The following is a 56,947-nucleotide window of genomic DNA, read 5'->3' on the forward strand; positions in this document are numbered from 1 at the left end:
TTGGCCGGGTCCAGTTCCGGCTCCTGGGGCAGGTAGCCAATATTCAGGTCGGGCTGTGGACGCGCTTCGCCAATAAAATCCTGGTCAATACCTGCCATGATTTTTAACAGGGTCGACTTACCGGAACCATTCAGGCCGAGCACACCAATTTTGGCACCCGGGAAAAAAGATAGTGAGATATCGCGCAGAATCTGACGCTTGGGCGGTACAATCTTGCCCAGACGGTTCATCGTAAATACATACTGTGCCATGGTGAAACCTTTAACTGAAAATGCTGCGCCAAACTACTGAAATCCACCGTGAATGGCAATCAGCGACAACACGATCCACACACCCAGTGACCGGGTGTGCAGAAACCGTTCCGGTTTCTTATCTGTCAGAATAATGAGCAGAGATCAGATTCATGCAGCATCATGACCCAGCAGGCCATTCCGTGCGACCAGCAACGCGCCTACATTATTTTTTTCTTCCCTCATTGATCATCATGGTGGCGATTGTTGTCTTCAATGTGTTCCAGCATATACACGCCGACCGTAAGCGATTACTCACCAATGCCACCACGCTGGTGCAGCAACAAGCCACGGTCATGCACTCGCTGTTGTTGGCATATACGCCGTTACAATGCAGTGTAAGTGGGCAGATATCTGCCACTCCTCCAACCTCAGCCAGTACCCACAAGACGCTCCCAAATCACAGCACTGACCTCGACCAGCTGACAGCATTAACGCCTTCGCTGGAAGCCATCGCCATGGTGACGACCACGCAGCCGCTGGTTTATGTGCAACAAATGGGGCCGCTACTGGATCACAATCATCTGCTGACATTGGCAGAACAGCCGGACTCGCCCTTGCTGACACAACCCTATCGAGTCGACCAGCAGCTTTATCTGCAGTCCTGGTGCCATCGTTCTGGACAGTCTTATCGGGTTATCAGCCGCCACTCGCTGGACCGTTTCCGTGGTCATATTTTACCCAGCGGCAACCCCGGCATTACGCTCCGGCTGATCGATACCCTGGCGCCGTACGCTGAAAGCCATCGCCAGATCAGCCATCCTCCGACCAGCCCATTGGTACAACAGGCGATTCCCGGCACGCATTGGTCTGTGGTGGCCTTCCCGTTACCGGAGGATCTGAAGCATCATCTGACCGGCTATTTGCTCGCCCCGCTATTGCTGATTTTGATACTGATTTCTTCGGTATGGGCGTTTCGTCGTTCGGTGCAGCAGGCGGAGCAGGCTGCGACCCAAGCCGATACTCAGCGCCAGCAAGCGGAAGAACGGGCCAATCGGGTGCTGCAGTCAATCGAAGATGCCCTGATTTCTACCGATGCCAACGGTGAAGTGAACTATGTCAATCACCGGGCCAGTGAGCTGCTGGCACAAAATGGTTATACCTTGCTTAAAGGCCACACTCTCGCGGCGATCTGGCCACACCCACAAGCCTTGTGGGCCCATGGGCTGAGTGTTCAGGAGCTGGCACACCTGCACGACAAAGGCCGTACCCTGACGGCTAGCCTTGATGGAGAATCACGCATCATGGAGCAGAGCCATTACCCGCTGTATCGCGATCAGCAGCTTGATGGCATCGTCTGGATACTGCGCGACATCAGCACCTCGGTACATACCCGGCGCGAACTGGAACGCAGCCGTCAGCGTTATATGTCACTGTTTGAGGAATCAGGTGTCGCGCATTGGTTGCTGGATATCGCGGAGTTTCACAACAGTATCGACAGCCTGAGCATTATCAATGTCAATCAAGCGGCCATTGCCCTGGCGGGTGCCAGCAGCCGCTCCCAGCTGCAACGGCAATTTCGCCAGCTGTTTACTGACGACCGTCACGCCTTTCTCGATGCCGTTCAACAAAGCCGCCAGGAACAATCCCGGTTTACCCATACCCAGGTTGCGATTACCCGTTTTGATGGCCAGCAACGGGAGCTGTCGATTCATTTCAGTCCGGGTTTCGAGCACAAGCTGATGGTTTCCCTGATTGATGTCACCGAAGAAAAACGAGCGGCGGAACGGGCAAGGGAACAGGAAAACTTCTGGGCGGCGGTCATGGCCGCCATGCCGGATACCGTTTTTGTCGCCGATCTGGACGATCAGCTGGAGCCTGCCATCATTTACCGCAACCGCTCCGGTTCGGAAACACTGGGGTATCCGGCGCTGGCCGATAACGATGGTTGTTGCGACTGGTTACTGTATGCCTCGGACGAAGAAAAACAACGCTGCCATCAGGCGCTGACTGTCCTCAGAACCCTGCCACCGGGCAAGGCGCATATCATCTGTTTACAATGCCGCCACCACGATGGCAGCACCCGGCTAATCCGCTTCGAGCTGACGCCATTCCGGTACGATCAGAACGGTAATGTAAACAGCTACATTGGCACCGCCCGAGATGTCACCGACGACCGCGCCAAACAGCAACAAACCATCGAAAGCGAAGCCCGCTATCGCATGGTGGCGGAAAACATGACCGACGTCATCTGGGCCACCGACAGCCATATGAAGCTCAATTTCGTCAGTACTTCCGTACACCGGCTGTTGGGGTATCAACCGGACGAATTGCTGAAGCTGGGAATCGACGTGATTTTCAGCCTCCGCGATATCCGCTCATTACAGCTCGATTTGCGCCAGGCCTTGCAAACAGCAACCAATAACCCCGACCTGCACCACAATCTGTTACAAAAGGATATTCAGGCGACAACCCGGGATGGCGAACGCCGCCTGTTGAATATACAGGCCAGCATGATTCGCAACCCGGACGGCAGCACACAGGGCATCACAGGGATTTGTCGCGACGTCACGGAAGAACGCCGTAACGAACAAGAACTGCTGCTGGCCGCCGATGTGTTTGAAAACACCAACGAAGCCATTATCGTCGCCGATGACAACTTCCGGGTAGTCAAGGTCAACCGGTCCTTTACCCAGATTACCGGCTTTCCGGCGCATGAAATTATCGGTAAAACCCCGGATCACCTGGTCGCTCCGGAGCATCGCAACAACCACTATATGCACGATATTATCGAAACGCTGGTGGTTGATAATTACTGGCAGGGCGAACTCAAATATCGCTGCATGAGTGGCGAAACACGCACTTCCTGGACCGGCATCAGCATCATTCGTGATCCACAACACGAGATCCAGAGTCTGACCATCATTATGTCGGACATCACCGAGCGTAAAGCCAACGAAGAGCGCATCCATCACCTCGCCTACTACGACCCTCTCACCGGCCTCGCCAATCGCGCCCAGATGCACGAGCGGCTGGAAGCACTGATGCACAAGACCAGCCATCACAACAGCCATCTGTCGCTGCTGTTTATTGACCTTGACCGATTCAAGCCGATCAATGATTCCCTTGGCCACCCAGCGGGAGACAAGGTCTTGATTGAGGTCGCCGAGCGGCTGCGCCAATGTGTCAAAAGTGGCGATATGGTGTGCCGGATGGGCGGTGACGAATTCACCATCGGACTGGCCTTTGATAATACCAATCACGACGTGGTCACCATTCCCCAGCGAGTGGCAGAGCGTATTCTCAAAGAACTCAACCAACCCTATTACATTGGCAAGCACCAGTTATTCCTCAGTGCCAGTATCGGTATCGCCACCTACCCGAACGATGGCGACAGTGTTATCGAACTGCTGAAAAACGCCGATATGGCCATGTACCATGCCAAGGACGCTGGCCGTAACAATCTGCAGTTTTATAATGCCGCCATGAACCGCCAGGCGGTGGAACGGATGGAGCTGGAAAATGATCTGCACCAGGTGCTGCAAAAACAGGAACTGTACTTGCTGTTTCAGCCACAGTACGACTCCCGGACCTTGCGCGCCGTGGGTGTCGAAGCCCTGCTGCGCTGGCATCACCCGGTTCGCGGCGAGGTTTTGCCACAGGAGTTTGTACCGATTCTGGAAGATACCGGGCTGATTGGCCCAGTTGGCTGCTGGGTGCTGGAGCAAGCCTGTCTGAAAATGGCGGGCTGGCTTGAGCTGGGGCTGTCGATTCAACTGATTGCGGTCAACGTCTCTGCACGTCAGTTCAAATACCCCGGCTTTGTCGACGAGGTCAAACAGGCACTGCAAAAATCCGGTATTTCTCCACACCATCTGGAGCTGGAGCTGACCGAATCCGCATTGATCGACGATATTGATTTCACCCTGTCGGTGTTGCACGAATTACGGGCGCTGGGCGTACGCATCTCGATTGATGATTTTGGGACTGGCTATTCGTCACTCAATTATCTGAAACAGTTTCCGGTTGATATTCTCAAGGTAGACCGCAGTTTTATCCAGAACCTGCCCACCAACCGTGATGATGCCCAGATTACCCGCACCATTATTGCCATGGCCCATAATCTGGGGCTGGGGGTGATTGCCGAAGGGATCGAGAACTGCGAACAACTGGCATTTTTGATCGAAGCACGTTGTGAAACCCTTCAAGGCTATCTGCTATCGGTTCCTGTCACCGCTGACGAGCTCGAAGCCCGTATGACCGACCAGCCGGTATGCAGCCTCAAAGCAATTGAGCGAGATTCAGTCTGATGGTGAATAACACTCACGTGCCAGAACGCCATAATTTAGGGTAGAATGCTCGCCCTTTTAAATTGCCCGGCGTAGCCACGACCGATGCACCCGCCCACACACCGAGGATCACCTGATGTTTAGCCGCGACATGAACATTGCCGACTTTGACCCGGATCTCTGGTCTGCCATGCAGGCTGAAGATCAGCGTCAGGAACACCATATCGAGCTGATTGCTTCCGAAAACTACACCAGCCCACGGGTGATGGAAGCCCAGGGCTCCCAGCTGACCAACAAATACGCGGAAGGTTATCCGGGCAAACGTTATTACGGCGGCTGTGAGCACGTTGACGTAATTGAACAACTGGCCATCGACCGCGCCAAGGCACTGTTTGGCGCACCTTATGCCAACGTTCAGCCACACTCTGGCTCCCAGGCCAATGCTGCGGTTTTCATGGCACTGGTCAAACCCGGCGATACCGTTCTGGGTATGAGCCTGGCACACGGTGGTCACTTGACCCACGGTGCATCGGTCTCTTTTTCTGGCCGTATCTACAATGCCATCCAGTACGGTCTGAACCCGGAAACCGGCGAAATCGATTACGCAGAAGTCGAGCGTCTGGCCAAAGAACATCAGCCCAAAATGATTATTGCCGGTTTCTCTGCCTATTCCCGAGTGGTTGACTGGCAGCGTTTCCGCGATATCGCCGATGCGGTGGGCGCTTACCTGTTTGTCGATATGGCTCACGTGGCGGGTTTGGTTGCTGCAGGCGTTTACCCGACACCGGTTGGTATTGCCGATGTCGTCACCACCACAACCCACAAAACCCTGCGAGGCCCTCGTGGTGGTCTGATTCTGGCAAAAGAAGACGAAGAGCTGAACAAAAAGCTCAACTTTGCCGTCTTCCCGGAATCCCAGGGTGGCCCACTGATGCACGTGATTGCCGCCAAGGCTGTGTGTTTCAAGGAAGCCATGTCGGATGAATACAAGGCGTATCAGGCCCAGGTGGTCAAAAACGCCCAGGCCATGGCCGCTACCTTTATTGCCCGTGGCATCAATATCGTCTCTGGCGGTACTGACGACCATCTGTTCCTGGTTGATCTGATTGGCAAGGAATACACCGGTAAAGATGCCGACGCCGCCCTCGGTCGCGCCAATATCACGGTGAACAAAAACTCCGTACCAAACGATCCACGTTCACCTTTCGTGACTTCTGGTCTGCGTATCGGTAGCCCAGCGATCACCAGCCGTGGGTTTGGTGAAGCGCAAGCAACAGAACTGGCTGGCTGGATCTGTGACGTACTGGACAGCCTGGAAAACGGCACTTCCGAGCAAGTGGAAGCCGAAGTGAAAGCCAAGGTCATCGCCTTGTGTGATCAGTTCCCGGTTTACCGCTAAGCCCTGCCTGACACCGTCGCCACAGCACATCGTGGCGACGGTGTTTCCAGACTCGACAGCTCGCCTTCACACTCCCCATATTTTCCCGTCTGTTTGCCATCTGACCTGTCCCTGGCCAGCCACCCTGGCGAATTCACATAGACTTTGATCGGATATGGCAATTTTTTATTGCAACCAGACCTCAACGTTCTAGAATCGCAGCGCTCGCGCAAGAAGTTCCGACCGTACTCTTTCGATACTCAGGATGCCTCTCATGACGACGTCGAACCTGCATGCCCACACCCAATGGTCTCCTATTTCCGAGTCCCGCTTACTCAATTTGATCCAGCACACTGAAGCCAGTATGGAGGCGCCGGTCAAAACGCTCTGGCAGCTGATGCGTTTGCCAACCGCCGAAATATGGCAACAGCACCCCTGGGCCGATGAAGGCTGTGGTTTCTGGGTACTGGCTACCTTTGGCCGCCATTGCCTGTACTTTAATGACGTGACTCAGGGGTTTGCCATCAGCCCGTTCCAGCGCTGGGGAAACATCGACCACTTTGATCCAACCCCAACCCCTCTCAATGAACTGATTCAGCGCCTGACCCATACTGTCCTGGCCAATCCCGACTGCGAACGTGCCTGAAAACGTGCCGGAACATGGTTTACCCGGTGATGGCCTGGCCGAAGTCCATGTGTGAAATCATTGCCTGATAATCACGGCAGGAGTACACTGGCGCGCTTTGGCCACCATGGCCGTATCGCTCTTTAGTCAGTTCCGCCTATGCATTGTCCATTCTGCTCACATCCGGAAACCAAGGTGGTCGACTCACGCTTGATGGCTGACGGTGCCCAGGTTCGTCGCCGTCGCGAATGCTCCGGCTGTGGTGAGCGTTTTACCACCTTCGAATGCGTCGAACTGACCTTCCCTCTTGTGATCAAGCAGAACGGTGTCCGGGAAACCTTTCGCGAAAGCAAACTCCGCAGTGGTATCCAACGGGCATTGGAAAAACGCCCGATTCCTGTCGACACGATGGACGCGGCTATCCACCGTATCCTGCAAACCATCCGCAACAAAAATGACCGGGAAATATCCAGCCGCCAGATTGGCGAATACGTGATGGCTGAATTACATCAACTGGATCAGGTTGCCTATGTTCGCTTTGCCTCGGTGTATCGCAGCTTCAAGGATCTCGACGAATTCCGCGCCGAAATTGAACGCCTGTCTGCCAGCGTCAGCGCCACGGTTATTACGGAAACCAACCCATGAAGACATATACGCCAACCCATAACCCAGAAGCCCATGGCGATGAGTACTGGATGGCCAGGGCTTTACGTCTGGCAGAGCAAGGACTCTATTCCACCAGCCCCAATCCCCGGGTTGGCTGCGTCATCGTCAAGGATAATGTGCTGGTGGGTGAAGGCTGGCACCAGCAGGCCGGAGGCCCCCACGCAGAAGTCCACGCCTTGCGCATGGCGGGCGATCAGGCTCAAGCGGCCACCGCTTATGTCACCCTCGAACCTTGCAGCCATTTTGGCCGCACGCCACCCTGCGCCCATGCTCTGGCCAACGCCGGTGTTGCCCGGGTTGTTGGTGCCTGTCGCGACCCTAATCCGCAAGTGGCTGGCCGGGGCTTTCAATATCTGCGTGATGCCGGTATCGAGGTGACGGAAACCTGCTTGCAAAATCAGGCTGAATCCCTCAACGCCGGATTTATCCAGCGTATGCGCAGTGGCCTGCCCTGGGTCAGAATCAAGCTGGCCCAAAGCCTCGACGGCCGCACCGCCATGGCCAGTGGCGAAAGCCAATGGATCACTGGCCCCGCGGCCCGCCGCGATGTACAGCGGTTACGAGCGCGCAGCTGCGCAGTGATTACCGGTGCCCGCTCAGTACTGATCGACAATCCTTCCATGACCGTACGGCCAGCCGAAACCGGTATCAAACAACCGGAACATCTCTGGCGTCAGCCTTTACGGGTAGTGATTGACGGCCAACAACGGCTCAGCGGCAGCGAAGCTGTTTTTGACCAGCCTGGTGATATTCTCCTGGCGGTTACCAATACCTCCCTGGTCACCGTGCAGCGAGCAGCAACCTTGGGGCAACTGACGCTCTGGCAAAGCCCGGCAACACAGACAGGCAAGGTTGATTTGCCAGCGCTACTACGGTTTTTGGCCGAACAGGGCCACAATGACATATTGGTCGAAAGTGGTGCCCGGCTGGCGGCGGCGTTTGTAGAAACCGGACTGGTGAATGAACTGGTGTTGTATTGCGCTCCAACCTTGCTGGGCAGTAATGCCCGGCCGTTGCTGGCATTGCCACTGGATAGCATGCAGCAGCAGATTCGCTGGCACTGGCAGGATATTCGTATGGTTGGGCAGGATTTACGCCTGACCTTGCAGCCGGAAGCCGCTCGGCCATAACCCGACCCATCGTCAACAGAGACAGATTGAGAAAGCCATGTTTACAGGAATTATCGAAGCAATCGGCACCGTCGCAAGTGTTACCAGCGTATCCGGTGACTTGCGCCTGACAATCCGCACCGGGGCGCTGGACCTGGCCGATGTCAAACTCGGTGACAGCATCGCCACCAATGGTGTGTGTCTGACCGTCGTGGCACTCCCCGGCGACGGCTTTGTTGCCGATGTGTCACGAGAATCCCTGGCCCATACCCGTATCGGCAGCTGGCAAGCAGGCACCCAAGTCAATCTGGAAAAGGCCCTGCTGCCCACCACTCGCCTTGGTGGCCATATGGTCAGCGGGCATGTGGATGGCGTTGGCCGTATCAGTCAGCGTCAGGCCGATGCCCGCTCGATTCGCTTGACCGTCGAAGCCCCTGCGGAACTGGCTCGTTATATTGCCGCCAAAGGCTCTATCACTGTCGATGGTGTCAGCCTGACAGTGAATACACTCAGTGATGCCGGGTTTACTCTGAATATTGTGCCCCATACCGCCGCAGAGACAACATTGATTTCCAGCCAGCCAGGTCAGCAGGTTCACCTGGAAGTTGATATGATTGCCCGTTATCTGGAACAACTGGTCAAAGCGCCAGACAATACAGAAAAAACGCCGATGGATGCGGCTTTTCTGGCACAGCATGGATTCTGGAAATAAACCGATTCATCGAGCGCCAGACAATCAGTAATACAACACATACTCACAGATTATTCTGAACAGGCTTATTATGGCACTGAACACCATCGAAGAAATTCTGGCCGACATCCGTGACGGTAAAATGGTCATTCTGATGGATGACGAAGACCGTGAAAACGAAGGCGATATTATTGTTGCCGCAGAAAAAGTAACGCCAGAAATCATCAATTTCATGGCCACCGAAGCCCGTGGCCTGATCTGTCTCCCCTTGTCAGCAGAACGTTGTGATTACCTCGGTTTACCCGCCATGGTAACCGCCAACGGCGCCAGGTTTTACACCCCGTTTACCGTCTCAATTGAAGCCGCAGAAGGTGTCACCACCGGTATTTCTGCCGCCGACCGTGCCGCTACTATCCTGGCGGCAGTCAACCCGATGGGTAAACCAGAAGACATTGTCCAGCCAGGTCACATCTTTCCGTTACGCGCCCGCCCCGGCGGTGTTTTGAGTCGTGCCGGTCATACCGAAGCAGGGAGCGACCTCGCCCGTATGGCAGGTCTGACCCCGGCAGCCGCCATTGTTGAGGTTCTGAACCCTGATGGCACCATGGCCCGACGTCCACAACTGGAAGTGTTTGCCGCCAAGCACGGCCTCAAGATCGGTACCATTGCCGACCTGATCCATTACCGCATGGCCAATGAAAAAACCGTTGAGCTGATCAGCAAGGACAAGATTGCCACCGAATATGGCGATTTTATGCTGCACACGTTCCGCGATACCATCCAGAACGAGACCCACCTGGCCTTGACGCTGGGCGACATTCAGCCGGATAGCCCTTGTGTTGTCCGGGTACAGACCAATAATTACCTGCGCGATGTCCTTGGCATAAAACCCAAGTCCGGTGCCAGCTGGTCATCATCCCATGCGCTACAGCGCATTGCCGCAGAGGGCGAAGGTGTACTCGTGCTGTTATCCGCCGGTCAGCACGATGCCATCGAAGACAGCCTCGACGACTTTTTTGGTCGCGCACGGCCGATTCCCAGCCCCAACACCGATAGCTCTGGTGCCTTTCTCACCATCGGCACCGGCTCCCAAATCTTGCGTGAGCTAGGCGTACAAAAAATGCGTCTGCTCAGCTCGGAAATGAAATACAGCGGCATCTCGGGTTTTGATCTCGAAATCACTGAATACTTGCCGTTTGACGCCTGACACCACCGATTACGAACTGGAAATACACATGAAACAGATCAGAACTATTGAAGGCAACCTCACCCCGAATGACGGCAAATACGCCATTGTGGTTGGCCGCTGGAATGCATTTGTTGTTGAAAGCCTGCTCGAAGGCGCAGTCGACAGCCTGTTGCGTCACGGCGTTGATGAAGAAAACATTACCATTATTCGTGCGCCCGGTGCGTTCGAGATTCCTCTGGTTGTGCAACGCATCGCATCATCCGAACGCTACGATGCCATTATCGCACTCGGTGCCGTGATTCGTGGTGGCACCCCACACTTTGAATACGTCGCGGGTGAATGCACCAAAGGGCTGTCCAGCGTCTCACTGGAATACAGTGTACCGGTGTCCTTCGGTGTCCTGACCGTCGATAGTATTGAGCAAGCAATTGAACGCTCAGGCACCAAGGCAGGTAACAAAGGGGAAGAAGCTGCGATGTCTGCCTTTGAAATGGTTTCCCTGCTGTCCGCCCTGGAGGCCTGATCCGCATGTCACGTGCTTCTGGCAACCATAAACCCAGTCCCGCTGCCCGCCGCAAAGCACGTGCTTTTGCTTTGCAGGCGCTGTACCAATGGCAAATCGCCGGGGCCAATCTGACCCAGATCGAGTCGGAATTTCGTGCCGATAACGATATGAGCAAGGTCGACCTGGAGTATTTCCACGACATACTCCACGGCGTCCCGCGTGAGCGCTCAGCCCTGGATGAGAAAATTGCGCCGCTGATGGATCGCCGCCTTGATGAGATGACGCCAGTTGAGCTGGCCATTCTGCGCCTTGGGGCTTTCGAAATGTGCCGCCGTCCGGATGTGCCCTACAAGGTCGTTATCAATGAATCGGTCGAGCTGGCCAAAGTCTTTGGCGCTACCGATGGCCACAAGTACATCAATGGCGTCCTCGACAAGCTGGCCCAGCGCGAACGGGGCGTTGAAATCCGAGGTGCCCGTGGTGGCGCCCAACGGCGAGACAACCAGGAGCAGTGAGCAGACAACAGCCCGGCAGTTCTGAATTTGAACTGATACAGCGCTGTTTTACTCAGGGGTATCCGACAGATGCGGCCACTCTGCTTGGTATAGGTGACGATGCCAGCGTCATTGCTCCGCCAGCCGATCAGCATCTGGCGCAAAGCCTGGATACCCAGGTTGCCGATGTTCACTTCCCCGCCAATGCCCCTGCTCATTTGATTGCCCAGCGCGCCTTGCGCTGTGCTGTCAGTGATCTGGCGGCGATGGGGGCCTCCCCGCAAGGTTTTTTACTCGGTCTTACCCTGCCCGACAACCAACCGGACTGGCTTGATGATTTTGCCCGTGGTTTACGGGATGCGGCCACTGCATGCGGTATCACCCTGCTCGGTGGTGATACCACACGCGGGCCAGCGCTGGTGATCAGCCTGCTGGTTCAAGGCTGGGTACCGACACTCTCATATCCCCGCGGGCTGACTCGTGGTGGGGCCCAGCCAGGGGACGATGTCTGGGTCAGTGGTTGTCTTGGGCAAGCGGCATTGGCATTACCCATGGTACTCGCCAATCCGGCCATCCACACCGGCTTGGCCGCCGCCTATTATTACCCAGCGCCACGGTTAACTCTGGGCCAGTCGCTATTAGGCATCGCGACAGCAGCACTGGATATTTCTGATGGGCTGTTACAAGATGCCCACCATATTGCTACCGCCTCAGCCGTTAACCTGGCATTGACCGGCGAACACATTCCAACAGCTGTTGCACTCGGTCATCCTGGCTGGCCCGACTGCCTGAGCGGTGGTGATGACTACGAATTGTTGTTCACGGCACCGGTGGATCAACAGACACGTATTGCGACACTGGCACAACAGCTGGACGTGCCCTTGACCCGTATCGGCCAGTGCCAGTCGAAGATCAATGATCAGCAGCCGACAGTTACCGTGTTACTACAGGACCAACCAGTGCAATTGACAACGTCCGGCTATCAGCACTTCTAGCTCATTACGGAGTCAGAGACACAGTAAATCTCCAGACGAACATCAAACGAAAAGGAACTCTTATGATACGCCTTACCCGCACCGCCCTGATGTTATGCTTGCCGCTGGCAGCTGTGTTATCCCAACCCGTCCTGGCCGGTGAACCTGCCTACGTCCAGGTGTCTGCCAGTGCTGATATTCAGGCAAATCCGGATTATTTGCTGCTCAATCTCTCAATCAGTGATATCCAGCCCACTCTGGCCGCCGCGAAACGGCAGGTCGATGACAGCTTTCATCAATTGATGGCGGTAACTCGCAAACTGGATATCGCCGAAGAGCATGTCCGTGCGGAACAAATCTCGAACTACCCCCAATACCAGTGGATTGATAAAAGCCGTACCTATACCGGCGAGCAGGTCACCCGCCGGATAGAAATTACCCTGCGCGATCTGGGCAACTACGGTGACCTGGTCCACCAATTGATGCAGAACCCGCTGGTGCAAATCAGCCAGAGCCAGTTCCGTTTTGACAATCGTGATGCTCTGGAAAACCAGGCATTACAAAACGCCTTGTTAAAAGCCAAAGACAAAGCTCACTTGATGGCCACTACGCTGAATAGTGAGCTGGGGGATGTACTGGCTATCAGCGAAAGCGGCTCACGTATCAATCAGCCCGTTTATGCCATGCGCGAAATGTCTGTCAGCAGCAAACAAAGCGCTCCTATGCTGGTACAGAAACAAACCATCAGCGCCAGTGTTGATGTCCGGTTTGAACTTGAATAAGGAAGGTAGACATGAGCCAAACGTCAACCGCGAACACAACGTCCCACAAGCCAATCCCGCCAGCCCCGGAACCATTACGTCCTGGGCGCTATCGTCATTACAAGGGTCAGGATTACGAGGTATTTGGGCTGGTTCGCCATAGCGAAACCAACGAATGGCTGGTGCATTACCGCACGCTTTACGGTGACTTCAGTCACTGGGTACGGCCGTACGAAATGTTTATGGAAACCGTCGAGGTCGCAGGGGAAATACTGGCTCGATTTGACTATCAGGGGCCAATGAAACAAGCAGACTCCACAACAACCAATACCTCGACACCATCAATGGCTCAAACAGAGGATGATTGACGTATGACCCCCGCTGTTAATGCGGCCAAAAAAGCCGCTGTCCGTTTTAGCTTGCATGAATATCAACACGACCCCAAAGCAGCATCCTGGGGTGAAGAAGCCGCTGCAGCTCTCGGCCTCGCCCCGTCACAGGTTTTCAAAACCTTGCTGGTCAGCCTTGGTGGTCACAAAAGTACCCTGGCGGTTGCCATTCTGCCGGTGAACAAAAAGCTGAATCTGAAAGCCATCGCAAAAGCACTGGGGGCCAAAAAAGCCGAGATGGCCGATCCGGCTATCGCAGAAAAAACAACCGGCTATGTCGTTGGAGGAATCAGCCCGTTAGGACAGAAAAAGAAACTGCCTACCGTACTCGACAGCTCCGCCGAGCCGCAAACAACAATCAACGTCAGTGCCGGTCGGCGTGGGCTGGAGATTGAGTTGGCTCCGGCTGATTTACTGGCATTAACTCAAGGAACGTTCGCCGCGATTAGTCACTGACGCGGTCGTATTGTCATTGTCATTATCCACACACAACCAGCACAGCTGACCCAAGGCCGGCGTGACAGTACACTCATCACCGTCAGGCGTTGTTCCATTTACGCTCCGGCCAAGGGCAATATGGCTCACTTGATCATCATAGTACTCATGAGCCATGGATATGGCTTTCCGAACTGGTAATAAATAGCTGCACGCCTCGCTGTCCAGCGTCGGTACATATATATCAGTCCAATCAATAGATGAAAGCTATTCCAGCAAGCAACAAGATTTCACTAATTTCCGAGTCGTTCCAATCTGTAATCTCCATTTAATACAGACGACCACCAGTCTTCATTTTCCAGGTACCACTGAACCGTTTTTCGGATTCCGCTTTCGAAGGTTTCCATCGGTTCCCAACCAAGCTCTTTTTGTATTTTAGTGGCATCAATCGCATAACGCTGATCATGTCCAGGCCGGTCTTTTACAAAAGTAATCAGGTCTCGGTAATATTGCACTTCTGCTGGTTTTTCAGGTGCCAGCTCTTCCAGCAAACTGCAGATTGTTTCCACTACAGTCAGATTGGATTTTTCGTTATGACCACCAATATTATAGGTTTCATTAATTTCCCCCTGGGTCGCAACGGTTATTAGAGCTCTCGCATGATCTTCCACATAAAGCCAATCTCTAATTTGAGCCCCTGTTCCATATACAGGCAATGATTTCCCTTGCAATGCATTTAAAATTACATGTGGAATTAATTTTTCAGGAAAATGAAAAGGTCCATAATTATTAGAGCAATTGGTGACAACTACTGGCAAGTTATAGGTACGGCCCCACGCTCTCACCAAATGATCAGATGATGCCTTACTGGCTGAGTATGGAGAGCTGGGAGAGTATGGTGTATTTTCGGTAAACAGGTCATCCGTACCTTCCAGGTCACCATATACTTCATCAGTGGATATGTGATGGAACCGGAACTGTTGCTGCCGTTCCTCTGGGAGTGTTGAATAAAGCTTTCGAGCGGCTTCAAGTAAGTTGAATGTTCCAATAACATTGGTTTGAATAAAGTCATCGGGGCTGTCGATTGAACGATCGACATGACTTTCAGCAGCCAGGTGCATGATGATGTCTGGCTGGTATTTTTCGAGTGTGTCTTTTACCGCGTCGGCATTTCTCAAGTCTACTTTTGTGAATGTGTAACGTTCATTCTGAGATATTGAATCCAGTGAATTCAGATTGCCAGCATAAGTGAGGCAGTCCAGATTAATGACAGTGTGGTCTGTTGCATTGATCAGGTGTCGGACGACGGCACTTCCGATAAAACCGGCTCCGCCAGTGACTAGAAATTTCATTGTGCTTGACTCAAGTTAGGTATATATTTTGCTGTTTTAAGGCGTTGTCTTTTTTGATCTTCTCTGCTTTCCATTATCCGAAAACAATCATACAAGTTAAAGATACTGCATCGGCTAGTCAATTTCATCTTGATTGGTCTGCCAATAAATGTAGCATACATGCTCATAAAATACATTTGGAGAGAAAATGAGTTCATATAAAGGCATTATCTTGGCTGGAGGTTCCGGGACACGATTGCACCCCATCACACGAGGTGTCTCCAAACAATTGTTACCAATCTATGACAAACCAATGATTTTTTACCCCATCTCTGTACTTATGTTGGCAGGTATCAGAGAGATTCTTATTATTTCCACCCCAGAAGATATGCCATCTTTCCAGCGCATGCTAGGGTCTGGTGAAGCATACGGAGTGCGTTTTAGCTACGCGGTGCAGCCATCCCCTGATGGATTGGCCCAGGCATTCCTGATCGGGGAAGAATTTCTGGCTGGAGCACCGGCTGCATTGGTGTTGGGCGACAACATTTTTTATGGTCAGCACTTTAGTGATAATCTTATCAATGCCGCCAAGCGTAAAGATGGAGCCACTGTTTTTGGCTACCACGTAAGTGATCCTGAGCGCTTTGGGGTGGTCGAGTTTGATAGTAATGGCAAGGCACTTTCCATTGAAGAAAAACCAATCAAGCCAAAGTCCAGCTATGCCGTTACCGGTTTGTATTTCTACGATAACAATATCGTCGATGTCGCCAAAGCCGTGAAACCTTCTCCTCGTGGTGAGCTTGAGATCACAGATATCAATAACATGTATCTGGAAGCCGGCAAGCTGAATGTTGAAGTATTGGGCCGAGGCTTTGCCTGGCTGGATACTGGTACTCATGACTCCTTGATTGAAGCTGGTATGTTTGTGAATACCATTGAACAGCGCCAAGGCTTCAAAATAGCATGCCTGGAAGAAATTGCATTTGATCATGGCTGGATCACCGCAGAACAACTGGAAGCCGAAGCTACTGCTTTGAAAAAAACAGGTTATGGTCAATACCTATTCAAAATTCTGAAGGAGGCACAAGCCTGATGAATGTGATTCAAACCTCGATTGACGGTGTTGTTGTGATTGAGCCTAAAGTTTTTGGGGATGAGAGAGGCTTTTTCCTGGAGACATTTCAGGACAATCGTTACCGTGATATGGCAGGTATCAATGCAACCTTTGTACAGGACAATCATTCCCGGTCCCGAAAAGGGGTATTACGAGGGCTTCATTTTCAGAAGTCAAAGCCTCAAGGCAAGCTCGTACGGGTTATTCGCGGATCAGTCTTCGATGTAGCCGTTGATATACGCCCAGGTTCTCCCACGTTTGGGCAGTGGGAAGGCGTTATTTTGAGCGAGGAAAACAAGCGCCAATTCTGGGTTCCACCTGGATTGGCTCATGGCTTTCTGGTGCTTTCAGACGCTGCAGACTTTGAATACAAATGCACCGACTACTATGATCCTGCCGATGAAGGCAGTCTTATATGGAACGACCCGGAGGTCGCTATTGAATGGCCTTTGAGCGAGCTGGGTGATGTAGAAGTCCAGCTGTCTGGTAAAGATGCAGTTGCCCCTACGCTGGCTCAGCTAGCAGCAACAAGGAGTGTTTGATGCGCTGGTTGATTACTGGAGCCAATGGTCAATTGGGGCAGAGTATGTCCCGCTTATTGACAAGCCATGGTGAAGAGTTTCATGCCTTGTCATCGTCAGAACTGGATATATCCGATGAGGCAGCTGTCAATAACGTACTAAGTGCTATAAAGCCCGATGTTGTTGTTAATGCCGCGGCCTATACCGCAGTTGATAAAGCAGAATCAGAACATGATTCAGCCTACAAGGTTAATGAAACCGGCCCTGCTTTATTGGCTTCCTGGTGTGCCGGCAATACTGCTCATTTTATACATGTGTCCACCGATTATGTGTTTTCTGGCGAAGGACGCATTGCATGGAAAGAGACTGACGCAGTCGACCCTCAGTCTGTCTATGGCGCATCCAAGCTAGCTGGTGAGCAGGCGGTGTTCAAGATTTGTCCGGAAGCGATCATTCTCAGAACAGCTTGGGTATTCAGTGAGTACAGAAATAACTTTGTCAAAACCATGGTCAAGTTAGCCCAGCAACGAGACCAATTGTCGGTGGTGGCAGATCAAATAGGTTGCCCTACCTATGCCGGTGATATAGCCCGGGCAATTTACTCACTGATGCAACAACGTGAGAAAAAAGGGAAGGTTGAAGTGAAAGGCCTTTATCATTTTGCCGGTGATATCGCAGTGTCATGGTGGGCATTTGCCAGAGAAATTCATCAACAGGCTTTGGCTGTCGGCTTGATTGAGCGATGCCCTACCTTGGGAGCGATTCCCTCTTCCGAATACCCGACTCCGGCGACCAGACCCGTATTTTCGGTACTTGATTGCTCTAAAGTGGTGGCAGCAGGCGTCGAGCCGTCAAACTGGAAAGCTGGGTTACAAGCAGTGCTTGAAAGTATTAAAGCGGAAGGGGTGAGATAACATCTTGTTACTCAAGCAGTACCGTTAGACCCAATTACTTTTTCGGCATCAGCGTACCCTACGTTTGAAACTCGCCGTATGCAGACCAAAGCTCAGGAGTCTTTAGCCTCTTTGCGGATCGGATCATAAAGCCTTTTATGATCCGTTCGGTCTCGCTCAGGAAGCATCAACAGCCAGCACAGCTGACCCAAGGCCGGAGTGACAGCACGCTCATCTAGAAAGCGACGCTGTGTACCCATTGCAGCTGCGTTCTTGGTAATGCCAAAGCATCCGCCAGCGGCACGTTATATTGCAAACGCAGCTTGCTGCCAGGCAAGGGCAGATGCCAGGCCACCAGCATATTCAGGTAACTTGGGCTACGGTCTTCGTGATTCAGAATCGAGTCTTCAAGGTCATCACTGGATAATTCGCTCAGCGCAACATCACTGCCTATCATCTGCCAACGCAGGCCCGCTTCCAATGTGCGTTGTTGCCATGACAAATCCAGATAGGCCCCCCAACTGCGTAAATCCAGCGCCGCACTGGCATCCGTGGTTTGTCCGTCAGCACTACTGAGATCACCTTCTTCCTGTCGCTGCTGATACTCGCCCTGCAACTGCCACACACCCAGGGTGTTTTTCCATTCACTGCTCCAGCCAAGAGCAATATGACTCACTTGACCATCAAAGTATTCGGTCGCCGTTGAGCCATGGGTATGGCTTTCCGAACTGGTGGCAAATAGCTGCATGCCTCGCTGACCAACCTCAGCACCATAGACATCCAGCTTGAACAGGTGTTGCCATTGGCCGTAACGCGTACCGACTTGAGCGGTGATCATGGCAGCACCACCATCATCGGTGGTAGCCATCTGGCTAGTACCCAACACACTGGCGGTAGTTCGCCACTGCCAATGCTCCGACCACTGCCCCTGATAAGCCAACCGGGCTTCGCCTTCTGACCACTCACCACCCCACAATGCCTGATACACCAGAGGTAATTCCGTAAAACGACGAGCATGACTGTGCTGTCGGTTCAACCAACCGATATCCACCAGCTGCTGCCCTGCCCGCATCTCCCAGTTACCAGCTTGATGACCAAGCCAGGCTTCATGCACCTCGGTACTGCTGCTGTGATATGACAACACTGCTCGCCCATACAGATGCTGATCCGGCAATTGGAAAGACCGACCAATATCCACATGCTGCAAGCTGACCCCAGCACTGAGATAATGTGTGTCATAGGGCAAAAAACCGGCAATGACTGGAGAAGACATATTCTGATAGCCCATCATCACATCCAGCTGCCACGGCGTAGCATTATCCCCGCTCTCGCTGGCAGCAGCATGTCCGTGCTGATGACCGCTGTCGGCGACTGCCGGGAGAACCACCAGGCCGGTAACTGCCATAACGCAGCAGATATTATTCAAACGGGTTGGAAAAACGCTCATCGCTAATAAATTCCTGGTCAGTCAGGCTGTGAAGAAAATTGATCAGATCTGTTTTGTCATCGTCCGACAGGTCAAATCCGCTGACAAAACTGCTTTTATACGGGTTATCACGTCCATCTCCGCTGTACTCACCAGAGGTGATATTACGTCCACCATCAGCATAAAATTCCAGAACTTCTTCCAGTGTTTCCATGGAACCGTCGTGCATATAAGGCGCTGTCAGCTCGATATTGCGTAGCGTCGGTGGCCGGAAAGCACCCATATCATTCCAGTCCCCGGTAACCTGATATTTGCCGGTATTGTCCTCAGGGTAACTGCCCTGATTATCGATATTGTACAAACCGGTATTAAAAAATGGTCGTTCCGGAAAGCGGGTATTGGTGGTAATGGTTGAACTGGAGAAATTGAAACCATTATGGCAGTGGAAACATTCCAGCTCTTCCGAGAAGAACAGGGTCTCTCCCCGACGAGCCGAATCGGACAGCTCATTATTGTCGTAAGGTGAGCGGTCAGACACCATCGTCCGGGTAAAAGAAGCCAATGCGTAGGTTATATTGGTCAGGGTAAAGGGGTCGCTTTCCGATGGAAAGGCATCGGCAAACAGGGTCTGGTAGTCTTCATCATTACGGAAGCGATCCAGCACTTCCGTCAGGTTGGCGTCGTTAATCCCCAACTCTTCCGGTGTATCACCCGTCAGAGGAATAGCCAGTTGCAGCTCGATACTGGTAAAAATCGAGTTCCACCAGGTGTAGGTGCCGTTGTACGCCACGTTCGTCAAGGTCTGGGAATTACGCACCAGATCATCACCGGTCGATCCGGTCGGTACGACCTTGCCATCCGTAAAGGCCAGTTCCTGAAAGTGACAGCTTTCACAACTCTGGGTCTGGTTGCCCGACAGTCGGGTATCGTAAAACAAATAACGTCCAAGGGTGATCTTGGCATCCGTCAGTGGGTTGTCATCCGGAATCGCGGGCAGCACAAAGCCACCCTCACTGCTGAGCTGCAGCAGGGTAACCCCTTCGGCTTCCTGCTCCAGCTGCAGATCAAAATCGGATGACTGGCAACCCACCAGAAGTAGCCCACAGGCTCCCAGCACCCCGGCATACCAATGACTCAGTGCCATTTATTCAACCGTAACCCAGGTTTGTGAATCACAGTCATCATCCAGGCATTGGCCCGTGGTGACATCCAGCCCCAGATTGGTGAAGATCTCGGCACACTCAGGGTCGGTAGCGCTCGACATACAGCCCGTTGCACCACCTTCATCGGTTGTGATATCCGAGTCAGCAACCAGCGCAGCATAATCAAAGTTGATGGTGCTGCTTGCCAGCGTCACATTCGAAAAGGTGTAGGTCGGGCGGTTGGGACGTGAGTCGGTACAATCCAGATTGTCGTTATTTTCATCCAGTGTGCACCCTGTGGTACCCAGGTGAATATTCCAGTCAACCACATCCAGGCGGGCATGTTTGTAGCCGCCAGCCCAACTCCAGTGCAGGCCGCTGATATTCAGTGGTGAAACCGCTGTGTCACTATCCAGGTGGTTCAAATCTTCTGGTACACCCACGGTAAAGCGCACCCGGCTATAGTCGGCTTCAGGAGCTGTCCCTGTGATCACACTGTTCATGGCAGTGGTGGATGAAGTACAGGTATCACTACCATCTTCAAAGTCCAGCAGAGCTACGTTTTCATACTGCCAGTCACTGCTATCCAGCGTCAGGCTGACAAACTCACCATCGTCAGTCGCGACTTGAACATCCGAGACATACAAACGGAAATCCTTGATTGAAGGCAGGCTGCCATTACCATCATCTGCGGTACCAACCAGAGTTGTATGCTCCCCACACGCCATCTCTTCAGCACCGACTGACGCCGAAAACTGCAAGCTGTAGCTGACGGTCTCGGCACTGGCGTCCGAGTCGCTATCACTGCTGCTGTCGCTACCGCAACTGGCCAGTAGTACGCTGGTAGCCATAACGCTTAGAGTGGTTAGAAGTCTGGTGCCAGGAGTTGTGGAGATAATGCGCATAAATGTGTCCTTACCGGATAAGATTTATAATTTGGTGCTGGTATGCTCCAGCTGGCAAGCGATAATGCCGGGAGCATCCAAGCAAATCCATACCGTGCGACACTGTGTCACAGCAAGGGAACTTGTGAGCCAAAATGGAATACAGCGCTTTTCACTCGCATAAAGCCATGGGTTATATTCACAATCTCCGGCGATATTGAAACATCATGACTTGATGATACCTATATCTCCTTCTACCCTTATTTACAGAGTCGTCAGCGGGCTGATCAATATCGTGCGCCTCTGCTTTGATATAAACTGTTTTGGTGGCTTTTGCTCGTATTCCAGATTCAATATTTTTTATTTATAAATCGATCAATATATCCGACACCTGGCATCGTACAAGATACAAGCAGCAAGAATTCTGTCGAGATAAAATCAAGCCGTATGTATCTTCGATCGGCAATGGCAAATTGATGCTGTTATCCAGCCTCCGGGCTCACACTGGATTATCAATATCGATAAATGTGACCTTGATACCCAACTCGGCTTCCAGCTGCTGCCCCAGCGCCAGCACACCATAACGCTCGGTGGCATGATGACCGGCACTGTAGAAATGGGTACCGGTTTCCCGTGCCAGATGCACCGCCGGTTCGTTGATTTCACCGGTAATATAAGCGTCAACACCGGCATCGATGGCCAGCTGCAAATACCCCTCGGCACCACCGGTACACCAGGCAACGGTTTCGATGATGTCTTCATCTTCGCCAATATGTAACGGTGTCCGATCCAGACATTCGCCAATCCACTGGGAAAATTCACTGGCAGCCATCGGCTTGGGTAGATGACCGATCAGACCCGGCGTGGCGGTATCCAGCGGATCAATAGGGCCAGTAATGGTCAGTTCCAGTATATCGGCCAGCTGAGTGTTATTACCCAGTTCCGGGTGAATATCCAGCGGCAAGTGATAAGCCAGCAGGTTGATATCATGGGCCAGCAAGGCTTTCAGTCGTTCGCGTTTGATACCGGTTATGCAGGCATTTTCGCCTTTCCAGAAGTAACCATGATGCACCAGCAAGGTATCTGCACCGAGTGCAATGGCCTCATCGATCAATGCCTGATTGGCCGTTACGCCGGTAACGATATGTCGGATACGATCCCGGCCTTCGACTTGCAGACCATTTGGGCAATAATCCCGAATGTGGCGGTTTTGCAACAATTGGTTCAGATACGTCAGCAGTTGCTGGCGTTCAATTACGCCATCGAACATGATGCACCTCACTTATTTCTGTTAAATTTGTTAGCCAGCAATAATAGCGCTGATTGTTTGAACCTGCGGCTTGCTCGCAACCCCGTGGAGACTTGCTTACATGCCTCGATATTCTTTTGTCCACACCATGCTGGTGCCATCACTGGTCGGCCTGTGTGTTGCCCTGATGATTCTGCTTTGGGCCCCACAATGGGTAACCAGTACAGCGCGTGAGTCAGGACAACCAGCCGCCGCCATTCAACACAGTGCCCAATCATCCACCGGCATGGCCACCAGTTATGCCGATGCCGTGGAGCGAGCAGCCCCCGCTGTCGTCAACATTTACACCAGCAAGGTAGTCAAACGCAAACAGCACCCTTTGTTTGATGATCCGCTGTTCCAGCGTTTTTTTAATACGACGCCGGAACCTGACGAACGCTTGCAGTCCAGCCTGGGTTCTGGCGTGATCATGACCACCGAGGGTCATATTCTCACCAATAATCATGTTATCAAGGACGCCGACCAGATTGTGGTCGCCCTGCACGATGGCCGCGAAGCCAGTGCCACCCTGATCGGCTCTGATCCAGAAGCCGATCTGGCGATTCTGAAAATCGACATGCCAGATTTACCGATTATCCCGGTCGCTCATGATGAACACCTGCGGGTCGGCGATGTGGTGCTCGCCATTGGTAATCCGTTTGGTGTCGGCCAGACCGTGACACTGGGCATTGTCTCGGCAACCGGTCGTAACCAGCTGGGGCTGAATACCTACGAAAACTATATCCAAACCGATGCCGCCATCAACCCGGGTAACTCCGGTGGTGCACTGATCAATGCCAAAGGTGAGCTGGTCGGTATCAATACCGCGATTTATTCCCAAAGCGGTGGCAGCGAAGGCATTGGTTTTGCAATCCCTGTTGCCGTTGCTCAGCGAGCACTGACGGATATCTCGCAGCACGGTATCGCGATTCGGGGCTGGCTCGGTATCGAAGTCCAGGAAGCAACACCGAAGCTGCTGGATGCCCTGGCATTACCGGAGGCGTTGGAAGGCTTGATAGTGACGGGGATCTATCAGGATGGCCCGGCGGATCTTTCCGGGCTGACGGTCGGCGATATCATCGTCAAGATCAACCAGATGGATACCAAGGACGCCCGCAAGGCGATGAACCAGATTGCCATTCTGCACCCCGGGGACAAAATCCTGCTGGACTTTATTCGTGATGGCAAACTGGCTCAAACCGAAGCGATTGCCGGTCAGCGTGGTACCCAGAACAGCGACGCCATACCGGCTGCTGACTGAGTACCGACCACTGCAACGGCATCAATCCTTGATGCGGTATTCCGCTGAGCGGGCATGGGCAGTAAGAAACTCCCCACGCGCCAGGGTAGAAGCCACTTGACCCAATTCTGAAGCGCCGTCAGCTGAGCACATGATCAGCGAAGAGCGCTTCTGGAAGTCGTACACACCCAGTGGGGATGAAAAGCGCGCCGTGCCCGAAGTCGGCAAGACGTGGTTTGGCCCTGCGCAATAATCCCCCAGCGCTTCTGCGGTGTAACGACCCATAAAGATAGCCCCCGCATGCCGAACTGACGGCAGCCAGGCTTCCGGGTCAGCCACCGACAATTCCAGATGCTCTGGTGCAATGCGGTTGATAATGGCCACGGCATCGTCTTCGGAGCTGGCATGAATCAGTGCGCCACGGTTGGTCAGAGAGGTACGGATAATATCGGCCCGCTCCATGGTCGGCAGCAACGTGTTGATGCTGGCAGTCACCTGATCAAGGAAATCGCTATCGGTAGATACCAGAATCGATTGGGCATCTTCGTCGTGCTCTGCCTGCGAGAACAGATCCATGGCAATCCAGTCCGGATTGGTTCCACCATCACAGACCACCAGGATTTCTGACGGCCCGGCAATCATGTCGATACCGACCTGACCAAACACCATACGTTTGGCGGTGGCGACATAAATATTGCCCGGCCCAACAATCTTGTCCACGCCAGGGACGGTCTCGGTGCCATAGGCCAACGCAGCGACAGCCTGGGCGCCACCAATGGTAAAGACACGGGACACACCCGCCGCCGCCGCCGCCGCCAGCACCAGCTGGTTCAGTTCACCGTCGGGAGTTGGTACCACCATGATGATTTCCTGCACTTCCGCCACGTGGGCCGGAATCGCATTCATCAACACCGAGGACGGATAGGCCGCCTTGCCGCCGGGAACGTAGATACCAACACGATCCATCGGAGTGATTTTCTGACCCAGTACCGTGCCGTCGGTTTCGCTGTAACGCCAGGAATCCTGCTTCTGGTGTTCGTGGTAAGCCCGGACACGTTCCGCGGCGGCCAACAAGGCGCTGCGCTGGTCGTCGGGCAGGCCGTCCAGAGCGGTTTGCAACTGCTCCTGGCTCAATTCCAGATCGGCCATGGCGGTAACGTCCATGCGATCAAACTTGTTGGTGTATTCAATGACGGCGGCATCACCACGACGACGCACATCGTTAACGATGTCGGTAACAGCCTGCTGGACGCCGGTATCGGATACCGATTCCCACGACAACAGCGCATCCATCTGGCTGGCAAAATCGTCCTGCGCAGAGCTGAATCGACGAATAGATAAGGTCATGCGGTTCTCCCCGGTTATTTGGCTTGCTGCTGTTGACGCTCAACCGCTGCGCCAATCAAATCGATAATGGGTTGAATCTGGGCATGTTTTACTTTCATCGCCGCACGGCTGGCAACCAGTCGTGAACTGACCGGTGCAATCAGATCACGTGCTTCCAGACCATTGGCCTTGAGGGTGTTACCCGTATCAACAATATCCACAATCAGATCGGCCAGCCCCATAATCGGAGCCAGCTCCATACCACCATACAGCTTGATAATATCGACCTGGCGCCCTTGCTCAGCAAAATAACGCTTGGTGACATTAACAAATTTGGTCGCTACCTTGAGTCGCCCTTCGGGTAGCTCGGTTCCCTTGATGGCGGCGGTCATCAAGCGACAAGTCGCAATATTCAAATCCAGCGGCTCACACAGATTGTCGCTGTTGTATTCCATCAGCACATCCTTGCCGGAGACACCCAGATCCGCGGCACCGTATTCCACATAAGTCGGCACGTCCGTCGCACGAATAACCACCAGCTTGATATGCGGATGATTGGTATCAAAGATCAGCTTGCGGCTTTTTTGAATATCTTCCGCCGGATGAATACCTGCCTCGGCCAGCAATGGCAGAGTGTCATCCAGAATGCGTCCCTTGGAGAGTGCAATGGTAAGCGGTTGGGTCATGATGTCCTCAATCTAGTGTGATGTGCCTGTCAGCCGGAAATTCGACGGATATGGGCACCCAGCTGCTGAAATTTTTCTTCGATGCATTCGTAACCACGGTCGATGTGGTAGATGCTGTTGACGTCGGTGGTGCCGTGAGCGACCAGTGCCGCCAGTACCAGCGAGGCCGACGCCCGCAAGTCGGTGGCCATCACCGGAGCACCACTCAGGGTTTCACGACCGGTAATCGTTGCGGTATTGCCTTCGACATGAATGTCCGCCCCCATGCGCACCAGCTCCTGGGCATGCATAAAGCGGTTTTCAAAGACAGTTTCAACAACAGTGCCGACCCCTTCGGCCACGGCATTCAAAACCACAAACTGGGCTTGCATATCGGTGGGGAAAGCCGGGTGTGGTGCGGTACGGATATTCACCGCCTTGGGGCGACGGCCAGTCATATCCAGTTGGATCCAGTCCTCACCCGTAGTGATCTCGGCACCGGCTTCCTGCAGTTTCAGCAGCACCGCATCCAGTAATAACGGATCGGTATGGTGGGTTCTGACACAACCACCGGTAACCGCTGCCGCGACCAGATAGGTGCCGGTTTCGATACGGTCTGGCAAGACATCGAAGCTGCAGCCATGCAAGGTTTCTACACCATCGACGATCAATGTCTCACTGCCTGCTCCCTGAATCCTGGCCCCCATGGCAATCAGGCAGTTGGCCAGATCCACCACTTCCGGTTCCCGGGCCGCGTTTGTAATGACGGAGCGCCCGTCCGCCAACACTGCCGCCATCAGGATGTTTTCTGTGCCGGTAACGGTCGGCATATCCAGAAAAATATTCGCTCCGTGCAAGCGGCCACCGGGCACGTGGGCCTTGATGTAACCATCCATCACGTCCACGTGGGCGCCCATTGCTTCCATACCGCGCAAATGCAGGTCGACCGGGCGGCTGCCAATCGCACAGCCTCCGGGTAATGACACCTCGGCTTCCCCATAACGGGCCAGCAATGGCCCAAGTACCAGAATCGATGCTCGCATGGTACGCACCAGGTCGTAGGGAGCGACGCAGCTTTTGATATTGCGACAGTTGGTTTCTACCGACATGTCTTCGTTGATTGCGACCTCAACGCCCATGCAGCCCAATAGCTCCAGCATGGTCGTGATGTCGTGCAGATGAGGCAGGTTGCCAACCCGCATGACGCCTTCGGCTAACAGGGTAGCCGCCAGAATCGGCAGTGCGGAGTTCTTGGCTCCGGAAATCCGGACATCGCCAGACAGCCGATTACCGCCAACAATTTGCAATTTTTCCATGTATTTTCCAAAAATCAGCGCGCAGCATACTCAGCGCTGGTGAAAGTACGGATGGTCACTGCGTGCAGTGAGCCAGCGGCGATCAGAGGGTTCAACACCTGGTAAACCACTTGTTGGCGTTTGACTGCGTTAAGGCCTTCAAAATGATCACCGACTCCTTCAACCAGATATTGATAGCCATCGCCATCAACATGCCATTGAATATCGGGCAATTGGGTATTCAACAAGGTCAGAATCTCGGATATTGCAGACGGCGCCATAACACTCCACCAGTCAGGGAATTGGAAAGCGGGGAATGATAGCGGATTTAGAGGGCCAGAATAAGTGGAAGGGGGAACCTCCAGCGATATTCGGCCATAGTTAGTGTGCCGTGTTCACTATTTCTGGCGGACTTTGTAACCCAGCCCACCACTCCAGACACGTTCACCAGGATGCCGTCGTTATGCTTCGGCCACCAGAATCTCAGCAAACAGCCCTTCGAGATCACTGATTCGCAGAATCGGCAGTAAACGTTCCGGTACCGCACGGACAGTCATGCTGACATCCGCCTGCTGTGCCGTTCTCATCCAATCGAGCAATAACGCCACCGCGGCACTGGAAACCCGATCGACATCGGCCATATCCAGACACCACTCACCACCGCTACGGCGGATCATGTCACGCCCTGGCTCCATCAGCTCGACCACGGTGGAGGCTAGCAAGTCTCCACCAATACAGGCCAGGCTGGCTGATACTGCGTCAAGTCGGGTCATGATTGCGTACCATTTATCACGGCGCGTTTACGCAGCTCGCGGCCCTGTTCTTGTAAATCATCAATCCACTGTTCAATCGCGGCACCGATATTGCCGTTTTTATCGTCAACCAACTGGGTGAACTGCTCATTGAATAACTGGCCGATATTAATGCCATTCACAATCACGTTTTGCGCTTTCCAGGAGTAGGCGGAAAGGTCGTAATACATGCTTTGGGTAATCGGGAATATCCGACCACTGGGAGTGATTACTTCAAGATCGACCAGGGTGTTGGAAGAAGTATGTTCAAAATCCTTGCGCGGAGGCAACATACGCACTTCATAATCGGTAAATTCAATCAGCCCCGTCGCATAAGAACTCAGCAAACTGCGCTTGAAGGCACGGGCAAAACGCTGACGCTGCGCCTTGCTGGCATCGAAGTAATGCCGCCCCATAATCTTGCGAGTCAAACGACGAAAATCCACCATTGGACCCAGTACGTCTTCCAATTCCCAGTAGAACCTGGCGTTGTCACTTTCGTACAAGTCGCGATTGGTGTTGATATTTTCCATAACCCGGGTTGTTACTCTGCGTACCACTTCATGCGCGTGTTCACCCAGTGCTTCCGATTCCAGAGCCTGTACTCCAGACACCGGGGACAGCAAAACCATAGCCATTAATAGCCACCGAATCATGATATTTCCCTCTCTTCATGTAGTGCCAGTTTATTGTTATGTCATGACCTGAAAATGACAGCGACCATCAGATCAAAGCATTTGTCAGCCTTCTTCCGCCTTGCTGAACAGGAAACGTCCGATCAGCTCTTCAAGCACCAGAGCTGACTGGGTATCTTCTATCCAATCGTTTTCTTGCAGATAATCGTCTTCAGCCCCAACAGTCAGGCCAATATACTTCTCGCCCAGCAAACCCGCGGTCAGAATGGCTGCAGAAGTATCGCTGGTCAGGGTACTCATATCCTTGGTGATTTCCATTTCAACCACTGCAGAGTACCATTCCTTATCCAGATAAACCCGGGTAACCCGGCCAATGGTCACACCGGCCATGGATACCTTGGCTCGCTCATTCAGCCCGCCCAGATTTTCAAAACGGGCCTTGATGGTATAGGTATCTCCGGCATCGCTCATCGACAAGCCACTGACGCGGAGAGCCATCAGTACCAGCGCCAGAATACCAATCACCACAAAAGCCCCAACGGTGAGTTCTATAGAACGCTTTTGCATAATTAAACGCCTCCAAACATGACTGCTGTCAGTACAAAATCCAGTCCCAATACCGCCAGCGAGGAAATCACCACCGTCTGGGTTGTTGCCTTACCAATACCTTCAGACGTCGGCATTGATGCGTAGCCTTGATAGACTGCAATCCAGGTCACCACCCAGCCAAATGCAATTGACTTGATCACTCCCTTGATCACATCGTTATAAAATTCAACCGATGCCTGCATATTGCCCCAATAGGCACCTTCATCAATGCCCAGCATATCGATTGCGACAAACGCCCCGCCCCAGATGCCGACGGTGCTGAAAATCACCGCCAACAATGGCATAGAGATAATACCGGCCCACAAACGCGGTGTGATCACGCGTTTCAGCGGGTCAACCCCCATCATTTCCATCGCCGACAGCTGCTCGGTGGCTTTCATCAAGCCGATTTCCGCCGTCAGGGCAGAACCTGCTCGCCCGGCAAACAACAGAGCGGTCACTACCGGTCCCAGCTCGCGCAACAGGGTCAGCGATACCATCGTCCCCAGTGCGGCTTCGGAGCCGAAATCAACCAGAATGGTGTAACCCTGTAGCCCCAGCACCATGCCGACAAAAAAACCGGCCACGGCGATAATGCTCAGCGAGCGTACACCAACAGCAAAAAGCTGACGTATAAGATCGGAAAAATTAGCACTGCCCGGCCCACCCCAGGACAGGGAGTGCCATAACAGCAGCGAAGCGGAACCGAGGGCTTCAATTGAAGACAAGCCTTTGCGGCCCAACAACTGCAATCGCTCAAGCATGCTCAGTTACCTCCTGCCAAAATATCCTCACGATAATCATTTGCCGGATAATGAAACGGCACAGGCCCATCCGGGTCGCCGCTGAGAAACTGCCGAACTTCATCGGAGCCTTCATGTAACAGCTCATTTGGTGAACCGAAGCCAATTACTTTGCCTCCGGATACCAGGCAGAGGTAATCGGCAATGCCACAGCATTCCTCTACATCGTGAGAGACCAGCAAGCTGGTCAAGCCAAGGGCTTTGTTCAGTCCCCTGATCAATTTGACAATCATACCCATCGAAATAGGATCGAGGCCGGTAAAAGGCTCATCGTACATAATCAGTTCCGGATCCATGGCGATGGAACGGGCCAATGCCACACGACGCGCCATACCACCGGACAATTCAGCAGGATTCAAATTACGGGCACCGCGTAAACCAACGGCTTCCAATTTCATCAGTACCAGATCCCGAATCATGGATTCCGGCAAATCAGTGTGAACACGCAAAGGAAATGCGACGTTGTCGAAAACGTTCAGGTCGGTAAACAGAGCACCGGTCTGGAACAACATCCCCATCTTCTGTTTGCGTAATTCGAACAATTGCGGGCGCTTGAGCGTGGTGATTTCCTCCCCCGCCAGCACGATCGAGCCCTGGTCTGGGGTCAATTGTCCGCCGATCAAACGTAACAGGGTTGTTTTCCCGGTACCGCTCGGGCCCATAATAGCCGTCACCTTGCCACGGGGGAAATCAACAGACAGGCCGTCATAGATCAGCCGGTCGCCGCGTGTAAAGACCAGATCACGCACCGAAATGTAGGGTTGCTCAACCACCATGAAAGCGTCCTTTCCCGGGCCGGAAATACGGGATTTAAAGTGAGCGCTAGCATAGCGGATTGATCCTTCAGAACCAACGCCGCTTTTGTGATGTCTTTCACCTGCAACAAAACGCATTGTTCCAATTGCGCCTCTGCGCCCCTCCGGTACAATGCGGCCTCTTCTATCATCAAGTACGTCTGAGCAGAGTCTGTCTGCAGGAGCATCATGATCACAGCACTGGTTGCCGTCTTAATCGGCTTGGTTGTCCTGGTATGGAGTGCCGACAAATTTGTCCTTGGAGCTGCAGCAACAGCTCGCCGCCTTGGCATGTCACCGCTAATGGTGGGGCTGACGATTGTTTCCATTGGCACATCCGCTCCTGAATTGTTTGTCTCTGCCGTCGCAACTCTGGATGGTGTTGGCAACCTGGCTGTGGGTAATGCCCTCGGCTCCAACATCACCAACATTGGCCTGGTACTGGGGATTACGGCGCTGGTCAGCCCGATTCCGCTGAAAAAGAAATTACTGCGCAAAGAGCTGCCACTGTTGTTGCTGGTCAGCATTCTGGCGGGCTTGACACTGGCCGACCTGGAATTGAGTTATGTTGATTCCCTCCTTCTGCTGGCCGGTCTGGTCGCCACCATGTACATCCTGTTCCAGGAGTCCGATGAGAGTGGTGAACCCATTGTCGACGAAGATGAAGCCGCAGAAATTGAATCGCTGCCCACCAAAATGGCTGTTTTCTGGCTCGTCTCCGGACTGGTCTGCCTGATGGCCAGCTCCAAGGCTCTGGTCTGGGGCGCAACCATCATTGCCCATAACTTTGGGGTCAGTGACCTGGTGATTGGTCTGACCATCGTCGCCATTGGCACCAGCCTGCCAGAACTGGCGGCCTCTGTTGCCAGCGCATTGAAAGGACATCACGACATTGCCATCGGTAACGTGATTGGCTCCAACATTTTCAACCTGCTCGCGGTAATGCCAGTGCCTGGCCTGATCGCTACCGTAGCGGTCGAGCCGATGGCTCTGCATCGCGATCTGCCTGTTATGCTGTCATTGACGCTGGCATTGCTGGTGCTGTTTGTACTCAATCGCCGCAGTGGCGTGATGGGACGATTCAGTGGCAGCCTGCTAGGACTGAGTTACCTTGGCTACCTGGCCACTCTGTTTGTAATGACAAGTAATGGATAACAATGAACACTGAATTTGATTTCCTGTCGTCGGCACTACGTACCATAGAACTGGAACAACGTGCGATTCACAACCTGTCCGCCATGCTGGACAACAATTTCAAAACTGCTTGTCAGCTGATGCTGTCCTGCAAAGGCCGGGTTGTTGTGTCAGGCATGGGCAAATCCGGCCATATTGGTCGCAAAATTGCGGCTACACTGGCCAGTACAGGAACCCCGGCATTTTTTGTCCACCCTGGCGAAGCCAGCCATGGGGATATGGGGATGATCACATCCGTCGATGTGGTGATTGCCCTGAGTAACTCCGGCGAAACCGCCGAAGTAACCAGCTTGTTGCCTCTGTTGAAACGTCTGGCAGTGCCCCTGATCAGTATCACCGGTAACCCGCAATCCACCCTGGGCCTTGCCTCGGCTGCTCACCTGAACGCCAGTGTGGATTCTGAAGCCTGCCCGCTGGGCCTGGCGCCTACCTCATCAACCACCAGTGCTCTGGTATTGGGAGACGCCCTGGCAATTGCGTTACTGGAAGCCCGTGGGTTCACGGCAGAAGACTTCGCCTTTTCCCACCCCGGTGGCAGTCTGGGTCGACGCTTGTTATTAAAAGTCGAAGACATCATGCATAGCGGCCGGGAAATTCCGGTCGTCAGACCCGAATCCAGCCTGTCACGCTCCCTGTTGGAAATGACCACCAAGGGTCTCGGTATGACCACCGTACAAACGGCAGCGGGTGAATTGGTGGGTATTTTCACCGATGGCGACCTGCGCCGTACCATTGATCATGGTGTCGATATCCACTCCGCCCTGATTTCAGACCTGATGACCCGCCAGGCCAAAACCATCATCCCCGGTATGCTGGCTGCCGAAGCGTTAAAAATCATGGAAGACGGCAAGATCAATGCCCTGGTCGTTACCGACGGTCAGAATATTTGTGGTGTTGTCACCATGCACGACTTGCTGCGTGCTGGAGTTATCTGATGCGCAAGCGCTATGTGCTGCTGGTCTTGGCAGTGGCCGTTGGCCTCGCCTTGCTGGCGGTAGAGCGCTATACCACTGAGCTGGTCACGGCAGCAACGCCGGTGACCAGTCTTGAACCGGATTATTACGGCAAACAATTACAACACCGTCGTTACGATGCGGATGGCCAGCTACAACAGATGTTATCGGCCGATGGCTCTCGCCATATTCCGTCATTATCGGAAACCCGGCTGGAAAACCCGGTGATTACGACACAAACAGACCCGCAGCAACACTGGCAAGTCAGCGCTCAATCAGGCCGCATTATGGATACCGACAGCCAGGTTGAACTCAGCCAGCAGGTGGAAGTACGCTCTCTGGCCACGGCAGCAGAAAATGCTGATACATTCAGCATCACCACCAGCCTGTTGCTTTACCAGCCCGCATCAGCCACCGCTTCAACCTCTGAACCTGTCATCATTCGTCATGGCAATAACATCACCCATGCAACAGGTATGACGCTGGATATCAAACGCCAACATCTCGACCTTCAAGCACACGTGAGTACCCGGTATGTACAATAAACTGACCGCCCTGCTGTTCTTTGGCAGTGTCTTGGCGACCACGGTCGAGGCTTTGCCTGAAGACTGGCAACAAGAAATGATCATCGAATCCGACCGCGCCGAACTCGATCGCAAGACTGGTATGGTCGTCTACGAAGGCGATGTCGTACTAAAGCAAGGCACACTGACCATCGAGTCCGATCGTCTGACACTGATACTGGATGGCAAGGCGCTCAAACAAGCGATTGCCGAAGGTCAACCGGCTCGCTACCAGCAACAGGTCAGCAGCGACAAACCGATCACCAGAGCAACGGCCAAACGTATTGATTTTTACGCCGACCGCAAGGAAATTGCCTTCAAGGGAGACGCCGCCTTGCGTCAGGAAAACAACCTCTTCAGTGGCGAATTGATCCGTTATGACATTGAACAGGAAACCGTCTCAGCCAGTGGCGCAGAAACATCCGGCAGTGGCACTGGCGGCGCTGACGACAACCAGCGTATTCAAGTGATTATCCAACCCCAGCCCAACACGGACGTACAACCATGAAAACGCTCAAGGCTGAACATCTGGCCAAAAGCTATAACGGCCGCGAAGTCGTCAAGGACGTTTCCCTGGCGGTCAGCAGCGGACAAATTGTCGGCTTGCTGGGCCCTAACGGCGCAGGTAAAACCACTTGTTTCTATATGATTGTCAACTTGGTACAAGCCGACAAGGGGCGTGTCAGTATCGATGATGACGATATCAGCCATCTGCCCATGCACGGCCGCGCCCAGAAAGGCATTGGCTATTTGCCACAAGAAGCGTCGATCTTCCGCAAACTCAGCGTCGAAGACAATATCATGGCCATCATGGAAACCCGGTCAGACCTGAACAAACCCCAACGTCAGCAACAGCTGGAACAGCTACTGGATGAATTTCACATTCAGCACATTCGTACCAGCCTCGGCATGGCCCTGTCTGGTGGCGAGCGACGACGGGTCGAAATAGCCCGCGCCCTGGCCGCCGAACCCTCCTTTATTTTGCTGGATGAACCCTTTGCCGGTGTTGATCCGATCTCGGTCGCTGACATTATGGATATCATTCGTCAACTCAAGGCACGTGGCATCGGCGTACTGATTACTGACCACAACGTCCGCGAAACTCTCGCAATTTGTGAAAAAGCCTATATCGTAGGCGGTGGACACATAATTGCCGAAGGCAGCGCTGATGATGTACTCGCCAACGAACAGGTTCGGGCTATCTACCTTGGTCATGACTTCCATCTTTGAATCTTATCGGCTTGCAGGGCTATGATGCCCAGCGCTGTTTCATTCGCCACCATGAAAAGCATTCCCTGTCTCACAGGCTGGCGTATAATGCACAGACCATGCCGACAACCGATGAATAATAACGCTGTATGAAAGCATCGCTTCAGTTAAAAATGGGTCAGCAGCTGACCATGACCCCTCAGCTGCAACAGGCAATTCGACTGCTGCAATTGTCTACCCTCGATCTGCAACAGGAAATCCAGGAAGCCCTGGACTCCAACCCCATGCTGGAATTCGAAGAGTCCGAGCACGACGACTTCCCGGATGCACAGCAAACCAATGCAGATCAGGAAAGGGAAGTCACCGCAACAGCGGCCACGACCGATGCCGACACCCAGGAACTGGGTGAGCAATGGTCTGATGACAAGATGCCAGATGATCTGCCAGTCGATAGCAACTGGGATGATACGTTCCAGACCACGGCCGGGGTTTCCTCAGGCTCTGGCCCGGTTGGCGATGACGACTTTGATTATGACTCCCGTCATGCCACCACAGACGACCTGCAAGATCATCTTGAATGGCAGCTGAACCTGACTCCCATGAGTGACACCGATCGCGAGATCGCCACCATGCTGATCGACGGGGTTGATGACGATGGCTATCTGCACACCACCATCGACGACATACTCGGTTCAATTGACCCGGAACTGGGTGTTGAAGAAGATGAAATCCAGGCCGTCCTCAAACGCTTGCAACAGTTTGACCCCGCCGGTGTTTTTGCCCGCGACCTGCGTGAATGCCTGATTCTTCAGCTCAACCAGCTACCTGCCGAAACACCCTGGCTGGCAGAAGCCAAATTGGTGATCGGCGACTACATCGCCCTGCTGGGCAGTAAAGATTACCCCACCCTGATGCGCAAAACCCGGCTCAAGGAAGAAGACCTCAAAGCCGTCCTGCGTCTGGTTAAAGAACTCAACCCCAAGCCGGGCGCTGATATCAGCTCCGAGCAGTCAGAATACGTCGTACCGGACGTGATTGTTCGTAATATCCGTGATGAATGGCGTGTTGAGCTTAACCCGGATATCGCCCCCAAGCTGCGTGTCAACTCCGACTACGCCTCACTGGTGCGACGTTCCGACAGCAGTGCCGACAACGCCTTCCTCAAAGACCATTTGCAAGAAGCGCGCTGGTTTATCAAAAGCCTGCAAAGCCGCAACGAAACCCTGCTGAAAGTCGCCACCAAAATTGTCGAGTACCAAATCGACTTCTTTGAACAGGGCGAAGAAGCCATGAAACCTCTGGTATTGCATGATATTGCCGATGCCGTTGGTATGCATGAATCAACCATTTCACGGGTCACCACGCAAAAATTCATGCACACACCTCGTGGTATTTTCGAGCTGAAGTATTTCTTCTCCAGCCACGTCAGTACTGACGCCGGTGGCGAATGTTCATCCACCGCCATTCGCGCCATGATCAAAAAACTGATCAGCGAAGAAAATCCGCGTAAACCCCTGAGTGATAACAAAATTGCCATTGTGCTGGGCGACAAGGGCATTCAGGTTGCACGCCGCACGGTGGCCAAATACCGTGAAGCCATGATGATTCCGCCTTCCAATGAGCGGAAACAATTGATCTGACCGATAGCGTCGATCTCTGTTCGATACAAGCGAGCGATAAGGAGCCGTTTATGAGCATCAATATCAGTGGACACCATGTTGAAGTGACCGAAGCCATGGAAGCATACGTCAAGGAAAAACTGGTTCGTCTTGAGCGTCATGTCGACCCGATTACTTCTGGCCAGATCACACTGACCCTGGAAAAAGGCCGACAACAGGCAGAAGCCACCCTGCATGCCAGTGGTGCTGACTTTCACGCCACCTCAACTCACGACGATATGTATGCCGCCATTGATCTGCTGGCCGACAAACTGGACCGTCAACTCCTGAAACACAAAGAAAAACTGATTGCCCGACAGCACGGGCAAGGTTGACCTATGAGCATTGCGATTGCCGATATTCTACTGCCAGAATGCACCCGTACCGACGTCGCCATTACCAGCAAAAAAAAATTGCTGGAGTTTCTTGCCGGACTGATTGCCGAAAAAGTTGACGGCAGCAGTTCGGACGAAGTGTTTGAACGCCTGCTTGGACGTGAACGTCTGGGCAGTACTGGCATTGGTGAAGGCATCGCAATCCCCCATTGTCGTTTACGGCAATGCGAACAAGCCGTCGGCGTGTTACTTCACTTGCAAGAGGCCATCGATTTTGATGCCATTGACCATCAACCGGTTGACCTCGTATTTGCTTTATTAGTCCCTGAAGAAGCAACGGACGATCATCTGCAAATTCTCGCCACACTGGCGCAAAATTTCAGTCAGAATGATTACCGTCAGCAATTGCGTAGTGCCAGCAGCGATCAGGAACTGTACCAACGAGCGTTGGCCAACCACTAACCAGACCAATACGGAGACCGCATCATGCGCCTGGTTGTGATCAGTGGCCGCTCTGGCTCAGGCAAGTCCAGCGCTTTGGCCGTGCTCGAAGATCTCGGTTTTTATTGCATCGACAACCTGCCGGTTGATCTGTTGCCCGCACTGGCGGATTTACCCTACAGCGCCGAAAAACGCGCCAATGTCGCTGTCAGTGTCGATGTGCGTAATTTGCCCGACGCCATGGAACAGCTGACCCAGGTACTGACCTGCTTACCCGGACAGTATCGCCAGGTCGATATTGTATTTCTGGATGCCACCGAAGAAGTCCTGCTACAACGCTTCAGCTCCACCCGTCGCAAACACCCCCTCACCAATGACAATATCTCATTGGCAGAAGCCATCGAGCGCGAAACCGAATTGCTCGAACCTGTTGCCAACCTGGCTGACTTGACGCTGGATACCACCCGCATGTCAGTCCATGAGCTGCGCAGCCTGATCAAGATGCGAGTAGCCGAGAAAGTCACCCCGGATATGGCCATTCTGTTCCAGTCCTTTGGCTTCAAGCAGGGGATTCCTCTGGATGCCGATTTTGTATTTGATGTCCGCAACCTGCCCAACCCCTACTGGCAACATGAATTACGTCCCCTGACCGGACAGGATCAGGCGATTATCGATTTTTTATCCAGCCAGCCGGAAGTCACCGAACTGTTTGATGACATCCGTACTTACCTGTTGCGCTGGTTACCCCGTTTTGCCGAAAATAACCGCAGCTACCTGACCATTGCCATTGGCTGTACTGGCGGTCAACATCGCTCAGTGTATTTATCAGAACGCCTGACCGCAGCCTTCAAACAAGAATTTGGCAATGTACAGGTACGTCACCGCGAGCTCAGGTCTGCTGCCCATCACAGCCACTGATGCTTATTACCCACAATCCAATCGTTTCGGGAGCCTGGATGGTTAACACGCAAATCACCATCATCAACAAGCTGGGTTTACACGCACGGGCAGCCGCCAAACTGGTATCAACCGCGGCCAGCTACGGCGCAACCATCAAGGTGGGTTATCCAAACCGCATGGTCGATGCCAAAAGTATCATGGCCGTGATGATGCTCGCCGCCAGCAAGGGTACCGATCTTTATATCGAAGCAGAGGGCCAGGATGCCCAGGCAGCACTGGACGCACTCTGCGACCTGATCAATCGTCGCTTTGATGAGGGTGAATAAAAACACCTGACAGCCGTTCGATAGCCGACCTGTTCTTGCCTCCAACAACGGCGGTCAACGACCGCCATATTCCCCAGAACACTTCCTCCAACAATCAAAGTTTCCTATAAAATCAAATCACTAGCGATATCAATGCGAGTAGTTTCAGTATTCCCCGGATAGCCACACTCGGTGATTCAGGCTAGAATCAATCATTCACTCCGTACCGGGGCTTCCATGGCAGAACTCAGCGAAAAGGCCAGATCCAAACTCAACAGCCTGAACGAAGCGCTCGAGTCCGGTGCCATGGCACGCGTACGCCGGATCATCAACTCCGGCCTGGCCCCTGTTGATGTCGCCCACCTGATCGAATCCTCCCCGCCCAAAGCCCGGAAAGTCATCTGGGAGCTGGTCGACAAAGGCATCGAAGGTGAGGTACTGCAATACCTGTCGATCGATATCCAGAGTCAGTTCCTCAGCGACATGAGCGCAGAGCAGGTGGTCGATGCCACCGCTGACCTCGATTCCGATGACATCGCCGATATGCTCCAGCAACTTCCTGAGCAAGTGACCCAGGAAATTCTGAGCTCGATGGACCACCAGGATCGCGCCCGGGTTGAAGCCATTCTGGGCTACCCGGAAGACAGCGCCGGTGGTCTGATGAACACCGACACCATCACGATTCGTCCGGATATTACTCTGGATGTTGTGCTGCGCTATCTGCGTCGTCACCAGTCACTGCCAGACATGACCGACAACCTTCTGGTGGTGAACCGGCAAAACGAATTTATCGGTGCCTTGCCCATCCGCAAACTGTTGGTGAGTGACCCCCAACAAACCGTGCGCGAAGTGATGTCTACCGGCAGGATCATGGTGATCCAGGCAACCCAGCATGAAACGGAAGTCGCCAAGCTGTTTGAACGCCATGATCTGGTATCGGCCCCGGTGGTGGATGCCAATGGCATGCTGCTTGGCCGTATCACCATTGATGACGTGGTGGATGTGATCCGGGAAACCGCCGACCACTCATTAATGAGCATGGCCGGTCTCGACGATGATGAAGACACCTTCGCCCCGGTGCTCAAAACCGCCCGCCGGCGCGCGGTCTGGCTGGGCATCAATCTGATTACCGCCTTTATTGCTTCTGCGGTTATCGGTCTGTTTGACAAGGCCATTGAAGCCGTTGTTGCTTTGGCGGTACTGATGCCGATTGTCGCCAGCATGGGCGGTATTGCCGGCAGCCAGGTACTGACACTGGTGATTCGCGGCCAGGCACTCGGGCATCTCAGTGGTGCCAACTTCCGCTGGCTTTTTCATCGTGAATTATTGGTCGCAGCCCTCAACGGCGGGTTGTGGGCCATCATTATTGCGATTATGGCCTGGGTATGGTTCAACGACATCAAGCTGTCACTGATCATGTCCGCCGCGATTATTATCAATCTGATGGCTGCTGCTGTGGTGGGTGCCGCATTGCCGCAAATTCTCAAGGCCCGTGGTATTGATCCCGCCTTGGCCGGTGGTGTTATCCTGACGACAGTCACCGATGTGGTTGGCTTTATGTCATTCCTCGGACTGGCTACTCTGATTTATATCTAGATGTGCCGGGTATCCTTATGGATCATCCCTTGCACACCATTTTAGCGACTACGGTCGGAACCATAATGAGCAACCTTGTATGAGCGACTTTGACTCCCAGCCAGATGAAGAATACGAGCTGGTCAGCAAATCTGAAATGAAACGGGAAGCCGAGCGCTGGCAAGCACTCGGAGAACGACTGACCGAACTGAACCCATCACTATGGAACGATATGCCCATCAGTGATGTGCTGCATGCCGCTCTGGAAGAAAGCCGCCGCATCAAACAACATGGTGCCAAACGCCGTCACTTGCAGTACATCGGCCGCGTGATGCGAGATGAAGACATCGCCGGCATCCAGGAAAAAATCGACCTGATGGATCCATCCAGCGATGCCTACGGCCGACGCCAGCGCCAGTATGAAATGTGGCGTACCCGGCTACTGCAAGACAACAGCGGCCTGAATGACTTTATCGATCAGTACCCGCAGATTGATCGCCAGCAACTGCGTAACCTGGTGCGTAATGCCCAAAAGGAGATGGCTGGAGACAATGCCCAGCCCGGCAAGGCCTATAAAAGCCTGTTCCAATTTATCAAAACCGAAACGGAATAGCCCTCTCTGATCAGAACCGCCGGTGCTCTGCCACTGGCATGTTCTGACGCAAGCACCGCAATTCCTCCAGATCAATCGTCTGACAGACAACGCCCGGCTCTTCCTCAAGCACCGCTAACGGCGTACCCCACGGATCAACAATCTGACTGTGCCCCCAGGTCTGGCGCTTGCGATCGTGCCAGCCACACTGATTGGCGGCAATCAGATAACATTGCTGCTCAATCGCACGAGCGCGTAGCAAGACATCCCAATGAGCCGCTCCGGTTTTCCATGTAAAGGCTGCTGGTACTGCCAGCAACTCTGCCCCTTGTTCCCGTAACAGCCGGTATAACTCGGCAAACCGCAGGTCATAGCAGATACTCAGCCCCAAACGGCCTGCTGGTGTATCCACCACCACCACCGCGTCGCCGGGGCAAAAGCGTTCAGATTCTCGATACTGGCCCTGAGAGTCACCCACCGCCACATCAAACAAATGCACTTTGTCGTAACGAGCGACCAGCTCTCCCTGATCGTCAAATACCAGACAGGCAGAGCGGAGCCGAGGCTCCGCAGGATCAGGTGCCGGTTGCGGGATGGCACCAGCCACCAGCCACAGCCCTAGATCACGCGCCACGTCACCCAGCCGATCCACCCAGCTCAGCTCCCGAGCCAGATCCTGATAACATTTACCGTCCATACTGAGAAACATTTCTGGCAGTAATGCCAGCACTGCTCCTTCTTCTTTGGCTTGCCTCAACAGAGTCACGGCTTGTTGAAAATTATCTTCTGGTGCTGCCAGACTGTTCATCTGGATTGCTGCCACTTTCGTCATCGGGATTCCTCCAGTCCAAAAATACTCAGGAAACGCTGTTTGAAACTGCGACTTTTTTTGCCGTCCACATCATTGTCAAAGGCCTGACGGATTTTCATTTTCGGGGTGCTCCAGCGCCCGGTAATGTCGTAGCTGGCACTGGTGAATTTTTCCAATTCGTCACCAATCAGTTTTTCCGTGACATAAATCGCCCCGGCAATTTGAGGCGCAAACCCAGCCAACACCGCCACCAGCGGCAAGGAGCCGGTCACCGGGAAGGTGACGGCCAATTTCATATCCAGAGTCTCTGTCACCAGATTGGTATTGCCCGATACAAGAAACTTGGCTCCAGGGCCATCCACCACCAATGGCTCAGAGAAGGTCAAGGTGCCATCCACGATATCAGCCTTGGCTTTCATCACATCAAACGCCATACCGGACTGATACAAATCGGAAAAATCCAGTTGCAAGCGGCGGGAAATGGAATTGAAGTTCAGAATACCAAATGCTTTTAATGCGCCGGTTCCTTCGGTTTTCCAGACGCCATCATTAATACGCAAGCTCACCAACCCCTGCAGACTCACCGGGTTAAACGCCAGTGGCGATCCTCGCCATTCCAGGCTGGCTGAGGCCGTCAACTCCTTGCCATCAATGATGGGCTCTTGCCGGAAGGCTTGCTGCACCTTGCCAATATCCTTGCCGCGCACTTTAAGCATATCGACATAAGTACGGTGGCCATCCTTTTCCTGCAGCCAACGAATATCTCCATTGAATTTCAGACCTTTCATATCGCTATCATTGATCGTCAATGCCAGCCCTTTTTCAATGGGACGACTGCTCAGAGACCAGCGGCCCAAATTACGGCTCCCGATAATCATCTCGGCAATCTGGATATCCATTGGTAACAAGTCTGCCGGTACCATATCCAGCAAGGTATCGTCGGCCAATACCGCTGTCAGCTGCTGATCAAGCGGTACTTCACCCAGCAGTGAACCCCGCTGGCCAGGCTCTTTCACCACGTCATCCGTTTGTGGCATATGCAGATATTCCAGTGTCATCTGCACAGGATCACTCCCGGCACTCAGCACCACATCACCGGCCATCAGTTCACTATCGATACGGGTTTGCCATTCCCCCCAGTTCTGCTGGGCAATAACATGAGTTGGGCCGGGTGCCATATCCCAGACATCCAACCGGGTAAAGATCAAATCCACCAGCCGTAACGGATTCTCCGAGGTGCTGCTGCGTGTACCGGCGTTGGTATCACTGCCTGGTTGCTCTGCTGCCGGACCAGAACCCGCGGCCGCTGTACTGCTTGCTGCTTCTTCGGCCAGTGCCAATGGCTCCAGCCGCAGCCACATATCCCACCAATCTTCGGCATTGACCGGCGTATCCAGCTGTCCACGAATTTCAACCCCACTGTCACTGGGCAAAAACGGTTCGCTCTTGCCCAGATACACCTGTCCCCGATTAAGCCCCTGATCGTCGAGTGCAAACACCCCCCGGATACGATCATCGTAATTCATACTGATACGGGTTTCGCGACCGGGTCGAACGGTAACATGCAAGGGATGCGAGGCATCGGCAGCCGCTTTGCCCAGTGGCGCCGGATAGTCGATGAGAGTGCCATCCAGATTGGTATCCAGGGCAAAACGTACATCACCAGAGGTGGTATTCAGATCCAGCGTGGCCTGATAGCCCAGATCACCCGTTACCGGGTCCAGTAAAAACATTGGCAGCCACTGCTTAAAGGCCGCCATGGTCGCTCGACCATCGGCGCGAAGCTGGGTGGAAAATCCATTGGGCAGCGGTTTGGAGGTCATTTTTGCCACCATATCTCCCCCCATTACATGCCCTTCCATACGAGGCGAAGACAGGCCGGCAATCGAATCATAAACCAGCGCACCGGTCAGTCCGGTAATCTCCAGATTCAGGTCATCCAGACGCAGTTGGTTATCGTCGAGTTGAGCCTCGATACGCATTTCCGGATCGCCGCTATCGTCCCCCAGAGCCATATCCATCGCCATGACCGCCTGCAGGCTCCCTTGTCCTTGCCAGTGATCAAAGGCGTGTCCCACCACCTCTTGTAGTGGTGTGTCGGTAAAATAGCGCAGTGCGGCACCGCTATCCCCTTTCAGGCGACCATTGAGCAACAGCCGGGTTGAATGATCGGCACCACTGCGCAAACGGATATGCGCACCTTTCTCGATATGCCCTCCCAGCGTATCGGCACCATCAACCCAGGCATCTACTGACGGTGTATCCAGCAAGACCCGCCCGGTCACGTTACCAACCACCGGCCAGCCTTCGAGATATTTCAGCTCGCCGCGCTGGACGTCCATATAGAGCTGGGTTGTCAGGCTGTTATCCGGACGCTCTTCGTCCAGTACGCCATCCAGCAAAAAAGCCCCGTTGGAAAGCTTGCCACTCAGGAGTGCGGTATCCAGCCAGTGTCGCACTTCAGGGTCAAGCAAATCGGGTAACAGGCGGCTGCGGTCTGTCATGGTGGCTCGGGGCATTCCCAACAGCAGACTGAAACGACTGTCGCGCCCGGAAGCACGGGATGGCAGAGTCATCGACAACTCACTGCGGAGTTGCAAATGTTGCCAGCGAGCCTGTAACCCTGTCAGCCAGATACGGGACTCCTCTGGCTGGATACGCCAGTGAAACGCACCGGAAAGTCCACTCAGAGACCATGGTTCATCGTATACGCCTTGCAAATCAATCGTGGCGGTCTGGTCCTTGAAGTCGATACGGCCAACCCTGGGCTGTAAATGCACATGGCCGTTCAGCCCTTTCATGCCCGGAATGCCCTGATAGGCGCTGCCGTGGATATTCTGCAACTGCGCCCGGACATCGATAGCGTCATTGGTCTCGGCCTCCGGCAAAAAGGAAATCCGCACATCCTGCGCCTGGCCACCAGGCTGGATATTACCCAGATAACGATCGAAAGGATCTGGCAGCAGACCATGCTCCATCAAATAGCCTATCGCCTGACTGATTTCCAGCTGCGCCAGCCCCAGCTGCCAGCCCCGCGACTGTTCCGGCAAGCTGATCGCACTGATGGTGAAATCATGCACCGGCACGGCATCGCCCAGGTCGGGCATGATGCGCATATGCCAGTCATCGCCATGATGCTCCCCACCCAGCTGAATCCGGCCTTCACTCAGGCTCAGTGGCTGTTCACGGGTGGTCAGCTCCAGTTGCTCAATATTGAGATCAGCATAGACCTGGGACAATTCGCCATTATGGATTTTTAACCAGACATCCGCTCCGGCGTCCAGCTGGTTGAACACCAGCTCCATCGGCAGGTCATTCGGAATCCAGCGCGTCCAGCTTTGAGGTTCAACATAGGCGAACACTTCGCCGTTCTGTTCACGCCAAGGCCAGACCTGGCCATCCAGCACCGCATTCAGGGTAATATCAGCCAGCTGCTCTCGTCCCCAGGACAGCTTGCCCAGTATCGACTGGCTGCCGCCCTGGTGACGCCACAGCAGCTGTTCGATCTGTAGCTGATCGACTTTGCCATTGGCATTCTGGAGCTGGATATGGGAGTCAGTAATTTCCATCCGCTGCTGTAATTCCAGCAACCGCGCCCACAAAGGACGCTGTTCTGGCTGGCGAGGGCCAAGCGATTGGGAAGTTCCGGAAGCGGCTGGAGAAGCTGCCGTAGAGTCGGTGCCGGTGTTACTGGGCTGCTGCCACGACAACGCCCAGTTCTGACCAATAAACCATTGTTGCGGAGCGCGTCGCAGCGGCAGCTCCAGCCCTTCGACTTCGATCCTCTTGAACACCGGCAGCTGGTAAAATGCGCTGGCACTGACGTCCAGTTCCAGCTCCACGCGCCGCAGTGAAACCTGATCCGGTGCGACGCCGACGACAATGTCACGCAGCCGGACAATCGGTGACAAATAACGCCAGTCGCCTTCTACCTTGCCTATCACAACCGGCTGCCCCAGTTGCTGGGTCAGTTGCTGCTCGATATCCGGATGCCAGCTTTCTACCAGCGGGATCAACTGACGCCCGGCACTGGTATACAGTGCCGTCATCACCAGTCCAACCACCAGTGTTATCCATAGTTGCGTCCAGCAGGCACCGAGAAACCTCATGCCGATTCCTATTGCAAGATGATGTCGTAATAATCCTGTGCGTACAGGGATTCAACTTGCAGTTTAATGGTTTTGCCAATAAATGCTTCCAAATCTGCCAGGCCGTCACTATCTTCGTCTTGCAAACGGTCCAACACCGGTTGGCTGGCCAGCACCAGATAAGTATCAGCGCCATAGGCGCGATCTTCGCGCAGGATTTCCCGGAAAATTTCGTAGCAGACGGTCTCGGGGGTTTTCACAGAACCCCGGCCATCACAGGCCTTGCACGGCTCCATCAGCATCTGTTCGAGGCTTTCCCGGGTACGCTTGCGAGTCATTTCCACCAGCCCCAGCTCTGAGACACCACTGATTTTGGTTTTAGCGTGGTCTTTTTCCAGCACTTTTTCCAGCATCCGTAACACCTGACGCTGATGCTCCGGTTCGGTCATATCGATAAAGTCGAGGATGATAATACCGCCGAGATTACGCAGCCGCAGCTGGCGGCCGATTGCATTGGCGGCTTCCAGATTGGTTTTGTAGATGGTTTCTTCAAGATTGCGGCGGCCAACAAAACCACCGGTATTAACATCAATAGTGGTCATGGCTTCGGTCTGGTCAATGACCAGATAACCGCCACTTTTCAGCGGTACTTTACGTTCCAGCGCTCGCTGGATCTCGTCTTCCACGCTATACAGCTCAAACACCGGCCGCGGGCCATGGTAATAATTCAGGTGGTCTTCTATTTCTGGAACGTACTGCTGGGAGAATTGCAGGATTTTTTCAAAAGTCTCACGGGAGTCCACCAGAATCTTGTCGACTTCCGGGCGGGCGTAATCCCGCAGGGTACGTAAATACAGGGGCAGCTCATCATATACCACCGCAGGGGATGAGAATTCATTGATCCGCTCTTCCAGCTTGCGCCACAAACGTCGCAAATAACGGGTATCGGCGAGGATTTCTTCTTCTCCGACGCCTTCTGCCGCCGTGCGTAGAATAAATCCTGCTTCTCCAGTGAGGCCTTCGGCGTCCATGCAGTCCTGCACCATATGCTTGAGACGGTCACGCTCACCTCCGTCATCGATACGCTGGGAAACCCCTACGTGATCTGCACCCGGCATATACACCAGGTAGCGGGAAGGAATCGTCAACTGGGTCGTCAATCGTGCACCCTTGGTACCGATCGGATCCTTGGTCACTTGCACCACCAGCGACTGGCCTTCATGCAACAGCTGGTTAATCGGCGTCTGGCTATCAGGGTGGCCCAATTCAGCGGCATGAATAAAAGCCGCTCGTTCCAGGCCGATATTCACAAAAGCGGCCTGCATGCCGGGTAATACCCGCACCACCTTGCCTTTATAAATATTGCCAACCAGGCCACGATGATTGGTGCGCTCAATGACTATTTCTTGCAATACACCGTTTTCTACCACGGCAACCCGCGTCTCGGTTGGTGTAATATTCATCAAGATTTCTGCGTTCATTACCAGATCCTTTTATTGTTTTGACGGGTCAATAATGGCGCAGCAAAACCAGAAACTATCTGGATGCAGGACAGTCACTCCAGGGGACAGGACGCCCCCATCATGTCTGCCAATATGAAATGCCATGTTGTTCGAGCAAGACGGCTGTTTCTGCCAGCGGCAAGCCAACCACATTACTGTAGCTGCCATGAATATCTGCAACCAAGACAGCCCCTTTCCCCTGAATACCGTAGCCGCCCGCCTTGTCTTTCCCTTCACCACATTCAAGATAGCGCTTGATCAGTACCTCATCCAGCTGGCGAAAGGTCACATGGGTGGTCACCAGCCGGGTATCACAGCGATCTCCGGTCACAACAGCGATGGCCGACAGCACTTGCTGGGTATTGCCCGACAGTTGTTCCAGCATTGCTCGGTGGTGCTCAGGCGACTCTGGTTTGCCCAGAATCTGCCCGTTCAGAATCACACTGGTATCTGCGGCCAGCACCGTGGCCGGTATCCTCAGTGATGACGCCACCACCAGCCCCTTGCTCCGTGCCATTCTGACGACATAATCCTCAGGATGTTCATTCGCAGCGGGGGTTTCATCAATATCAGCCGGCTGAACGGTATGCGGCACCCCGATCTGGGTTAACAATTCGCGGCGACGTGGTGACGCCGAAGCCAGAATAATCATACCGACATCCGCCGCAGGGTCAGACGCGTCAGGGCAAACACCCACGGCCAGACAAACATCGAGCTGAACGCCGGCCCCCACATTTCAACCGGATGCGGAAGGTCCAGCATTACTTGCGCCAGCCAGAAACTCAGCAACTGATGCAGCAAGGCCAGCACCAGCACCAGCGCCATTTGCTGGAACAGGTTAAAGACTTCAATACGCCGGAAAAAATACTGCACCAGAAAGATATGCACCGACAGCGTGAAAACATGGGTTCCCAACAATGTCCCTTGTTCCGCATCCATCATCAAACCGGCAGGAATCGCCAGCCACAACCCGAACGTTTGTGGCGACTGGAATACCAACAAGGTAATCACCACCAAAATCCATAACGGCTGGAACCAGATCAATAACTCTGGCAGCGGCAAGTGTTCAAAGACAAACCCAACAAACAGCGACAGCATACCGATAACAAACGACTGTACAGAGGTCATCGATTTTTCCTCCACAGTTCATCCGATGGTACTTTGCCGGCCCCCTGGCTGAATACCAGCAGCAATAACCGACTGCGGTCCATCAGGGCACTGGGGCGCGCCGTCACACTGGCAAACAATTCACCGGCCTGATGTTCGACCTTTTCGACCGTCGCCACGGGATAACCACGGGGATAACGGCCCCCAAGCCCGGAGCTGACCAGCAAGTCGCCCTCCTGAATATCTGCCGTGTTCGGCACATAAATCAGCTCCAGCCGATCCAGCGCCCCGGTACCGGTGGCAATCGCCCGGACACCGTTACGATTGATCTGTACCGGAATGGCATGATTGGAATCAGCAATCATCATGACATGGGAAATATGCGGCAAGACATCCACCACCTGGCCCAGCAAACCATGGGCATCCAGCACTGGCTGACCGACAAACACACCGTCATCGCCGCCTTTGTTGATCAGGATCTGCTTGGTATAAGGATCGGGATCAACCGCAATCACCGTCGTTACCAGCACCTTGTCGTCGACCTGCTCAGAAGCACTGAGCAGCTCACGCAGCTCAATATTTTCCGCTTCCAGTGAAGCCAGCCGCTGGGCTTTTAACTCCAGGACCAGATTACGGGCCGACAACTGCTTGTTCTGATCAAGCAGATCCCGCCGAGAGGTAGTGGATTCATCCATCCAGTTAGCTAAAGAAGAAGGCAAGACAGCCAGTTGCTGTGCCGGATACAAAACGTATCCGGCAATATTGCGCAACGACTGAAACGCCGGGTAGCGTTGATCCGCCCACATCAGCGCAAGCGCTATCAGGCAGACCAGCAGAGTACGCTGGCCCTGATACGGGGGGATCTGAAATTGCAGTCTGATAACCCGACTCCCGAACGACTAGGCAAGCTGCCAAAGTAATAAAAAGGACAAACGACACCGCCGCCCAAACAGGCGGCAATGTCATCCATTAACCTGAATTATTCCTGAGACAGTATATCCAGCGCTTGTTCCGATGCGGTTTCAAGGAAACGACCGCCCCCTCGCGCCACACAGGTCAGCGGATCATCGGCAACCAGCACCGGCAGGCCGGTTTCTTCGCTCAGCAGTTTATCCAGATCGCGCAACAGGGCACCACCACCGGTCAGCACCATGCCGCGTTCGGCCACGTCAGAAGCCAGCTCAGGAGGAGCCTGTTCCAATGCACTTTTGACCGCCTGGACAATCGCGGCCAGTGATTCTTGCAGGGCTTCCAGAATCTCGTTGGAATTCAGCGTAAAGCTGCGTGGAATCCCTTCGGCCAGGTTTCGGCCCCGCACATCAATTTCGCGAATTTCAGCGCCGGGGTAAGCCGTGCCGATTTCTTCCTTGATTCGTTCGGCGGTTGCTTCACCGATCAGGCTGCCATAGTGACGACGCACGTAAGCCACGATCGATTCATCAAAGCGGTCGCCGCCTATTTTCACGGATTCAGCGTAGACCACGCCACTCAGTGAAATAATGGCAATTTCAGTTGTACCACCACCGACATCAACCACCATCGAACCACGAGCCTCATCGACGGGCAAACCGGCACCGATCGCAGCGGCCATCGGCTCATGTATCAGATAAGCCTTGCTGGCACCGGCATTCAGTACCGATTCGCGAATCGCCCGACGCTCAACCTTGGTGGCCTGATACGGCACACACACCACAACCCGTGGGCTGGGCGGCATAAAACTGGACTCATGCACCCGTTTGATAAAATACTGCAGCATTTTTTCAGTAACTTCGAAGTCGGCAATCACACCGTCCTTCATCGGCCGAATGGCCTGAATATTGGCCGGAGTACGCCCAAGCATTTGCTTGGCTTCCATCCCAACCGCAGCGACACTTTTCTGGTGTCCCTGAAGACGAATGGCAACGACTGATGGTTCGTTAAGAACAATACCCTTGTCGCGCATGTAAATTAGGGTATTTGCGGTTCCCAGGTCGATCGACAGATCGCTGGAGAACATGCCTCTAAGAGCTTTGAACATCCCGCCGTTTCCTGTTTGCATCTGGCATAAAAAAGTGCGCTAACTCTAGCAATGGCAGGGATTTAGAGCAAGGCGCATTTGTGCTAGTCTCGAGCGCTTTCACAGACAGAGATACTGGAGAAGCTGTATGGCTCTGGAACAAGATCAGGTGCGCAATATTGCCGAATTGTGCCGTCTGCAAATCGATGACGCCCAAATTGCCGCATACCAGAACAACCTCAGCAACATACTGGAGCTGGTGGATCAGCTATCCGCGGTCGACACCAGCGATGTTGCGCCCATGGCTCACCCTCTCGATGCCGTGCAGCGTTTACGTGCTGATCAGGTCACCGAAAGCAACCAGCGGGAGCACTTCCAGCAAATTGCTCCGGCAACGGAACGCGGACACTACCTCGTCCCTCGCGTCGTAGAATAAACCGTGGTCGCATAAACACAGCAGATCATCCCGTCCGGCCGTTTCAGCTTGCCGGATTATTTCAGGCACCTTCCGAATTCGGGATCAGCTTCACAGGACAGAGACCCCATGCACAACAAAACCATCGCCCAGATAGCCCGCGACCTGGCCGCGGGCGAATATTCCAGCGTTGAAGTGACCCAGTCGTACCTGGATCGCATCCAACAACTGGATCATAACTACAACAGCTTTATTACCGTGACAGCCGAACAAGCACTGGCACAGGCCGCCGCCGCCGATGCCATGCGGGCAGCGGGCAACGCTACCCCCTGGACAGGCGTTCCCATGGCCCACAAGGATATTTTTTGTACCAACGGCGTACTGACCAGCTGCGGCTCCAGAATGCTCAGCAACTTTGTCGCTCCTTACGATGCCACCGTGGTCGCCAACTTCAACAACGCCGGTGCCGTCAGCCTGGGCAAACTCAATATGGATGAGTTTGCCATGGGGTCATCCAACGAAAGCTCCTTCTACGGCGCAGTGCACAATCCCTGGCAGCTGGATCACGTTCCCGGTGGTTCTTCCGGTGGTTCTGCAGCCGCGGTTGCGGCGCGTCTGGTGCCCGGCGCCACGGCCACCGATACCGGCGGTTCGATTCGCCAACCTGCTGCGTTTTGTGGCGTCACCGGGATCAAGCCAACCTATGGCCGGGTTTCCCGCTGGGGCATGATTGCCTTTGCCTCCAGCCTCGACCAGGGCGGCACCATTACCCGCACCGCAGAAGATTCCGCCATGATGCTCAATGTGATGGCCGGATTCGACCCCAAAGATTCCACCTCGATGCAGCAGGATGTACCGGACTACACCGCCAACCTGAACGACAGCATTGCCGGTCTGACCATTGGTTTACCCAAAGAATATTTCCGCGATGACCTCAGCAGCGACATGCAACAGCAAGTCCGTAACGCCATTGCCGAATACGAAAAACTGGGTGCTACGGTCAAAGAAATCAGTCTCCCCAACACACATTTGGCGATTCCGGTGTACTACGTGATTGCACCCTCTGAGTGCTCCGCCAACCTGTCTCGCATGGACGGTGTACGCTTTGGCCATCGCTGTGATGACCCACAGGACGTCAATGATCTGTTCAAGCGGTCTCGGGGCGAAGGCTTTGGTGAAGAAGTCAAACGCCGCATCATGGTGGGTACCTACGCACTGTCGGCCGGTTTCTACGATGCTTATTACAAAAAAGCCCAGCAGGTACGCCGCCTGATCAAAAATGACTTTGTCGAAGCCTTCAAACAGGTCGATGTCATCATGAGCCCGACCACCCCCAGCCCGGCGTTCAAGGCCGGTGAAAAAACCAGCGACCCGGTGGCCATGTACCTGGAAGATATTTTCACCATTGCCATCAACCTGGCCGGTTTGCCAGCCATGTCGATTCCTTGTGGCCAGGTCGACAACCTGCCCGTCGGCCTGCAGCTGATTGGCAACTACTTTGATGAAAGCCGCCTGCTCAACCTTGGCCATCAATTCCAACAAGTCACCGACTGGCATCAGCAAACGCCAGCGGATCTGGTATAAGGAGCCTGATTATGGAATGGGAAGTTGTTATCGGCCTTGAGATTCACGCTCAGCTGGCCACCAAATCAAAGATTTTCTCCGGTGCCTCCACCGCTTACGGTGCCGACGCCAATACCCAGGCTTGCGCAGTTGACCTCGGATTACCCGGTGTTTTGCCCGTATTCAACGAAGAAGCCCTGCGCATGGCGGTGAAGTTTGGCCTTGCCATCGACGCCGAAATTGGCAAACGCTCGGTCTTCGACCGCAAGAACTACTTTTACCCGGATTCACCCAAGGGGTATCAGACTACCCAGCTGCACCACCCCATCGTCGGCATGGGTCATATTGATATCGAACTCGACAACGGCAGCAGCAAACGCATTAACGTCACCCGCGCCCACCTTGAAGAAGACGCCGGTAAATCCGTGCACGAAGGTTTTGGCGGCATGTCCGGCATCGACCTCAACCGGGCAGGAACACCGCTGGTCGAAATCGTCTCCGAACCGGAATTACGCAGCGCCAAAGAAGCATCGGCCTACTTCCGCAAAATGCACAGCATCGTCACATATCTGGGCATTTGCGATGGCGATTTGTCCCAGGGCTCCATGCGCTGCGACTGTAACGTTTCCTTGCGCCCCAAGGGCCAACAGGAATTTGGCACCCGTACCGAAATCAAAAACGTCAACTCCTTCCGTAACGTCGAACGGGCGATCGATGTCGAAATCGAACGTCAGATGGACGTATTGGAAGACGGCGGTACCATCACTCAGGAAACCCGCCTCTACGACGCCGACAAAAACGAAACCCGCTCCATGCGCTCCAAGGAAGTGGAAAATGACTACCGCTACTTCCCCTGCCCCGACCTGTTACCCATCATTATTGATGATGACTACATCGAAGCCGTACGCAGCACTCTGCCCGAACTGCCCGACGCCAAGCGCAAGCGTTTTATCGAAAGCCACCAGCTGTCAGCCAACGACGCAGCGGTTCTGGCTTCCAGTCGTACACTGGCCGATTATTTTGAAATCGCAGCACAAGCAGCCAACGACTACCAACTCGCCGCCAACTGGGTGCAAGGTGATGTCTCCGCCACCCTCAACCGGCTGGAAATCGACATCAGCGAACTGCCTGTCAACGCCGAGCAACTGGGCCGTATCCTGCAACTGATCAAGGACAACACCCTCAACAACGGCGGCGCCAAAGAAGTATTCAACGCACTGGTGGCACTCGGAGAAGCAGGCAAAGCCGACAGCACAGTGGAAAAAGTCGACGCGCTGGTTGACTCCATGGGCCTGAAACAGGTGTCCGATACCGGTGCCATTGAAGCCATCGTTGCCGATGTACTGGCCAACAACCCGAAACTGGTGGAAGGCTACCTCAATACCCCGGTGGAAAAACGTGGCAAGGCCATGGGACCCTTTATTGGCCTGACCCGTAAAGCTGCCAAGGGGGTCAACCCGCAAGTGGTGATGGAAGTACTGAAGAAAAAGCTGGAAGAGTTGGGGTAACGTTTTGGTGCACCAGACGTTCGGATACGGACGTCTGGGCTGTTTGAATAACAGAGCAACCTTAGATATCAGAAAGAATATCAACAAATTAAGTGAATCAATTCAGACCCCATCTGGCAGTGCTCATTAAAAAGGAGCGAGTTGCCGGTTGAGATTAAAGGCGACCAAACCTTTGATCGACACCAACAAGGTAACTCGCATGATCCATCGTAACGAACAAATCATTCGACACAAAGTCGGCTTGCTTACCCTGGCCACAGAACTCGGCAACGTCACCGAAGCTTACCAAACAACCATGGACGTATCCCGGGATTACGGCACTGGAAGGGCTACCGACGGGTCTGGACGAATGATGGTATCAGCCCTCTCGCAGCAGAAGAAAAACTTAGAACCGTGTCCGGAATCAGTTGGCCACTACACGGCCTCAACCTTCAAACCATCGCAGCCACCAGAGTATTTCACGTTACATGGTCCCGGTTTCGGCTTCACCCACAACGCACTGTCTTTCAAATCCGAACAATCCAGACCATCCAATTGATATACAATTCGTATATGTTTTGTAGTGTCAGAGGCTGATCTCAATTTTCGGCCAGGAGGATGTCAACGTTATGGGTATCGTTAAAATATCGGAAGAACTGCACGAGGAAATCCGTGAGACCAGTGCTGTGATGGCGCGGTCGATCAATTCGCAGGCGGAGTACTGGATCAAGATAGGGATGCTGGCGGAATTTTACCCCGATCTCACTTACGCCCAGTTAACCCGCAAGTTATTGACCACAAATGAGTTGCCGTTGGCGACTCTGAAATCTGAATGCAAGGCCGACATCCAGCGTCAGCAAGAGGCCTGCTAATGAACGCCATGGTAAAAACCCCGGCAGAAATCGGGCTGATGCGTGAGTCCGGCCACTTGCTGGCACAGGTGTTTGCAATGCTGGATACCTTTGTGGTGGCTGGCATCAGCACCATGGATATCAATCTGAAGGTCGAGTCCTTTATTGAGAACGAGTTGAACGCTCGTCCAGCCAGCCGGGGGCAATATGATTTCCCCTACTGCCTGAATACGTCGATCAATCATGTGGTGTGCCACGGGGTACCGAAGGCCAGCCAGATTTTACGTAACGGCGATATCATCAACTGCGATATTACACTGGAGAAAAATGGCTTTATCGCTGACTCCAGCAAGATGTATTGCATTGGCAAGATTACGCCAATGGCGCGTCGTCTGGTTGAGACAACTTACGAAGCAATGTGGGCCGGTATTCGAACCGTAAAACCCGGGGTGACGCTAGGCGATATTGGCCATGCGGTTCAGCAAGTGGCTGAAAAAGCCGGTTACAGTGTGGTGCGGGAATATTGTGGTCACGGCATTGGCCGCGAGATGCACGAAGAGCCTCAGGTCACACATTATGGCAAGCCCGGCATGGGAATGGCGCTGGCCGCCGGGATGGCCTTCACCATTGAGCCGATGATCAATCAGGGTAGTCATAAACTGAAGCATATGAAAGACGGCTGGACGGTAATTACCCGCGACAAGAAGCTGTCGGCCCAGTGGGAGCATACCATTGCCGTGACTGCCGATGGTTACGAAGTACTGACGCTGAGGGAAGAAGAAAAAACACTTCATACCACAGAATAGCTGGAATACCCGCTGGCCCTATCATCAGCCACCCATAAAAAAACCGCCCGAAGGCGGTTTTTTTATGCATCCGATGTTTCACTTCAAGCATCTCGAACACGCGTCAGGTCACTTCACTACTTTTAGCGAAGGACGGCCAGCACCGGCTTTTTTCTCTGGCTCGACTTGCTTCGGTTTGGGCGGCTCTGGTGGATTATTCGGATCAGGAGCACCCGCTTCTGAACCAAATACCATACCTTGACCGTTTTCCTTGGCGTATATCGCCAGAATGGCCACGGTGGGCACGTATACCGACATGGGTACACCGCCAAAGCGGGCATTAAAGGACAATCCCTGATCATCGATCAACAGGTTCTGAACTGCCGTCATACTGATATTCAGTACGATTTGGCCTTTATTCACATAATCCTGAGGCACCTGAACCCCAGCCAGTGAGGCATCTACCAATACATAGGGTGTGCACTGATTATCGAGGATCCACTCGTTCAGGGCGCGTACCAGGTAAGGTCGGCTTGGGGTCATTGTTTCCATTATTCGTGCATTTCCCGTTCGGCTTCGGTCAGGCTGGCCTGGAACGATTCACGATCGAACAGGCGTTCCATGTATTGCAGCAGTGGCTTGCACTGACGCTCTGGCAGTTCTATGCCCAACACCGGCAAACGCCACAGGATAGGGGCAACGCAGCAATCCACAATGGAGAAGTCGTCACTCATGAAATATGACATTTCGGCAAAAATGGGGGCCGTGCTGACCAGGCTTTCGGTCAATGCCTTGCGCGCTTCTTCAACGCCATCGCCTCCAGCCAGGATCGTGCCGACCAGGCCACACCAATCTTTCTCGATGCGTTTGATCCACAACCGGCTTTCTGCACGTGCGACGGGGTAAACAGGCAACAGTGGAGGATGAGGAAAACGCTCGTCGAGGTATTCCATCATGATGTTCGGGTCTTCGTAGAGAGTCAGCTCCCGATCCACCAGAGTTGGCAGGGTGTTGTAAGGATTCAGGGATGTCAGATCTTCGGGCAGGTTGTCCGGGTCCACATCCATAATTTCGACGGCGACACCTTTTTCAGCCAGTACGATACGTACACGATGGCTGAAATGATCCTTGGCATCGGAATAAAACGTCATGGTAGAGCGTTTCGCTACAACCCCCATAATTTCCTCACTCGCTAAAAAATTCAATTACCTAAAAACAAAGATAGCCCGGCCGCATAAACGGCCAGGCTAGCGTCAAAATACCGGGCGATTAATGCACGTCGCGCCAGTATTCCTTGTTCAACATGTACACAGGTACAAAGAAGATTGCCAGGAACAACAGTACCCACCAACCCAGTCTTTCACGCTCAACCGCAATCGGCTCAGCGGAGTAAGTCATGAAGTTCACCAGATCAAAGATCAGATCATCATACTCAGCAACACTCAGAGTGCCTGGCTCTGCCAGATATAACACATCTTCGTGCTCTTCGGTGATTTCCTGACCCGTCAATGTGTCATAACCCACAGCAACCGGAGCAGTACCTTTGTGCTGGAGACCTTGCAGATCAGCCAGCACATGAGGCATACCCACATCTTTGAAGACCGTGTTATTCACACCCCATGGACGGCTTGGGTCGACATAAAAGCTGCGTAAGTAGGTATACAGCCAATCTGGACGACGTACCCGAGCGACCAGAGTCAGATCCGGTGGCGCTGCACCAAACCAGACTTTGGAATCTTCCGTACGCATGGCGATAGTCGCCAGCGCACCGAATTTCTTGTCGGTATCAAATACCAGGTTTTCCATCATCAGCTCTTCTGGAATATCCAGGTCACTGGCTATGCGGTTAAACCGGGCATGTTCCATCGAGTGACAACCCATGCAGTAGTTCATGAAGGTCTGGGCACCACGTTGAAGTGATGCCTTGTCCGTCAGATCGGTCAGGTGCTTGTCCAGATGCACACCTTCACTGGACGCCATTGCAACTGCAGGAAGCAGTGCAGCAATTAATGCAAATAACGTTTTCATTAGTGGCCTCCTGTTACGCGTTCTGGCACTGGTTTGGTTTTTTCCATACGAGTATAGAAAGGCATCAACAAGAAGAAACCGAAGTAGATAAACGATGAAGCACGAGCCAGGAAGGTAT

61 protein-coding genes (2 of these 61 only partly in view) are annotated in these 56,947 nt (G+C 53.6%); 35 read left to right on the forward strand and 26 right to left on the reverse strand.

What is annotated here, in order from left to right:
- A protein-coding gene (gene ettA, locus Q8W32_RS06310; RefSeq protein ID WP_303432642.1) for an energy-dependent translational throttle protein EttA crosses the window boundary here: on the reverse strand, positions 1–251 show its 5' portion. The gene continues 1,411 nt to the left of window position 1, outside the view; 251 of the gene's 1,662 nt are visible here — the first part of the coding sequence; it begins with the start codon at positions 249–251; its stop codon lies beyond the left edge, outside the window.
- Between the two features lie 233 nt (positions 252–484).
- Here ettA and Q8W32_RS06315 point away from each other — a divergent pair, with 233 nt between their 5' ends.
- From Q8W32_RS06315 to ybaK, 13 genes are all read left to right on the forward strand, one after another.
- Positions 485–4,540 (forward strand): EAL domain-containing protein, encoded by a 4,056-nt coding sequence (locus Q8W32_RS06315; protein ID WP_305414185.1) that lies wholly within the window; start codon positions 485–487, stop codon positions 4,538–4,540.
- Positions 4,541–4,655: 115 nt separating this feature from the next.
- The gene (gene glyA, locus Q8W32_RS06320; protein ID WP_303432644.1) at positions 4,656–5,918 is read left to right on the forward strand and encodes a serine hydroxymethyltransferase; all 1,263 of its coding nucleotides are present in this window, start codon (positions 4,656–4,658) and stop codon (positions 5,916–5,918) included.
- A 253-nt stretch (positions 5,919–6,171) separates the two neighbouring features.
- Complete coding sequence (locus tag Q8W32_RS06325; RefSeq protein ID WP_303432646.1) at positions 6,172–6,543, forward strand: hypothetical protein; 372 nt, start codon at positions 6,172–6,174, stop codon at positions 6,541–6,543.
- Between the two features lie 138 nt (positions 6,544–6,681).
- Complete coding sequence (gene nrdR, locus Q8W32_RS06330) at positions 6,682–7,167, forward strand: transcriptional regulator NrdR (RefSeq protein WP_305414186.1); 486 nt, start codon at positions 6,682–6,684, stop codon at positions 7,165–7,167.
- Positions 7,164–8,318 (forward strand): bifunctional diaminohydroxyphosphoribosylaminopyrimidine deaminase/5-amino-6-(5-phosphoribosylamino)uracil reductase RibD, encoded by a 1,155-nt coding sequence (gene ribD, locus Q8W32_RS06335; RefSeq protein ID WP_305414187.1) that lies wholly within the window; start codon positions 7,164–7,166, stop codon positions 8,316–8,318. The genes nrdR and ribD overlap by 4 nt, the downstream gene beginning before the upstream one ends.
- Before the next feature lie 37 nt (positions 8,319–8,355).
- Complete coding sequence (locus tag Q8W32_RS06340; RefSeq protein WP_305414188.1) at positions 8,356–9,009, forward strand: riboflavin synthase; 654 nt, start codon at positions 8,356–8,358, stop codon at positions 9,007–9,009.
- A 70-nt stretch (positions 9,010–9,079) separates the two neighbouring features.
- Positions 9,080–10,195 (forward strand): 3,4-dihydroxy-2-butanone-4-phosphate synthase, encoded by a 1,116-nt coding sequence (ribB, locus tag Q8W32_RS06345; RefSeq protein ID WP_303432650.1) that lies wholly within the window; start codon positions 9,080–9,082, stop codon positions 10,193–10,195.
- Between the two features lie 28 nt (positions 10,196–10,223).
- On the forward strand, positions 10,224–10,700 hold the full coding sequence (ribE, locus tag Q8W32_RS06350) for a 6,7-dimethyl-8-ribityllumazine synthase (RefSeq protein WP_303432652.1): 477 nt from the start codon (positions 10,224–10,226) through the stop codon (positions 10,698–10,700).
- 5 nt (positions 10,701–10,705) lie between these two features.
- Positions 10,706–11,197 (forward strand): transcription antitermination factor NusB, encoded by a 492-nt coding sequence (nusB, locus tag Q8W32_RS06355; protein ID WP_303432654.1) that lies wholly within the window; start codon positions 10,706–10,708, stop codon positions 11,195–11,197.
- Positions 11,194–12,171 (forward strand): thiamine-phosphate kinase, encoded by a 978-nt coding sequence (gene thiL, locus Q8W32_RS06360; protein WP_305414189.1) that lies wholly within the window; start codon positions 11,194–11,196, stop codon positions 12,169–12,171. The genes nusB and thiL overlap by 4 nt, the downstream gene beginning before the upstream one ends.
- A 62-nt stretch (positions 12,172–12,233) precedes the next feature.
- On the forward strand, positions 12,234–12,932 hold the full coding sequence (locus Q8W32_RS06365; protein ID WP_305414190.1) for an SIMPL domain-containing protein: 699 nt from the start codon (positions 12,234–12,236) through the stop codon (positions 12,930–12,932).
- 11 nt (positions 12,933–12,943) lie between these two features.
- The gene (locus Q8W32_RS06370) at positions 12,944–13,279 is read left to right on the forward strand and encodes a DUF1653 domain-containing protein (protein WP_305414191.1); all 336 of its coding nucleotides are present in this window, start codon (positions 12,944–12,946) and stop codon (positions 13,277–13,279) included.
- A 3-nt stretch (positions 13,280–13,282) separates the two neighbouring features.
- Positions 13,283–13,756, forward strand: coding sequence for a Cys-tRNA(Pro) deacylase (gene ybaK / locus Q8W32_RS06375; RefSeq protein WP_303432659.1), 474 nt, complete (start codon positions 13,283–13,285; stop codon positions 13,754–13,756).
- Between the two features lie 272 nt (positions 13,757–14,028).
- Here ybaK and rfbB read toward each other — a convergent pair whose 3' ends face one another.
- Entirely contained in the window at positions 14,029–15,087 is a 1,059-nt protein-coding gene (gene rfbB, locus Q8W32_RS06380; RefSeq protein ID WP_303432660.1) for a dTDP-glucose 4,6-dehydratase, read from the reverse strand.
- A gap of 187 nt (positions 15,088–15,274) precedes the next feature.
- Here rfbB and rfbA point away from each other — a divergent pair, with 187 nt between their 5' ends.
- The 3 genes from rfbA to rfbD are packed head-to-tail and all read left to right on the forward strand — an operon-like array spanning position 15,275 to position 17,615.
- On the forward strand, positions 15,275–16,159 hold the full coding sequence (rfbA, locus tag Q8W32_RS06385; RefSeq protein ID WP_303432662.1) for a glucose-1-phosphate thymidylyltransferase RfbA: 885 nt from the start codon (positions 15,275–15,277) through the stop codon (positions 16,157–16,159).
- On the forward strand, positions 16,159–16,722 hold the full coding sequence (rfbC, locus tag Q8W32_RS06390) for a dTDP-4-dehydrorhamnose 3,5-epimerase (RefSeq protein ID WP_303432663.1): 564 nt from the start codon (positions 16,159–16,161) through the stop codon (positions 16,720–16,722). Before rfbA ends, rfbC begins: the two co-directional genes overlap by 1 nt.
- Positions 16,722–17,615 (forward strand): dTDP-4-dehydrorhamnose reductase, encoded by an 894-nt coding sequence (rfbD, locus tag Q8W32_RS06395; RefSeq protein ID WP_305414193.1) that lies wholly within the window; start codon positions 16,722–16,724, stop codon positions 17,613–17,615. The genes rfbC and rfbD overlap by 1 nt, the downstream gene beginning before the upstream one ends.
- Before the next feature lie 214 nt (positions 17,616–17,829).
- On the opposite strand, the gene Q8W32_RS06400 is transcribed toward rfbD, so the two are convergent.
- From Q8W32_RS06400 to Q8W32_RS06415, 4 genes are all read right to left on the reverse strand, one after another.
- A complete protein-coding gene (locus Q8W32_RS06400) occupies positions 17,830–19,041 on the reverse strand; it encodes a hypothetical protein (protein WP_305414194.1) in 1,212 nt (403 codons plus the stop codon).
- Positions 19,013–20,164, reverse strand: coding sequence for a methanobactin export MATE transporter MbnM (locus tag Q8W32_RS06405; protein WP_303432667.1), 1,152 nt, complete (start codon positions 20,162–20,164; stop codon positions 19,013–19,015). Before Q8W32_RS06405 ends, Q8W32_RS06400 begins: the two co-directional genes overlap by 29 nt.
- Positions 20,165–21,067: an MbnP family copper-binding protein gene (locus Q8W32_RS06410; RefSeq protein ID WP_305414195.1), complete on the reverse strand. Its 903-nt coding sequence runs from the start codon at positions 21,065–21,067 to the stop codon at positions 20,165–20,167.
- A 478-nt stretch (positions 21,068–21,545) separates the two neighbouring features.
- A complete protein-coding gene (locus Q8W32_RS06415; protein ID WP_305414196.1) occupies positions 21,546–22,316 on the reverse strand; it encodes a Nif3-like dinuclear metal center hexameric protein in 771 nt (256 codons plus the stop codon).
- 100 nt (positions 22,317–22,416) lie between these two features.
- Here Q8W32_RS06415 and Q8W32_RS06420 point away from each other — a divergent pair, with 100 nt between their 5' ends.
- Positions 22,417–23,595, forward strand: a complete 1,179-nt coding sequence (locus Q8W32_RS06420) for a trypsin-like peptidase domain-containing protein (RefSeq protein ID WP_305414197.1) — start codon at positions 22,417–22,419, stop codon at positions 23,593–23,595.
- 21 nt (positions 23,596–23,616) lie between these two features.
- On the opposite strand, the gene hisD is transcribed toward Q8W32_RS06420, so the two are convergent.
- The 9 genes from hisD to Q8W32_RS06465 form a co-directional block, all read right to left on the reverse strand.
- Complete coding sequence (gene hisD / locus Q8W32_RS06425) at positions 23,617–24,921, reverse strand: histidinol dehydrogenase (RefSeq protein WP_303432674.1); 1,305 nt, start codon at positions 24,919–24,921, stop codon at positions 23,617–23,619.
- Positions 24,922–24,935: 14 nt separating this feature from the next.
- Entirely contained in the window at positions 24,936–25,586 is a 651-nt protein-coding gene (hisG, locus tag Q8W32_RS06430) for an ATP phosphoribosyltransferase (protein WP_303432675.1), read from the reverse strand.
- Positions 25,587–25,615: 29 nt separating this feature from the next.
- A complete protein-coding gene (gene murA, locus Q8W32_RS06435) occupies positions 25,616–26,881 on the reverse strand; it encodes a UDP-N-acetylglucosamine 1-carboxyvinyltransferase (RefSeq protein ID WP_303432677.1) in 1,266 nt (421 codons plus the stop codon).
- A gap of 14 nt (positions 26,882–26,895) precedes the next feature.
- On the reverse strand, positions 26,896–27,141 hold the full coding sequence (locus Q8W32_RS06440; protein WP_303432678.1) for a BolA family protein: 246 nt from the start codon (positions 27,139–27,141) through the stop codon (positions 26,896–26,898).
- A 180-nt stretch (positions 27,142–27,321) separates the two neighbouring features.
- Positions 27,322–27,633, reverse strand: a complete 312-nt coding sequence (locus Q8W32_RS06445) for a lipid asymmetry maintenance protein MlaB (RefSeq protein WP_303432679.1) — start codon at positions 27,631–27,633, stop codon at positions 27,322–27,324.
- Positions 27,630–28,289, reverse strand: coding sequence for a phospholipid-binding protein MlaC (locus Q8W32_RS06450; protein ID WP_303432680.1), 660 nt, complete (start codon positions 28,287–28,289; stop codon positions 27,630–27,632). The genes Q8W32_RS06445 and Q8W32_RS06450 overlap by 4 nt, the downstream gene beginning before the upstream one ends.
- Before the next feature lie 102 nt (positions 28,290–28,391).
- Entirely contained in the window at positions 28,392–28,853 is a 462-nt protein-coding gene (mlaD, locus tag Q8W32_RS06455; protein WP_303432681.1) for an outer membrane lipid asymmetry maintenance protein MlaD, read from the reverse strand.
- Positions 28,854–28,855: 2 nt separating this feature from the next.
- The gene (gene mlaE, locus Q8W32_RS06460) at positions 28,856–29,638 is read right to left on the reverse strand and encodes a lipid asymmetry maintenance ABC transporter permease subunit MlaE (RefSeq protein WP_305414198.1); all 783 of its coding nucleotides are present in this window, start codon (positions 29,636–29,638) and stop codon (positions 28,856–28,858) included.
- Positions 29,639–29,640: 2 nt separating this feature from the next.
- Entirely contained in the window at positions 29,641–30,453 is an 813-nt protein-coding gene (locus Q8W32_RS06465; RefSeq protein ID WP_303432683.1) for an ATP-binding cassette domain-containing protein, read from the reverse strand.
- Between the two features lie 207 nt (positions 30,454–30,660).
- Between Q8W32_RS06465 and Q8W32_RS06470 the strand changes: the two genes are divergently transcribed.
- From Q8W32_RS06470 to yjgA, 12 genes are all read left to right on the forward strand, one after another.
- Complete coding sequence (locus tag Q8W32_RS06470) at positions 30,661–31,626, forward strand: calcium/sodium antiporter (protein ID WP_303432684.1); 966 nt, start codon at positions 30,661–30,663, stop codon at positions 31,624–31,626.
- A gap of 2 nt (positions 31,627–31,628) precedes the next feature.
- The gene (locus tag Q8W32_RS06475; RefSeq protein WP_303432685.1) at positions 31,629–32,600 is read left to right on the forward strand and encodes a KpsF/GutQ family sugar-phosphate isomerase; all 972 of its coding nucleotides are present in this window, start codon (positions 31,629–31,631) and stop codon (positions 32,598–32,600) included.
- On the forward strand, positions 32,600–33,163 hold the full coding sequence (lptC, locus tag Q8W32_RS06480) for an LPS export ABC transporter periplasmic protein LptC (RefSeq protein WP_305414199.1): 564 nt from the start codon (positions 32,600–32,602) through the stop codon (positions 33,161–33,163). The genes Q8W32_RS06475 and lptC overlap by 1 nt, the downstream gene beginning before the upstream one ends.
- A complete protein-coding gene (lptA, locus tag Q8W32_RS06485) occupies positions 33,153–33,689 on the forward strand; it encodes a lipopolysaccharide transport periplasmic protein LptA (protein ID WP_305414200.1) in 537 nt (178 codons plus the stop codon). Before lptC ends, lptA begins: the two co-directional genes overlap by 11 nt.
- On the forward strand, positions 33,686–34,411 hold the full coding sequence (lptB, locus tag Q8W32_RS06490) for an LPS export ABC transporter ATP-binding protein (protein WP_303432690.1): 726 nt from the start codon (positions 33,686–33,688) through the stop codon (positions 34,409–34,411). Before lptA ends, lptB begins: the two co-directional genes overlap by 4 nt.
- Positions 34,412–34,539: 128 nt before the next feature.
- Complete coding sequence (locus tag Q8W32_RS06495) at positions 34,540–36,030, forward strand: RNA polymerase factor sigma-54 (RefSeq protein WP_303432692.1); 1,491 nt, start codon at positions 34,540–34,542, stop codon at positions 36,028–36,030.
- A 50-nt stretch (positions 36,031–36,080) separates the two neighbouring features.
- A complete protein-coding gene (gene hpf / locus Q8W32_RS06500) occupies positions 36,081–36,383 on the forward strand; it encodes a ribosome hibernation-promoting factor, HPF/YfiA family (protein ID WP_303432694.1) in 303 nt (100 codons plus the stop codon).
- 3 nt (positions 36,384–36,386) lie between these two features.
- Entirely contained in the window at positions 36,387–36,845 is a 459-nt protein-coding gene (gene ptsN, locus Q8W32_RS06505) for a PTS IIA-like nitrogen regulatory protein PtsN (protein ID WP_303432695.1), read from the forward strand.
- Positions 36,846–36,869: 24 nt separating this feature from the next.
- Entirely contained in the window at positions 36,870–37,742 is an 873-nt protein-coding gene (gene rapZ, locus Q8W32_RS06510; RefSeq protein WP_303432696.1) for an RNase adapter RapZ, read from the forward strand.
- 38 nt (positions 37,743–37,780) lie between these two features.
- Positions 37,781–38,050, forward strand: a complete 270-nt coding sequence (locus Q8W32_RS06515) for an HPr family phosphocarrier protein (RefSeq protein ID WP_303432697.1) — start codon at positions 37,781–37,783, stop codon at positions 38,048–38,050.
- A gap of 216 nt (positions 38,051–38,266) precedes the next feature.
- Positions 38,267–39,625, forward strand: coding sequence for a magnesium transporter (gene mgtE / locus Q8W32_RS06520; RefSeq protein ID WP_303432698.1), 1,359 nt, complete (start codon positions 38,267–38,269; stop codon positions 39,623–39,625).
- A gap of 79 nt (positions 39,626–39,704) precedes the next feature.
- Positions 39,705–40,217 (forward strand): ribosome biogenesis factor YjgA, encoded by a 513-nt coding sequence (gene yjgA / locus Q8W32_RS06525; RefSeq protein ID WP_303432699.1) that lies wholly within the window; start codon positions 39,705–39,707, stop codon positions 40,215–40,217.
- A 10-nt stretch (positions 40,218–40,227) separates the two neighbouring features.
- Here the strand turns inward: yjgA and Q8W32_RS06530 are convergent, their stop codons facing one another.
- The 7 genes from Q8W32_RS06530 to Q8W32_RS06560 form a co-directional block, all read right to left on the reverse strand.
- A complete protein-coding gene (locus Q8W32_RS06530) occupies positions 40,228–41,028 on the reverse strand; it encodes a carbon-nitrogen hydrolase family protein (RefSeq protein WP_305414202.1) in 801 nt (266 codons plus the stop codon).
- Positions 41,025–45,116 (reverse strand): YhdP family protein, encoded by a 4,092-nt coding sequence (locus Q8W32_RS06535; RefSeq protein WP_305414203.1) that lies wholly within the window; start codon positions 45,114–45,116, stop codon positions 41,025–41,027. Before Q8W32_RS06535 ends, Q8W32_RS06530 begins: the two co-directional genes overlap by 4 nt.
- 8 nt (positions 45,117–45,124) lie before the next feature.
- On the reverse strand, positions 45,125–46,576 hold the full coding sequence (rng, locus tag Q8W32_RS06540) for a ribonuclease G (protein WP_303432702.1): 1,452 nt from the start codon (positions 46,574–46,576) through the stop codon (positions 45,125–45,127).
- Between the two features lie 100 nt (positions 46,577–46,676).
- Positions 46,677–47,249, reverse strand: coding sequence for a nucleoside triphosphate pyrophosphatase (locus Q8W32_RS06545; protein ID WP_305414204.1), 573 nt, complete (start codon positions 47,247–47,249; stop codon positions 46,677–46,679).
- Entirely contained in the window at positions 47,246–47,725 is a 480-nt protein-coding gene (gene mreD / locus Q8W32_RS06550; protein WP_303432704.1) for a rod shape-determining protein MreD, read from the reverse strand. Before mreD ends, Q8W32_RS06545 begins: the two co-directional genes overlap by 4 nt.
- The gene (mreC, locus tag Q8W32_RS06555; RefSeq protein WP_368501373.1) at positions 47,722–48,585 is read right to left on the reverse strand and encodes a rod shape-determining protein MreC; all 864 of its coding nucleotides are present in this window, start codon (positions 48,583–48,585) and stop codon (positions 47,722–47,724) included. Before mreC ends, mreD begins: the two co-directional genes overlap by 4 nt.
- Positions 48,586–48,683: 98 nt before the next feature.
- Positions 48,684–49,721, reverse strand: a complete 1,038-nt coding sequence (locus Q8W32_RS06560) for a rod shape-determining protein (protein ID WP_303432705.1) — start codon at positions 49,719–49,721, stop codon at positions 48,684–48,686.
- 127 nt (positions 49,722–49,848) lie between these two features.
- Here Q8W32_RS06560 and gatC point away from each other — a divergent pair, with 127 nt between their 5' ends.
- The 6 genes from gatC (at position 49,849) to map (ending at position 54,822) form a co-directional block, all read left to right on the forward strand.
- The gene (gatC, locus tag Q8W32_RS06565; protein ID WP_303432706.1) at positions 49,849–50,136 is read left to right on the forward strand and encodes an Asp-tRNA(Asn)/Glu-tRNA(Gln) amidotransferase subunit GatC; all 288 of its coding nucleotides are present in this window, start codon (positions 49,849–49,851) and stop codon (positions 50,134–50,136) included.
- Between the two features lie 108 nt (positions 50,137–50,244).
- Positions 50,245–51,699, forward strand: coding sequence for an Asp-tRNA(Asn)/Glu-tRNA(Gln) amidotransferase subunit GatA (gatA, locus tag Q8W32_RS06570; protein ID WP_305414205.1), 1,455 nt, complete (start codon positions 50,245–50,247; stop codon positions 51,697–51,699).
- A gap of 11 nt (positions 51,700–51,710) precedes the next feature.
- On the forward strand, positions 51,711–53,186 hold the full coding sequence (gene gatB, locus Q8W32_RS06575) for an Asp-tRNA(Asn)/Glu-tRNA(Gln) amidotransferase subunit GatB (RefSeq protein WP_303432709.1): 1,476 nt from the start codon (positions 51,711–51,713) through the stop codon (positions 53,184–53,186).
- A 172-nt stretch (positions 53,187–53,358) separates the two neighbouring features.
- Complete coding sequence (locus Q8W32_RS16590) at positions 53,359–53,724, forward strand: hypothetical protein (RefSeq protein ID WP_370693673.1); 366 nt, start codon at positions 53,359–53,361, stop codon at positions 53,722–53,724.
- 70 nt (positions 53,725–53,794) lie between these two features.
- Positions 53,795–54,037: a ParD-like family protein gene (locus tag Q8W32_RS06585; protein WP_303432710.1), complete on the forward strand. Its 243-nt coding sequence runs from the start codon at positions 53,795–53,797 to the stop codon at positions 54,035–54,037.
- Between the two features lie 8 nt (positions 54,038–54,045).
- The gene (gene map / locus Q8W32_RS06590) at positions 54,046–54,822 is read left to right on the forward strand and encodes a type I methionyl aminopeptidase (protein WP_305414301.1); all 777 of its coding nucleotides are present in this window, start codon (positions 54,046–54,048) and stop codon (positions 54,820–54,822) included.
- A 108-nt stretch (positions 54,823–54,930) separates the two neighbouring features.
- Here the strand turns inward: map and Q8W32_RS06595 are convergent, their stop codons facing one another.
- The 4 genes from Q8W32_RS06595 to Q8W32_RS06610 form a co-directional block, all read right to left on the reverse strand.
- Complete coding sequence (locus tag Q8W32_RS06595) at positions 54,931–55,344, reverse strand: ClpXP protease specificity-enhancing factor (RefSeq protein WP_303432740.1); 414 nt, start codon at positions 55,342–55,344, stop codon at positions 54,931–54,933.
- An 8-nt stretch (positions 55,345–55,352) separates the two neighbouring features.
- Complete coding sequence (gene sspA, locus Q8W32_RS06600; protein WP_303432711.1) at positions 55,353–55,979, reverse strand: stringent starvation protein SspA; 627 nt, start codon at positions 55,977–55,979, stop codon at positions 55,353–55,355.
- A gap of 91 nt (positions 55,980–56,070) precedes the next feature.
- A complete protein-coding gene (locus Q8W32_RS06605; protein WP_303432712.1) occupies positions 56,071–56,829 on the reverse strand; it encodes a cytochrome c1 in 759 nt (252 codons plus the stop codon).
- On the reverse strand, positions 56,829–56,947 hold the final stretch of the coding sequence (locus Q8W32_RS06610) for a cytochrome b N-terminal domain-containing protein (protein WP_303432713.1). 1,108 nt of this gene lie beyond the right edge of the window; the window shows 119 of its 1,227 coding nt (coding positions 1,109–1,227); its start codon lies beyond the right edge, outside the window; it ends in the stop codon at positions 56,829–56,831. The genes Q8W32_RS06605 and Q8W32_RS06610 overlap by 1 nt, the downstream gene beginning before the upstream one ends.

The sequence above is a fragment of the Oceanobacter sp. 3_MG-2023 genome (genome assembly GCF_030688925.1).
Taxonomy (GTDB): domain Bacteria; phylum Pseudomonadota; class Gammaproteobacteria; order Pseudomonadales; family Oceanobacteraceae; genus Oceanobacter.

Coding starts and splice junctions, on each gene's coding strand:
- Q8W32_RS06315 (WP_305414185.1), top strand. CDS start 485: ATGGTGGCGATTGTTGTCTTCAATGTGTTCCAGCATATACACGCCGAC.
- glyA (WP_303432644.1), top strand. CDS start 4,656: ATGTTTAGCCGCGACATGAACATTGCCGACTTTGACCCGGATCTCTGG.
- Q8W32_RS06325 (WP_303432646.1), top strand. CDS start 6,172: ATGACGACGTCGAACCTGCATGCCCACACCCAATGGTCTCCTATTTCC.
- nrdR (WP_305414186.1), top strand. CDS start 6,682: ATGCATTGTCCATTCTGCTCACATCCGGAAACCAAGGTGGTCGACTCA.
- ribD (WP_305414187.1), top strand. CDS start 7,164: ATGAAGACATATACGCCAACCCATAACCCAGAAGCCCATGGCGATGAG.
- Q8W32_RS06340 (WP_305414188.1), top strand. CDS start 8,356: ATGTTTACAGGAATTATCGAAGCAATCGGCACCGTCGCAAGTGTTACC.
- ribB (WP_303432650.1), top strand. CDS start 9,080: ATGGCACTGAACACCATCGAAGAAATTCTGGCCGACATCCGTGACGGT.
- ribE (WP_303432652.1), top strand. CDS start 10,224: ATGAAACAGATCAGAACTATTGAAGGCAACCTCACCCCGAATGACGGC.
- nusB (WP_303432654.1), top strand. CDS start 10,706: ATGTCACGTGCTTCTGGCAACCATAAACCCAGTCCCGCTGCCCGCCGC.
- Q8W32_RS06365 (WP_305414190.1), top strand. CDS start 12,234: ATGATACGCCTTACCCGCACCGCCCTGATGTTATGCTTGCCGCTGGCA.
- Q8W32_RS06370 (WP_305414191.1), top strand. CDS start 12,944: ATGAGCCAAACGTCAACCGCGAACACAACGTCCCACAAGCCAATCCCG.
- ybaK (WP_303432659.1), top strand. CDS start 13,283: ATGACCCCCGCTGTTAATGCGGCCAAAAAAGCCGCTGTCCGTTTTAGC.
- rfbB (WP_303432660.1), bottom strand. CDS start 15,087: ATGAAATTTCTAGTCACTGGCGGAGCCGGTTTTATCGGAAGTGCCGTC.
- rfbA (WP_303432662.1), top strand. CDS start 15,275: ATGAGTTCATATAAAGGCATTATCTTGGCTGGAGGTTCCGGGACACGA.
- rfbC (WP_303432663.1), top strand. CDS start 16,159: ATGAATGTGATTCAAACCTCGATTGACGGTGTTGTTGTGATTGAGCCT.
- rfbD (WP_305414193.1), top strand. CDS start 16,722: ATGCGCTGGTTGATTACTGGAGCCAATGGTCAATTGGGGCAGAGTATG.
- Q8W32_RS06400 (WP_305414194.1), bottom strand. CDS start 19,041: ATGAGCGTTTTTCCAACCCGTTTGAATAATATCTGCTGCGTTATGGCA.
- Q8W32_RS06405 (WP_303432667.1), bottom strand. CDS start 20,164: ATGGCACTGAGTCATTGGTATGCCGGGGTGCTGGGAGCCTGTGGGCTA.
- Q8W32_RS06410 (WP_305414195.1), bottom strand. CDS start 21,067: ATGCGCATTATCTCCACAACTCCTGGCACCAGACTTCTAACCACTCTA.
- Q8W32_RS06415 (WP_305414196.1), bottom strand. CDS start 22,316: ATGTTCGATGGCGTAATTGAACGCCAGCAACTGCTGACGTATCTGAAC.
- Q8W32_RS06420 (WP_305414197.1), top strand. CDS start 22,417: ATGCCTCGATATTCTTTTGTCCACACCATGCTGGTGCCATCACTGGTC.
- hisD (WP_303432674.1), bottom strand. CDS start 24,921: ATGACCTTATCTATTCGTCGATTCAGCTCTGCGCAGGACGATTTTGCC.
- hisG (WP_303432675.1), bottom strand. CDS start 25,586: ATGACCCAACCGCTTACCATTGCACTCTCCAAGGGACGCATTCTGGAT.
- murA (WP_303432677.1), bottom strand. CDS start 26,881: ATGGAAAAATTGCAAATTGTTGGCGGTAATCGGCTGTCTGGCGATGTC.
- Q8W32_RS06440 (WP_303432678.1), bottom strand. CDS start 27,141: ATGGCGCCGTCTGCAATATCCGAGATTCTGACCTTGTTGAATACCCAA.
- Q8W32_RS06445 (WP_303432679.1), bottom strand. CDS start 27,633: ATGACCCGACTTGACGCAGTATCAGCCAGCCTGGCCTGTATTGGTGGA.
- Q8W32_RS06450 (WP_303432680.1), bottom strand. CDS start 28,289: ATGGCTATGGTTTTGCTGTCCCCGGTGTCTGGAGTACAGGCTCTGGAA.
- mlaD (WP_303432681.1), bottom strand. CDS start 28,853: ATGCAAAAGCGTTCTATAGAACTCACCGTTGGGGCTTTTGTGGTGATT.
- mlaE (WP_305414198.1), bottom strand. CDS start 29,638: ATGCTTGAGCGATTGCAGTTGTTGGGCCGCAAAGGCTTGTCTTCAATT.
- Q8W32_RS06465 (WP_303432683.1), bottom strand. CDS start 30,453: ATGGTGGTTGAGCAACCCTACATTTCGGTGCGTGATCTGGTCTTTACA.
- Q8W32_RS06470 (WP_303432684.1), top strand. CDS start 30,661: ATGATCACAGCACTGGTTGCCGTCTTAATCGGCTTGGTTGTCCTGGTA.
- Q8W32_RS06475 (WP_303432685.1), top strand. CDS start 31,629: ATGAACACTGAATTTGATTTCCTGTCGTCGGCACTACGTACCATAGAA.
- lptC (WP_305414199.1), top strand. CDS start 32,600: ATGCGCAAGCGCTATGTGCTGCTGGTCTTGGCAGTGGCCGTTGGCCTC.
- lptA (WP_305414200.1), top strand. CDS start 33,153: ATGTACAATAAACTGACCGCCCTGCTGTTCTTTGGCAGTGTCTTGGCG.
- lptB (WP_303432690.1), top strand. CDS start 33,686: ATGAAAACGCTCAAGGCTGAACATCTGGCCAAAAGCTATAACGGCCGC.
- Q8W32_RS06495 (WP_303432692.1), top strand. CDS start 34,540: ATGAAAGCATCGCTTCAGTTAAAAATGGGTCAGCAGCTGACCATGACC.
- hpf (WP_303432694.1), top strand. CDS start 36,081: ATGAGCATCAATATCAGTGGACACCATGTTGAAGTGACCGAAGCCATG.
- ptsN (WP_303432695.1), top strand. CDS start 36,387: ATGAGCATTGCGATTGCCGATATTCTACTGCCAGAATGCACCCGTACC.
- rapZ (WP_303432696.1), top strand. CDS start 36,870: ATGCGCCTGGTTGTGATCAGTGGCCGCTCTGGCTCAGGCAAGTCCAGC.
- Q8W32_RS06515 (WP_303432697.1), top strand. CDS start 37,781: ATGGTTAACACGCAAATCACCATCATCAACAAGCTGGGTTTACACGCA.
- mgtE (WP_303432698.1), top strand. CDS start 38,267: ATGGCAGAACTCAGCGAAAAGGCCAGATCCAAACTCAACAGCCTGAAC.
- yjgA (WP_303432699.1), top strand. CDS start 39,705: ATGAGCGACTTTGACTCCCAGCCAGATGAAGAATACGAGCTGGTCAGC.
- Q8W32_RS06530 (WP_305414202.1), bottom strand. CDS start 41,028: ATGACGAAAGTGGCAGCAATCCAGATGAACAGTCTGGCAGCACCAGAA.
- Q8W32_RS06535 (WP_305414203.1), bottom strand. CDS start 45,116: ATGAGGTTTCTCGGTGCCTGCTGGACGCAACTATGGATAACACTGGTG.
- rng (WP_303432702.1), bottom strand. CDS start 46,576: ATGAACGCAGAAATCTTGATGAATATTACACCAACCGAGACGCGGGTT.
- Q8W32_RS06545 (WP_305414204.1), bottom strand. CDS start 47,249: ATGATTATTCTGGCTTCGGCGTCACCACGTCGCCGCGAATTGTTAACC.
- mreD (WP_303432704.1), bottom strand. CDS start 47,725: ATGACCTCTGTACAGTCGTTTGTTATCGGTATGCTGTCGCTGTTTGTT.
- Q8W32_RS06560 (WP_303432705.1), bottom strand. CDS start 49,721: ATGTTCAAAGCTCTTAGAGGCATGTTCTCCAGCGATCTGTCGATCGAC.
- gatC (WP_303432706.1), top strand. CDS start 49,849: ATGGCTCTGGAACAAGATCAGGTGCGCAATATTGCCGAATTGTGCCGT.
- gatA (WP_305414205.1), top strand. CDS start 50,245: ATGCACAACAAAACCATCGCCCAGATAGCCCGCGACCTGGCCGCGGGC.
- gatB (WP_303432709.1), top strand. CDS start 51,711: ATGGAATGGGAAGTTGTTATCGGCCTTGAGATTCACGCTCAGCTGGCC.
- Q8W32_RS06585 (WP_303432710.1), top strand. CDS start 53,795: ATGGGTATCGTTAAAATATCGGAAGAACTGCACGAGGAAATCCGTGAG.
- map (WP_305414301.1), top strand. CDS start 54,046: ATGGTAAAAACCCCGGCAGAAATCGGGCTGATGCGTGAGTCCGGCCAC.
- Q8W32_RS06595 (WP_303432740.1), bottom strand. CDS start 55,344: ATGACCCCAAGCCGACCTTACCTGGTACGCGCCCTGAACGAGTGGATC.
- sspA (WP_303432711.1), bottom strand. CDS start 55,979: ATGGGGGTTGTAGCGAAACGCTCTACCATGACGTTTTATTCCGATGCC.
- Q8W32_RS06605 (WP_303432712.1), bottom strand. CDS start 56,829: ATGAAAACGTTATTTGCATTAATTGCTGCACTGCTTCCTGCAGTTGCA.